Here is a 57,259-nt window from a genome sequence, read left to right on the forward strand (position 1 = left end):
CCTTGGCCGAGTGCAGGGAGGCGAGAGTGACCCCCTGCACCGTCGGGGCGTGCTGGGCACCGGCCCGTTCGTCGAGCTCGGTCACCAGGTCGGCCAGCGTGACGCCGGGCCGGGCGCCGGCGAAGTCCTGCGCCAGGTGGACGAGGGCGGCCAGTGACTCCCAGCGCTCGCGGACCGCTCCCGAGCCGGCCGGCGGCTGGGCCGTCCACCCTTCTCCGGAGAGCACGGCGCGCACCTGGGAGGGCAGGTCCGGGGCGTCGTCGAGGAGCGCGTCGTTGCCGCCGAAACGGGCCGCAGCGCGCAGGGCGACGACCGCCTTGCGCACCTCGGGGCGGTCGAAGAACCGCTCGGCGCCCCGCAGCTGGTAGGGCACCCCGGCATCGGCGAGGGCCTGCTCGTAGGTCTCGGACTGCCCGTTGGTGCGGAACAGGACGGCGATCTCGCTCGCCGGGACACCCGCGTCGATGAGCTCCCGGATGCGGCGCGCGGCGCCCTCGGCCTCGGCGGGCTCGTCGGCGTACTCGGTGAAGACCGGCTCGGTGCCCGGGGCGCGCTGGGAGACGAGCTCCAGGCGGTGGTCGGCGGCCCGGCCGCGGGCCTGGGCGAGCAGCCCGTTCGCCAGATGGACGACCTGAGGGGTCGAGCGGTAGTCGCGGACCAGCTTGACGACGGTGGCTCCGGGATGGCGGGTGCGGAAGTCGAGCAGATGGTCGGGGGTTGCTCCCGTGAACGAGTAGATGGTCTGGCTGGCGTCGCCGACCACGCACAGGTTCTCCCGGTCGCCGAGCCACAGCTCCAGCAGACGCTGCTGGAGCGGGCTGACGTCCTGGTACTCGTCGACGACGAAGTGCTGGTACTGGGCGCGGACCTGCTCCGCGACGTCGGGCCGGTCCTGCAGGACGGCGACCGTCAGCAGCAGGACGTCCTCGAAGTCGATGACGGCGCGCTCGCGCTTGAGCTCCTCGTAGGCGGAGTAGAGCTGGGCGAGCTCGGCGGGGTCGTGGGGGGTCTCCCGGCCGGCCTTGGCGGCGGCGGCCGCATAGTCCGCCGGGACGGTCTGGGTGACCTTGGACCACTCGATCTCGGCGGTGGCGTCCCGCAGCTCACCGCGGTCGAGCCGGATGCGGCAGGCGGCTGCCGCGTCGGCCACCAGCTGGATCTTGCGGTCGACGAGCCGGGGCATGGGTCCGCCGATGGCCTTCGGCCAGAAGTACTGGAGCTGGCGCAGCGCCGCGGAGTGGAAGGTGCGTGCCTGGACCCCGGCCGCGCCGAGCTGGCGGAGCCGGCCGCGCATCTCCCCGGCGGCACGGTTGGTGAAGGTGACGGCGAGCACGCTGGAGGGCTGGAGGATCCCGGCGCGCACCCCGTAGGCGATCCGGTGGGTGATCGCCCGGGTCTTGCCGGTCCCCGCGCCCGCCAGCACGCACACCGGTCCGTGCAGGGCGGTGGCCACGGCCCGCTGCTCGGGATCGAGCCCTTCGAGCACCGCGTCGGCCGAGTCCGGTACCCGCGGGAAGAGGGAGGAGTGCGTTGCTGCTGTCACATGGCCATGCTGCCAGGTCGCCGGAGACGGGTGAGCCGGTTGTCCACAGGGAGGGCCTCGCGGTCATATCAATGCGGTCATATCGCTGCGGCGGATGTCACGCCCGTACGGCGGCGGCGCACCCGCGCCCGGGGAATGCCTGCGTTTTCAAGTACGTTCCCACCACGACGAGTCTTCCCCCGAGCCGCCGAAGGAGCGCGAGAGGCATGCAGGGCACTGTGACGATGTACAGCACCACGTGGTGCGGCTACTGCCGCCGGCTGAAGAGCCAGCTGGACCGTGAGGGCATCGCGTACACCGAGATCAACATCGAGCAGGACCCCGAGTCCGCGGCGTTCGTGGAGAAGGCGAACGGCGGGAACCAGACGGTTCCGACCGTCCTCTTCGCCGACGGCTCGACGCTCACCAACCCGTCTCTCGCGCAGGTCAAGGAGAAGGTCGGCGTCTGAGCGGCACAGCCCGGAAGCGGGGTGGCCGTCCCTCACGGGGCGGCCACCCCGCTTCTTCGTGCCGGGCGGGCGCGCCGGGTCAGAAGGCGCCGCGGGTCGGCAGCTCCGTGCCGTACCAGCGCTCGATCAGCCGGGCCGCGATCGAGATGCCGTAGGGCGGGAGCACCTCGCCGGACTCGAAGGCTGCGGCGAGTTCGTCGCGGGAGAACCAGCGCGCCTCGTGGATCTCGTCGCCGTCGACCTGGATGTCGGTCGTGGTGGCACGGGCGGTGAAGCCCAGCATGAGGCTGGAGGGGAAGGGCCAGGGCTGGCTGGCGACGTACTCGACCTCGCCGATGGCGACGCCGACCTCCTCGTGGACCTCGCGGCGCACCGACTGCTCGATGGACTCCCCCGGCTCGACGAATCCGGCGAGCGTCGAGAAGCGGCCCTCGGGCCAGTGGACCTGGCGTCCGAGCAGGATGCGGTCGTCGGCGTCCACGACCGCCATGATCACCGCGGGGTCGGTGCGCGGGTAGTGCTCGGCACCGCAGGCCGGGCAGCGCCGGATGTGGCCGGCGGCGGCGATGACGGTGCGCTCGCCGCAGCGGGAGCAGAAGCGGTGCAGCCGCTGCCAGTTCTCCAGGGCGACCGCGTGCACCATCAGGCCCGCCTCGCGCGGTGACAGGAGCAGCCCCGCCTCGCGCAGGCCCGCCGGGCGGGCGGAGTCGTCCATGCGGCCGGGCAGGGAGTCCTTCTGGAGGGCGAAGTAGCTGACGCCCTCCTCGTCGATGCCCAGGAAGTAGCGGTGTGCCTCGGTGAGCGGCGCCTCGAAGGACGGCGCCATCAGGAGTTCCGTACGCCCGTCCGGCGTCTCGTCGATGAGGACCTGGCCGCCGGAGACCACGAAGCAGCGGGTCGAGGGGTGGCTCCAGGCCGCCGCGAGCCATGCCTCGTCGAGCCGGTGGTGGGCGGCGCGGTCGATGCCGCTCGGCAGGGTGAGCGAGATGGGGCGGTCGGCGGTGTGGTCGGTCCAGGTGGTCACGGGTGCTTCCAACTCCCACGGTGGAACGGATCGGGTGGGCGGGCGGTTCGGCGGAACGTGCGGTGGGAGGGACCGGATCCGTCGGGGCGTGGCGCGGGCCCCTTCCAGTGTGCCCGCGCGGGCACCGGTTCCGGACGGCGTGCGGCGGTCAGGGGGCGTGCCGCCAGTGCTCGGAGAGGTCGCCCCACAGGTGGGCGCTGGTCTCGACGCCCTTGAGGAGCAGGTCGAGCTCGACCTTCTCGTTCGGGGCGTGCCAGCCGTCGGAGGGGACGGAGATGCCGAGGAAGAGGACGGGTGCGCCGAGGACATCCTGGAGGTCGGCGGCCGGGCCGGAGCCTCCCTCGCGGGTGAACAGCACTGGCCGGTCGAAGGCGCGGGCCATCGCCCGGGTCAGGGACTGCAGGGCGGGGTGGTCCAGCGGGGTCAGGCAGGGGCGGGTGGCGGGTCCGAAGGAGATCTCGTGGCGGATGCCGTCGGGGATCTGTCCCGGCACCCAGGCGCGGACGGCGTTCGCCACGTGGTCCGGGTCCTGGCCGGCGACCAGCCGGAAGGACAGCTTCACCTCCGCGGAGGAGGGGATGATCGTTTTGCTGCCGGGGCCCTGGTAACCGCCGCCGATGCCGTTGACCTCGGCGGTGGGGCGCGCCCAGATCCGCTCCAGGGTGCTGTATCCGGCCTCGCCGCGGGTGCCGTGGGACTTCGCCGTGCGCAGCCACTGTGCCTCGTCGAAGGGCAGCGCGGCGAAGAGCTCGCGTTCCTGGTCGGTGAGGTCCACGACACCGTCGTAGAAGCCGGGGACCGCCACGCGCGCGTCGTCGTCGTGCAGGGCGGCGACCAGGCGGGCGGCGGCGGTGGCCGGGTTGGGCACGGCGCCGCCGAAGGAGCCGGAGTGGATGTCCTGCTCGGGGCCGTACAGCCGGATCTCGCACTCGGCGAGGCCGCGCATACCGGTGCACACGGTGGGGGTGTCCTCGGACCACATGCCGGTGTCGGACACGATCACGGCGTCGGCGGCGAGCCGGTCCGCGTGCTCTTCGACGAGCGCACGGAAGTGCGGGGAGCCGGATTCCTCCTCGCCCTCGATCAGCAGCTTCAGGTGGACGGCCGGGGTGGTGCGGCCGGTGGCGGCCAGGTGGGCGCGCACGCCGAGGGTGTGGAAGAGGACCTGGCCCTTGTCGTCGGCCGCACCGCGCGCGTAGAGGCGGTTGTCGCGGACGACGGGCTCGAAGGGGTCGCTGTTCCAGCCGTCCTCACGGGCGGCGGGCTGCACGTCGTGGTGGCCGTAGACCAGCACGGTGGGCGCCCCGGGGTCGGCGGAGGGCCACTCGGCGTAGACGGCGGGGGCGCCCGGGGTGTGCCAGACCTCGGCGGTGGGAAAGCCGGTCTCCTTGAGTTTCACGGCGAGCCAGTCGGCGCTGCGGCGCACATCGGGAGCGTGGTCGGGCCGGGCCGAGACGGACGGGATGCGCAGCCACTCGGTGAGATCGTCGAGGAAGGCGACGCGGTGCTGTGCGATGTACGTACGGACGGCGCTGACGGCACTGTCAACGGGCTGGCTCATGCCGTCGAGCCTAGCGGCCCGCGCGGGTGTCCTCGGAGTGCGGTATCTCACCGGACGGCTCCTCCAGCAGCAGCCGTTCCAGCTCCGCGCGGCCGGGCAGGCTGTCCGGGCGGACCACTTCCCCGGTGCGTACGTACAGGAACGCGGCGCTGACGGATTCCGGGGGGACGCCCTGCTGTTCCGCCCAGGCGAGCCGGTAGACGGCGAGCTGGAGCGGATCGGCGGTGCGGCCGCGGCCGGTCTTCCAGTCGACGATCTCGTACGTCGTCCCGTCCCCGTCGTCCGTGCGGTAGACGGCGTCGATGCGGCCGCGGACGACGCGGCCGGCGATCGTCAGCTGGAAGGGCGCCTCCACGCGGTGGGGCGTCCGGCGGGCGTACTCGGTGCGTTCGAAGGCCTCCTTGAGGGCCTGCAGGTCGCGCTCGTCCTCGATCTCGGCGTCGCTGCCGGGCAGCTCTTCCGGGTCGAGCATGGGCAGCGTCAGCGCCTCGAAGCGTGCCTCGACCCAGGCGTGGAAGCGGGTGCCTCTGCGGGCCGCGGGCTGCGGGGGGCGGGGCATGGGGCGAGCCAGCTCCTGGGCGAAGCCGTCCGGGTCCTCGGCCAGGCGGAGCAGTTGGGAGGCGGTCAGCGAGGCGGGCAGCCGGACCTCGGTGACGCTCGCGCGGGTGCGCAGCAGCTCTCCGGCGAGGGCGTCGAGGTCGCGGTCCCAGGAGGCGACGGTGCGGGACTCCTCCGGGGTGAGGCGGGGGGCGGTGGGCCGCCGAGGCGGGTGGGCGCGGTCCGTCCCGTGCGGGCGCGCGGTGGCCTCGGGGGGCGTCGCCTGGTGCGGGACGGTGGGGCGGTCGGCGGTCCAGGACTCCCAGTCGCCCGGGTCGTCGTCCGCGAAGGGGTCGTCCTCGGGGAGGAGTTCCTCGTCGTCGGGCGGGGGCGGCCAGTCCGGGTCGTCGTAGGTGTCCGGGTCGTGCACGGCGGCGGCCGGGCCGTCGGGGCGGGAGGTGAGGGCGTCGAGGTGGGCGAGGACGGTTTCGGCGGCCGCGCGGCGGCGGGTGAGGGCGGCGTCGTCCAGGGGCAGGGGCCACACCTGGTCGTCGGCGGCCCGGTGCAGCGCGGGGTTCTCCTCGTCCTCGGCGGGCTCGTCGGCCCACGCCTCGATCTCGCCGTGTCCGGCTGCGCAGTGCTCGTAGAGGGCCTCGAGGAAGGCGGAAGGACCGCGGGGCCGCTTCTGACTGGGGCCCCACCAGTGGCCGGAACCGAGCAGCAGGGAGCGGGGGCGGGTGAAGGTGACGTAGCCGAGGCGGAGCTCCTCGGTGTGCTGGTGCTCCTTCATGGCCTCGTGGAAGGCCTTCAGGCCCCGGGCGTCCCAGGAGACGACGTCGGGCAGGGTGTCCGCGTCGCCCCGCAGTCCGTGCGGCAGCACCTTGCCCTGGGCGGTCCACTTCTCGCGGCCCTGGGTGCTGGGGAAGGTGCCGGTGACCAGTCCGGGAACGGCGACGACGTCCCATTCGAGGCCCTTGGACTTGTGCGCGGTCAGCACCTTGACGGTGTTCTCGCCGCCGGGCAGGGCGTTGTCGAGGCCCTTTTCGTACTGGGCGGCGGTGCGCAGGAAGCCGAGGAAGGCGAGCAGGGTGGCCTCGTTGTCTCCGGCGGCGAAGGAGGCGGCGATGTCGAGGAAGTTGGACAGGGTTTCGCGCCGCCGGGCGGCGAGCGCGTGCGGGGAGGCCGACAGTTCGACCTCCAGACCCGTGACGGCGAGGACTCGGTGCAGGACGTCCATGAGGGGGTCGGCCAGGGAGCGCCGCAGGTCGCGCAGTTCGGCGGCCAGGCGCGCGAAGCGCACGCGCGCCTCGGCGGAGAAGGGCAGGCCGTCGTCGTCCCCGCTGCCGTCGAGCGGTGTCTCCAGGAAGGTGTCGAGGGCGTCGGCGAGCGAGATCACCTCGGCCGGGTCGACGCCCTCGACGGCCTCGGCGAGCCGCCGGTCGGGGTCGTCGTCGCCGTCCACGCGTGCGGGGGAGACGAGCCGCCGCGCGCGGCGGCCCAGCAGGGCGAGGTCACGGGGGCCGATGCGCCAGCGCGGGCCGGTGAGGAGGCGGACGAGGGAGGCGTTGGCGCCCGGGTCCTGGAGGACTTCGCAGACGGCGACGAGGTCGGCGATCTCGGGCAGGTGCAGCAGGCCCGACAGGCCGACCACCTCGACGGGGACGTCCCGTGCCACCAGGGCGGCCTGGATCGCGGCGAAGTCACCGGCCGTGCGGCACAGTACGGCGATCTCGCCGGGCGCCTTGCCGGTGCGGACGAGGTGGGCGACGGAGTCGGCGATCCAGTCGAGCTCCTCCGCGTGGGTCGGCAGCAGGGCGCAGCGGACGGTGCCGTCGCGTTCGGCGCCCGGGGCGGGGCGGAGCGCCTCGACGCCCTCGTGCAGGGCGCGCAGGGGGGCGGCGAGGCCGTTGGCGAGGTCCAGCAGGCGGCCGCCGCTGCGGCGGTTCTCGCTGAGCGACTGGCGGGTGGCAGGGCGGCCGTCGGCGTGGGCGAAGTGGTCGGGGAAGTCGTCGAGGTTGGCGACGGAGGCCCCGCGCCAGCCGTAGATCGCCTGGCAGGGGTCGCCGACGGCGGTGACCGGGTGGCCGGTGCCGCCGCCGAACAGTCCGGCCAGCATGACCCGCTGGGCGACGGAGGTGTCCTGGTACTCGTCGAGGAGGACCACGCGGAACTCGTCGCGCAGCACCCGGCCCACCTCGGGGATGGCGGAGAGCCGGGCGGACAGGGCGATCTGGTCGCCGAAGTCGAGCAGGTCGCGCTCGCGTTTGGCGGCCCGGTAGCGCAGCACCAGCTCGGCGAGTTCGCGCCGCGCGGCGGCCGCTTCGGGGACCTTGCGCAGGTCGGCGTTGGTGAGTCTGGTGTTCTCCAGGGTGCGCAGCAGCCCGGCGTCGTGGGCGCGCAGGTCCTCGGGGCGTACGAGGTGTTCGGCGAGCTCCGCGTCGAGGGTGAGGAGGTCGCCGACCAGGTCGGGGAAGGAGCGGGTGAGCGCCGGGTAGGGGCCGGGGGCCTCGCGCAGCACGCGTGCGGCGAGCTGGTAGCGGGTGGCGTCGGCGAGCAGGCGGGAACTCGGTTCCAGCCCGATGCGCAGCCCGTGGTCGCTCAGCAGCCGGCCCGCGAAGGCGTGGTACGTGGAGATCACCGGCTCGCCCGGCGGGTCGTCCGGGTCGACGGGGTCGGGGTCGGTCACGCCGGCCTTGATCAGCGCCTTGCGGACGCGTTCGGCGAGTTCACCGGCTGCCTTGTTGGTGAAGGTGAGGCCGAGGACCTGTTCGGGGGCGACCTGTCCGGTGCCGACCAGCCACACCACGCGCGCCGCCATCACCGTCGTCTTGCCCGATCCGGCTCCGGCCACGATCACCTGCGGGGCGGGCGGCGCGATGATGCAGGCCGTCTGCTCCGGGGTGAACGGGATGCCGAGGAGCTCCTTGAGCTGCTCGGGATCGGTGATACGCGCGGGCACACGCAGAATCTAGCGGCGGACACTGACAGCGACGGGCCACGGCACCCGGAGGGAGGGAAGAATCGCAGGTCGGCGCGGGTGGTGCGATGCGTCACGCCGGTCACTCGACGACGTGTCCGCCCTCGGGCCGGGCGCTGCACGAGGAGCGGAAGGCGCAGTGGGCGCAGTGCTGGCCCGCCGTGGGCGTGAACCGTTCGTCGAGGACCTTGCCGGCGGCCGTGGCCAGCAGGTCGCCGATCCATTCCCCCTCCAGCGGCTCCTGGGCCTGCACCTTGGGCAGGGTCTCCCCGCCGTCCCGTCGGGCGGCGCCCTGACGCAGCTGGACGAGTTCGGCGCCGCCCGGTTCGGGGCGCTCGCCGTCGAAGGCCTCGTCGACGGCGCCCTCGCGGACGGCGAGCTGGTAGACGGCGAGCTGCGGGTGGCGCTCGACCTCCTTGGCGCTGGGCGCCTGTTTGCCGGTCTTGAAGTCGACGACGTACGCGCGTCCCTCGCCGTCGGTCTCCACGCGGTCCATCTGGCCGCGGATGCGCACCTGGTAGTCACCGGCGTTCAGGGTGACGTCGAAGTCGTGCTCGCTGGCCACCGGGGTGCGTCCGGTGCGGTCCATGATGTGCCACTTCAGGAAGCGTTCGAGCGCCACGCGGGCGTTCTCCTTCTCCTGCGCCGACTTCCACGGCGCGTCGAAGGCGAGCGCGTTCCACACGGAGTCCAGGCGCTCCATGAGGACGGCGAGATCGGCCGGGGTGTACCCGGAGGCCACCTCGTCGGCCAGGACGTGCACCACGTTGCCGAAGCCCTGGGCGGCGGTCGCGGGCGCGTCGGCCTTCACCTCGCGGCCGAGGAACCATTGCAGGGCGCAGGTGTTGGCGAGCTGGTCGAGGGCGCTGCCGGAGAGCACGACGGGCTGGTCGCGGCTGCGCAGCGGCACCTTGCTCTCGGTCGGTTCGAACATGCCCCACCAGCGGTAGGGGTGCGCGGACGGCACCAGCGGGCGGCCGTCCTCGTCGGCGAGCGCGGCGAGCCGGGCCAGCCGCTGGGCGGCGGCCTCGCGCAGGGTGTCCGAGACCCGGGGGTCGACCGTGGTGGCACGCAGCTCGGCGACGAGCGCGGCGACGGACAGGGGCCGCCGGGGACGGCCGGTGACGTCCTTGGGTTCGACGCCGAGCTCGGTCAGGAAGCGGGAGGGCTGGTCGCCGTCGTCGGCGGGCGCCTTCACGGCCGTCACGACGAGGCGTTCCCGCGCGCGCGTGGCGGCGACGTAGAACAGGCGGCGCTCCTCGGCGAGCAGTGCTCCGGGTGTGAGGGGCTCGGCGAGTCCGTCACGGCCGATGCGGTCGGCCTCCAGCAGGGAGCCGCGGCGGCGCAGGTCCGGCCAGAGGCCCTCCTGGACCCCGGCCACGACGACCAGCCGCCACTCCAGGCCCTTGGAGCGGTGCGCGGTCATCAGCCGTACGGCTCCGGGGCGGGCGTCGGCGCCGCGTGTGAGGGTGTCGGCGGCGATGTCCTCGGCCTCGATCTCCTCCAGGAAGTTCAGGGCGCCCCGGCCGCCGGTGCGTTCCTCCGCGCGGGCGGCGGTGGCGAACAGCGCGCACACGGCGTCGAGGTCCCGGTCGGCGTTGCGGCCGGCCGCGCCGCCGCGCCGGGCGGCGCGCTCCAGACGCTGGGGCCAGGGCGTGCCGTCCCACAGCTCCCACAGGGCCTCCTCGGCCGTTCCGCCGTCCGCCAGTCGCGCGCGGGCCCGCCGCAGCAGGGAGCCGAGCCGCTGGGCGCCGCGTGCGTGGACGGGGTCGTGCACGGCGAGCCGCTCCGGTTCGGCGAGCGCCCGCGCGAGCAGTTCGTCCGAGGGCGGTGGCAGGGCGTTGCCCGCGGCTCGCTCCTCCTCGCGCAGGGCCCGGCCGAGCCGTCGCAGGTCGGCGGCGTCCATGCCGGCGAGGGGGGAGGTGAGCAGGGTGAGGGCGGTCTCGGTGTCGAGCCAGCACGCCTGGGTGCCGGCGCCGGACGCGGTGTCCTCGCCGGGGTCCTCCTGCTCCCGCGCCTCCGCCGCGGCCACCGCGCGCAGGGCCGTCAGCAGGGGGGCCACGGCGGGTTCGTGACGCAGGGGGAGGTCGTCGCCGTCGACGGCGACGGGGACGCCCGCCGAGGTGAGCGCGCGGCGGACGGTGGGGAGCGTGCGGGTGCCGGCGCGCACCAGGACGGCCATCTCGCTCCAGGGGACCCCGTCCTCCAGGTGCGCCCGGCGCAGGATGTCGGCGACGTTGTCCAGCTCCGTGCCGGCCGTCGGGTAGGTGTACACCTCGACCCGGCCGCCGTCGCGTGCCGGTGCGAGGTCCCGGTGGGCGCGGACCCGCTCGGCCGGGAGCCGGGGCAGCGGCATGCGCCGGGTCACCCCCCGGGTGGCCTCCAGGAGTGCGGCTCCGGAGCGCCGGGAGGTGCGCAGCACCGCGACCGGAGCCGGGCGGCCGTCCGCGCGGGGGAAGGCGTGGGGGAACTCGAGGATGCCGCCCAGGTCCGCGCCCCGGAAGGCGTAGATCGACTGGTCGGGGTCGCCGAAGGCGACGAGGGTGCGTCCGCCCGCCAGGGCGTGCAGCAGCCGTACCTGGGCGGGGTCGGTGTCCTGGTACTCGTCGACGTAGACGGCGTCGTACCGTGCGGCGAGCGGTCCGGCGATCTCGGGGCGGCGGGCGAGGAGCACCGCGCGGTGGACCAGTTCCGCGTAGTCGAGCACGCCCTGGAGGTCGAGGACGTCGAGGTACTCGGCGAGGAAGGCGGAGGCGGCGCGCCAGTCGGGGCGCCCGATGCGGCGGGCGAAGGCGTCCAGGGCGCCGGGGCCGAGGCCCAGTTCCCGGCTGCGGGCGAGCACCGCGCGGACCTCGTCGGCGAAGCCGCGCGTGGTCAGGCAGGCACGCAGTTCGTCGGGCCAGCGCACATGGGCGAGCCCGAGCCGCTCCAGGTCCGCCTGGCCGGCGAGCAGCTCGCGGACGGTGACGTCCTGCTCGGGGCCGGACAGCAGTCGCAGCGGTTCCACGAAGAGGCCGCTGTCCTGGTGGGCGCGGACCAGGGCGTAGCAGAAGGAGTGGAAGGTGGTGGCCTGCGGGGCGCGGGCGGCCCCGATGCGCAGCGCCATCCGGTCCCGCAGTTCCACGGCCGCCTTGCGGCTGAACGTCAGCACCAGGATGCGTTCGGGGTCCCCGCCACGGGCGATCCGCGCGGCCACGGACTCGACGAGGGTGGTGGTCTTGCCGGTGCCCGGACCTGCGAGAACGAGCAGCGGGCCGGTGGTGTGCTCAACCACGGAGCGCTGTGCGGCGTCCAGATCAGGGGGATTCACGCGAGCCGGCGGGGTACGCACCAGTCGATAAGCGCCACGGTTCCCCCGACGCACCGCAGGGTGCGACAGGCCGCTGGTGGAGGAAGAGGAGCTCACGTGGTTCGCCGGTCCTGGTGGGTGTGCTGTGGGGCCGTTCGCCGCGCGCGGGGGGCGGTGGGCACGGGGTGAAGGGGGCACGCGCAGCCGACGCTACGCCGGTGAAATCGGCGGAAGCAGGACTTCCGCTTTCTCCCTCCGGGCGCTTGCGGCGCACATGTCCCTCACCTCACGAACGTACGTCATGCCACGCCTGTGCCCGCACGCCCCATGAGGCAACACAGGTCACACGGCGGCGGGCGCGATGGCGGAAGCTGTCAGGTGTGACCCCCGGTGTGTCCACCGCCGTCCCACCGCGCGCGTCTCATGTCCAGGCGCGGCACATGGCCCTCCGCGGCCCGGCTCGCCTCCCTCAGGGGCGTGCCCTCCTCGCGGTAGTGACCGAGCGCTCTCAGCTCGTGGCCCGGCAGCAGCACACCGTCCGCGCGGACCACGCGCCACCACGGGACCGCGCCCCCGTACAGGGCCATCACGCGGCCGACCTGCCGGGGGCCGCCCTCCCCCAGCCACTCGGCCACGTCCCCGTACGTCATGACCCGCCCCGGCGGAATCAGCTCGGCCACCTCGAGGACCTTCTCGGCGTACTCGGGCAGCGCGTCCGGATGGTCCGGGGGACCGTCGGACGGAAGGCTCTGCTGGCTCATCCGGCTCATCCTGCCCCACCCCACCGACAACGCGACGCGCTCGCGCGTGTGCGCACGGCTCGCTCCGAGGAGGTGCTTCGGGCAGACTGTGCCGCCCCGCTTGTGGACCCTGATGCCCCCTTGTGCCGGAACGGCATGCCACCATCGTGCGGGCGGTGACCGGTGATACGAGATCGAGAAGAGATGATGAAGCAGCAGGGTGCGCACCCAGGGGAGACGGAGGGCACCCCTGACGCGTCGTCGCGCCCGGACACCGCGGAACCCGGCCCCACGGACCCGGACAACGCCCACATCGACGAGGTGGAGGGCGACGAGCCGCTGCTTCCCGCGCGGGTGCACCGCCCGTCCGATCTCATGCGGCTGCTGGGCGGCGTCCTCGCGATCGTGCTGCTGCTGGCGATCGCCGCGTTCGCCCACGGCACCACCTCGGGGCTGGAACAGGACATCACCAAGGGCACCGGGCAGGCACCCGATCTGCTCATCAAGATCGCCGGCCTGGCCTCCAGCATCGCCATCCTCCTGGTGCCGGTCGCCTTCGCCATCGAGCGGCTGATCAAAAGGGACGGGCTGCGGATCGCCGACGGTGTGCTCGCGGCCGTGCTCGCGCACGGTGTGACGCTCGCCACCGACCTCTGGGTGGCACGTGCCGCCCCGGACTCGATCCAGGAAGCGCTCACCCAGCCCTCCCCCGGGGACATCCATGCGCTCACCGACCCGGTGCACGGCTATCTCGCACCGGTCATCGCGTACATGACGGCCGTCGGCATGTCCCGTCGGCCGCGCTGGCGCGCGGTGCTGTGGGTCGTGCTGCTTCTCGACGCCTTCTCGATGCTCGTCACCGGGTACACGACACCGTTCTCGATCATCCTCACGGTGCTGATCGGCTGGACCGTCGCCTACGGCACCCTCTACGCGGTCGGCTCCCCCAATGTGCGTCCCACCGGTCGCACCCTGATGGCGGGCCTGCGCACCGTCGGCTTCCGCCCCGTGACCGCCTCCCGCGTGGAGGGGCCGGACGCCGCCGAGACCGGCGACCGGGGACGCCGCTACTTCGTCACCCTGGAGGACGGTCCGCCGCTGGACGTCACGGTCGTCGACCGCGAACAGCAGGCGCAGGGGTTCTTCTACCGCGCGTGGCGCAATCTGGCCCTGCGCGGCTTCGCGACCCGCAGCAGCCTGCAGTCGCTGCGCCAGGCGCTGGAGCAGGAGGCCCTGCTGGCCTACGCGGCCATCGCGGCCGGCGCCAACGCGCCCAAGCTGATCGCGACCTCCGAGCTCGGTCCCGACGCGGTGATGCTCGTCTACGAGCACACCGGCGGCCGCACCCTCGACTCGCTGCCGGACGAGGAGATCACCGACGAACTGCTGCGGGACACCTGGCACCAGGTACGGGCCCTGCAGTCCCGCCGGATCGCACACCGCAGGCTGGTGGGCGACGCCATCCTGGTGGACCCCTCCGGCACGGTGATCCTCACCGATCTGCGCGGCGGGGAGATCGCGGCCGGCGATCTGCTGCTGCGCATGGACATCTCCCAGCTGCTGGTGACGCTGGGCCTCAGGGTCGGCGCCGAACGGGCCGTGGCCTCCGCGCTGAGCGTCCTCGGGCCCGACACCGTGGCGGACTGCCTGCCGATGCTCCAGCCCATCGCGCTGAGCCGCTCCACCCGCGCCACGCTCCGGAAACTGGCCCGGGAGCAGGCGGAACGCGAGCGGGAGGCGGTCCTGGAGGCCTCCCGCCAGACCAAGCCCGCCCGCGCGGAGCAGGGCACCGACGGCGAGCGCCACGTGGTGCTCGACAAAGCCGCCAAGAAGGCCGTGCGCGCGGAACAGCGGGCCGAGAAGCGGGCCATCGACGAGGCGCTGGAGGAGGCGCGCGAGGAGGACCTGCTCACCCAGATCCGCCACGAGGTGCTGCGCATCCGGCCGCAGGCCCCGGTCGAGCCGGCCCGGCTGGAGCGGGTGCGTCCGCGCACGCTCATCAGTTTCATCGCCGGTGCGATCGGCGCGTACTTCCTGCTCACCCAGCTCACCCACATCGAGGTCGGCCCGCTGATCTCGAACGCCGAGTGGGGCTGGGTCGCGGCGGCCGTGCTGTTCTCCGCGGCCAGCTACTTCGCGGCGGCCATGGCCCTGCTCGGGTTCGTGCCGGAGCGGGTGCCGTTCGCGCGGACCGTGGCCGCACAGGTCGCCGGGTCGTTCGTGAAGATCGTCGCCCCGGCGGCGGTGGGCGGTGTCGCCCTGAACACCCGCTTCCTCCAGCGCGCGGGGGTGCGGCCGGGGCTCGCGGTGGCGAGCGTGGGCGCGTCGCAGCTCTTCGGACTGGGCTGCCACGTCCTCATGCTGCTGGCGTTCGGCTATCTGACCGGTACCGAGAAGACGCCCTCCCTGTCGCCCTCCCGTACGGTCATCGGCGGCCTGCTGACGGTGGCGGTGCTGGTGCTCGTGGTGACCTCGGTGCCGTTCCTGCGGAAGTTCGTCGTCACCCGCGTGCGGTCGCTCTTCGCCGGTGTCGTGCCGCGCATGCTCGACGTGTTGCAGCGTCCGCAGAAACTGATCACCGGCATCGGCGGCATGCTGCTGCTGACGGCCTGCTTCGTGATGTGCCTGGACGCCTCGATCCGGGCCTTCGGCGACGAGACGGCCTCGGTCAGCATCGCCAGCGTCGCCGTCGTCTTCCTCGCCGGCAACGCACTGGGGTCCGCGGCACCGACACCGGGCGGCGTGGGCGCGGTCGAGGCGACCCTGACGGTCGGTCTGATCGCCGTCGGCCTCCCCAAGGAGGTCGCCGCGCCCGCCGTGCTGCTCTTCCGGCTGCTGACGCTGTGGCTGCCGGTGCTGCCGGGGTGGATCGCCTTCAACCACCTCACGCGCAAAGAGGCGCTGTAGCGGGCAGCGGCCTACGGCACGGCGGTCCGCGGCACTCGTGCGCCGTGCCTCGCAACGGCCCGCCTACCTCGTACGGCACGTGTCCCGCGCGTGGGGCACCGGGCGACCGCAGGATGGGAGCATGCCCCAGCCCTCCGGCCTCCGCCCGCGTGCCGCCGTCCTGACCGCCTGCGCCGTGCTGCTGCCCGCCCTGCTGGCGGGCTGCGGCGGGGACGACGAGGGTCAGGACCAGGACCTCACGCGGCAGGAGCTCGACTGGAGGGACTGCCCGGCCCCGTCCGAGGCCCAGGGCGGCGGCCCTGCCCCCTCCCCGCTGCCCGGCGGCAGGGGCGAGTGGAGCTGCGCCACCATGAAGGCGCCGCTGGACTGGGACGACCCCGAGGGCGACACCATCGACCTCGCACTGATCCGGGTCAGGTCGAGCGGCCCGTCGAGCGAGCGCATCGGCTCCCTGATCTTCAACTTCGGCGGCCCGGGCGGCTCCGGCGTCACCACGCTGCCGGCCTTCGGCGAGGAGTACGCGACCCTGCGCACCCGCTACGACCTGGTGAGCTTCGATCCCCGCGGGGTCGGCCGCAGCGCACCCGTGGAGTGCCAGGACGACCGGCAGCTGGACGCGCACTTCCAGCAGGACGCCACCCCCGACGACGACGCCGAGCGCGCGGAACTCCTCAACGGCACCAAGGAGTTCAACGCGGACTGCGAGGAGAACTCCGAGCGGATCCTGCCGCATGTGCGCACCACGGACGCCGCCCGTGACCTGGACCTGATGCGTCGGGTCCTCGGCGACGACAAGCTGCACTACTTCGGCATCTCCTACGGCACGGAACTCGGCGGTGTCTACGCCCACCTGTTCCCCCGGAACGTGGGACGCGCCGTGTTCGACGCGGTCGTCGATCCCACCCAGAACGCGGAAGCCGGCTCCCTCGGGCAGGCTCGCGGTTTCCAGCTCGCGCTCGACAACTACGCCGAGGACTGCGTCGCACGGACCGAGGAGTGTCCCATCGGCGACAGCGCGCAGGACGTGAAGAACCGCATCGCCGCGCTGCTGAGGGACCTCGACCGCAGGCCCATCCCCGGGATCTTTCCCCGGCAGCTGACCCAGACCGCGGCGACCGGCGGCATCGCACAGGCCCTGTACTCACAGGAGTTCTGGGAGTTCCTCACCGACGGCCTCGAGCAGGCGTACGACGGTGACGGAACGATCCTGATGCTGCTGTCCGACTCGCTGAACGGGCGCAGCGAGAACGGCGAGTACAGCAACCTCGTCGCGGCCAACACCGCCATCAACTGCGCCGACGACAAACCGCGCTACGGCCCCGAGGACGTCGAACGCGAACTGCCCGCGTTCCGGGCCGCGTCCGCGCTCTTCGGCGAGTATCTGGCGTGGGGGATGATCAGCTGCACGGACTGGGCGGTGCCGGGGGCCGCGGACCACCCCGAGGTGAGCGCCCCCGGCGCGGCCCCGATCCTGGTGATCGGCAACACCGGCGACCCGGCCACCCCGTACGAGGGGGCGCGCAGGATGGCGCAGGCCCTCGGTGAAGGTGTCGGGGTGGAACTGACGTACCGGGGGCAGGGGCACGGCGCGTACAGCAGCGGGAACCGGTGCGTGCAGCGGGCGGTGCACGGCTATCTGCTGGAGGGCACGGTGCCTGAGGATGGAGCCGTCTGTGCGTGAGGCGCGCCTGCGTGACGGCGTGCACCGCGCTCGCATGGCTACATATGCACAGGTCAGAGCGTTATCCACAGGCTGGTCCGGCGGGCGGTGAAAACTGCCTACCATGGCCTGACCGCCATCCGTGGCAGAGCGCGGAAGGCCAGCGAGGGGGGAATTGGTACATGACCCGTTTCACACGGTGGACGGCCCTGGCGGTCGCCGCCGCGCTCCTGACGGCGGGCTGCAGCGGATCCGGCTCGTCGGACGACGACTCCCGCGAGAAGGGCGGGAACGGCGACGACGGCAAGGGCGGCAAGGGCAACGTGGCCGCGCTCGACTGGGGAGAGTGCGAGGCGTCCGGCGACGCGCCCGCACCGGGCGACGACTGGCAGTGCGCCACACTCCAGGTGCCGCTGGACTGGTCGAAACCGGAGGGCTCGACGATCGGGCTGGCCCTCATCCGGGCCAAGGCCACCGGGGGCGACCGCGCCGGCTCCCTGCTGTTCAACTTCGGCGGGCCCGGCGGCTCGGGCGTCTCCATGATGCCGTCCTACGCCTCCACGGTCTCCAAGCTGCGCGAGCGGTACGACCTGGTCAGCTGGGATCCGCGCGGGGTGGCCGCCAGCGAGGGCGTCCGCTGCCGTGACGACAAGAGCATCCAGGCCGCCGAGGCGTCGGTGGACGGCACCCCGGACACACCGGCCGAGGAGCAGGCGTACCTGCGGGACGCGGCCGACTTCGGCAAGGGCTGCAAGGAGGACGCGGGGGAGCTGATCGCCCATGTCTCGACCACCGACACCGCTCGTGACATGGACCGCATCCGGCAGGCCCTCGGCGACGAGAAGCTGAACTACTTCGGCATCTCCTACGGCACCGAGCTCGGCGGCGTCTACGCGCACCTGTTCCCCAAGAAGGTGGGCCGGATGACCCTCGACGCGGTGGTCGATCCGACCGCCGACACCATCGGGCACGCGAAGAACCAGGCGCGCGGCTTCCAGACGGCCCTCAACAACTATCTGAAGTCCACCGGGCAGGACCCCGAGCAGGGATCGCGGGACATAGCGCGGCTCCTGGAGCGGATCGACGCCGAGCCGCTGCCGACGTCCTCCTCCGGGCGTGAGCTGACGCAGACGCTGGCGCTGACCGGCATCGTCCTGCCGCTGTACAGCAAGACCAGCTGGCCGGTGCTGACCAGCGCGCTGGAGGCCGCCGAGGACGGGGACGGCTCGGAGCTGCTGGCCCTGGCCGACGGGTACAACGAGCGCGACGCCTCGGGCCGCTACGGCACCACGACCCACTCCCAGCGGGTCATCTCGTGCCTGGACGCCAAGCAGCGGCCGACGATCGAGGAGACGAAGAAGCTGCTGCCGGAGTTCGAGGAGATATCGCCGGTGTTCGGCTCCTTCCTCGGCTGGGACACCGCCGGCTGGTGCCACGACTGGCCGGTGCCCGGCCAGTTCGACACCCCTGAGGTGAGCGCCCCCGGCGCGCCGCCGGTGCTGGTCGTGGGCAACACGGGCGACCCGGCCACGCCGTACGAGGGCGCACGGAAGATGGCGGACGAACTGGGCGAGGACGTCGGCGTCGTGCTCACCTGGAAGGGCGAGGGCCATGGCGCGTACGGCAGCGGCAGCGACTGCGTCGACTCGGCGGTGAACGCGTATCTGCTGGACGGCACGGTGCCGGAGGACGGCAAGGTCTGCTCATGACGACGGCGGGGGCTCCGCGCACCGTGGTGTCGTCGGAGCCCCCGCCGTGTCCTGGCTGAGCCGCCCTGTGTGCCGGGGTTCAGTACAGGGGTTCGGTGCAGGGGTTCAGTACACCGGCTTTTCCGGCTCGATCTGGTTGACCCAGCCGATCACGCCGCCGCCGACGTGGACCGCGTCGGAGAAGCCGGCAGACTTCAGGACCGCGAGGACTTCCGCACTGCGGACACCCGTCTTGCAGTTCAAGACAATCTTCTTGTCCTGCGGCAGGCTCTCCAGGGCGTTGCCCATCAGGAACTCGTTCTTGGGGATCAGGCGGGCGCCCGGGATGGAGACGATCTCGAACTCGTTCGGCTCCCGGACGTCGATGAGCTCGAGGCTCTCGCCGTCGTCGATCCACTCCTTGAGCTGCTTGGGGGTGATCGTGGAGTCGGCCGCCGCCGCCTGGGCCTCCTCGGACACGACGCCGCAGAAGGCCTCGTAGTCGATGAGCTCCGTGACGGTCGGGTTGTCGCCGCAGATCGCGCAGTCGGGGTCCTTGCGGACCTTGACCTGGCGGTACTGCATCTCCAGGGCGTCGTAGATCATCAGCCGGCCGACGAGCGGCTCACCGATGCCGGCCAGCAGCTTGATGGCCTCGTTCGCCTGGATGGAGCCGATGGACGCGCACAGCACGCCGAGGACGCCGCCCTCGGCGCAGGAGGGGACCATGCCCGGGGGCGGGGGCTCCGGGTAGAGGCAGCGGTAGCAGGGGCCGTGCTCGGACCAGAAGACGGAGGCCTGGCCGTCGAAGCGGTAGATCGAGCCCCAGACATAGGGCTTGTTCAGCAGGACGCAGGCGTCGTTGACCAGGTAGCGGGTCGCGAAGTTGTCCGTGCCGTCGACGATCAGGTCGTACTGGCTGAAGATGTCCTTCACGTTGTCGGACTCGAGCCGCTCCTCGTGGAGCACCACGTTCACGTAAGGGTTGATGCCCTTGATCGTGTCCCGCGCGGACTCCGCCTTGGGGCGGCCGATGTCGGACTGGCTGTGGATGACCTGGCGCTGCAGGTTCGATTCGTCGACCTCGTCGAACTCCACGATGCCGAGCGTGCCCACGCCCGCGGCGGCCATGTACATCAGCCCTGGCGAACCCAGACCGCCGGCGCCCACGAAGAGCACCTTGCTGTTCTTCAGCCGCTTCTGCCCGTCCATCCCCACATCGGGGATGATCAGGTGGCGGGAGTACCTGCGGACCTCGTCTACGGTCAGCTCGGGGGCCGGCTCGACCAGGGGTGGCAGCGACACGGGGACTCCGTTGGTCGGTCAATCACTACGGTTGTTCTTCGCTTAACACTGCCATGGCCTTTTTCATTCCGAGACACCCGTCCCGATCTGCGAGACGATGTCGTCCCAGTAGCCGGGCATGGATTCCCAAGGGTCGGTGGGGTGGGTGGGGTGGGTGGGGTGGGTGGTGGGGGTGCGGTGGGTCGTGGTGGGGGTGGTCGGGGTTGTCTGGTCTGTGAAGTAGACCGTGGCTGCTCCTTGCCAGCGGGCGATGCGCAGCGCCTCGTCCAGGTGGGGACGGGGCACTCCGTGCACGAAGTGGCAGAAGCGTTCGGGCGGGTGGTCGGCGGTCCACTCCGCCACCTGCGACCAGCGGTAGTCGCTCCACGCACCGGAGAAGGTGACGAGCTGGTCGCCGTGCTCGGCGAAGGCGGGGTGGGGATGGGTGCCGTGGCCCAGGACGATGTGCGCGGTCTCATGGAGCACCCGGAGCGTGGCCGCGGTGCGCCGCACCCCGGGGAGCGCGGGGAGGTCGGCGGGGCAGCGGTTCAGCAGGAAGCCGTCCACCTGGTACCAGTCGAGGAAGCGGTGCGCGTCCGAGATCACCTCGCCGAAGCCGCGGAGGCCGTAGGCGGTGTCGAGGTGTCCGAGGACGCGGACGCCGGCGTTGCGCAGGCGGCCGGCCGCCGCCAGGCAGTCCGGGTCGGGCTGCGCACCGGGGCCGTCGGCCACGTTGAGCACCACCCAGTGCAGGGGGGTGCCGGGGCAGGCGAGTCTGCTCCACTCGGTGGGGGCGAGGAGGGGGTGCGCGAAGCCGGGGATGCCGAGGCCGGTGCGGACGTCCGTGCCCGCGGTGCCTGGGTTCGTGCTGGTCAGGTTCATCAGATTCATCAGGTTCAGATGCGGCATGCCGCCTCCATCCAGATGTCGGCCAGGGACTCCTCGAGGTTGATGCGGGGGCGCCAGCCGAGGCGGTCCCGGGCGGTGCGGACGTCTGCCTGTTGCCAGGTGCCGCAGCCGTCGGGGTACGGGAAGGCGGTGGGGCCCGTGCCCGAGGTCGCGCCGGCGGTGGCGGAGGTGGGAGTCGGGGTTGAGGTCGAGGTGGGGTGGTGGTGGTCGGAGTCCGGGCGGGGGTGGCCGATGGAGGATCTGAGGTGCGGGGTGTGGGTGACATGAGTGCCGTGGCTGTGGGTCAGGTGGGTGGCGTGGTGCATCGCGGGGAGGGTGTCGAGTTCGTTGAGGGCACCGGTGTAGCCGGCCACCCGGGCGAGGATTCCCGCGGCGTCGCGCAAGCGGACGGCGCGGCCCGAGCCGATGTTGATGACGCCCTGCGCGGCGGAGAGCGACGCGGCGTGGACGGCCCGGGCGACGTCGCGGACGTCGACGAAGTCCCGTTGTGCGCCGAGGCCGCCGAGTTTGATCTCGCCGTCTCCGGACTGCATGGCGCGGCGCATCGCCTCGGCGAGGCGGCCGAGGGGGGAGCCGGCGGGGGTGCCGGGGCCGACGGGTGAGAAGACGCGGAGGACCACGGCGTCCAGTCCTGAGCCGAGGACCAGTTCGGTGGCGGCGAGCTTGCTGACGCCGTAGGGGCCGCCGGGGCGGGGGACGGCGTCCTCCGCGGTGGAGGAGCCGGGCTGGCTGGGGCCGTACTCCGAGCCGCAGCCGATCTGTACGAGCCGTGCGCCGCAGCCGCTGCGGCGGAGGGCCTCGCAGACGGTTGCCACGGCGACGGTGTTGTGGCGGGTCAGTTCGCGCGCGCCGCCTCTGGTGGCGCCGGCGCAGTTGATGACCACGCCGGGGTGGACGGCGTCGAGGAAGCGGGTGAGGGCGCCGGGGCTGCCGGTGGCGAGGTCGAAGCGGACATCGGCGTCGTCGCCGCGGCCGAGGGCGGTGAGCTGGACGGCGGGGTCGGCGAGGAGGCGGTCGGCGACGAAGCGGCCGATGTAGCCGTTGGCTCCGATCAGCAGGACTCTCATCATGCGGCTCCTTCGCTGTGCGGAGCTGGTGGGCGGGGGGTCATGCGGGGTTCTCCTTCGTGCGGGTGGGGGTCGTACGCCTGCGGCGCAGCGCGGGGTGGGGTGGGGTGCGCGTAGCGCCTACGGGGGGGTGGGTGGTGCGGGGCCGGGCCGGGGGTGTACGTCCTCGGACTGGCGCGATGGGGCTTGTCGGTGGAGGTGCGGGGCGCGGACGCGCCAGTCGCTGCGGGCGCACACCCCCGTCCCGTCCCCTCCCCGCCGTCGGCGCCTGCCGCGCGCCGCGGGCTGCGCGCCGCCGCTCCCCGCGACCCGCGCCATCCGCACGATCCCCGCGATCCGCGCCACCCGCGGGCAGTCGTGCCGCTGGGGCGGCACGGGTGGGCGCGGGCGGCACCCCGCCGGCGCCGGGCTGCGCAGACACCCCCCGGCCCGCACCGACGCAGGGCACCTTGCAGAAGCGCCGGCTGGGCAACGCACCCCCGGGGAGCGTCACGGCAGCTGCTCCGGGGTCAGGTGCGCCGCGGCCCGGGTGAGCGTGCGGGCCGCGTGGATCAGGAGGATCAGCGCCGCCGCACCGCAGGTGAGGACAGGGACGGCCGCCGGGCCCCACACCGCGGTGACACTCTCCACCGGTGTGGACAGCACACCGAGCCCCGGCAGCCGCGCCGCGAAGACCGACGCCAGCGCCGTCGCCTGCGCGACCGACGTCACCGCCAGCATCACCTTCGGCGCGTGCGTGAAGTTGTGCACCGTGAGCAGGCGGGCCAGGAACAGCAGGGCACCCAGCGCGAGCGTCCCGGGGAGCGCCAAGGGCTCGTCGAGGGCGACGGACACGATCACCAGCAGCGCCGCCACCGCGCCCAGGAACACGGTGAACGCGCCCAGGAGTGCGGGCCGCGCCGACGCGGAGAAGTCCTCCAGGCCACGGCTGGAGGCCAGCCTGCGACGGGCGTGCGTGGCGAAGAGGCGGGCGGTCCACGCGGCGGGGGCGCAGGCGAAGGCGAGGGCCACGGCCGGGGCGGCGGCGAGCGGCCAGTGTCCGTGGCCCGTGCCGTCGGGCAGGCCGTCGGGGCCGCCGGTGATCGCCACCCGCAGCAGGCCGTCGCCCAGGAGGGCGTAGCCGATGAGCCAGCAGGTCGAGGTCGTCGTGGTGGGGCGGTGCGCGCGGCGCGGGGCGCTCAGCGGGCCCCGGCGCAGTACCGCGCGAAGGGCGAGGGCGACGGCGAGGATGCCGGCGGCCGTCGCGTAGAGACGGGTTTCGCCGTGGGTGTGGTGGAGCGCGAGGACCGTGGCCGCGCACAGCGCGCCGGGGAGGAAGGGGAGGAGGAGTGTCGTGGTGCTTCGGGGGCTGGTGGTGGGTGGCGTGGGGCGGGTTTCGGCGTCGTCGCGGGGGGTGCGGGCGTAGAGCTCCTCGGCCAGGGAGAAGACGTCGCGGTGGCGGAAGCGCGCGGCGGTGCGGTCGGTGATGCCGTGCGCCTCCAGGCCCGCCGCGATCTCCAGGGGGTCCACCGCCCGGACGCACAGGTCGTTGTGGCGGTGCAGGAGTGCCTTGACGGGGTCGGCCGCACCCGACGGAGTCCGTTCGCTGAGGTCGGTCATCGGGTCGTCTCCGTTGCGGGTACCGGGGTGTGCAGGGCCCATGTGGGCACGGGGCGGGAGGCCGGCTCGGTCCAGTGGCCGGGGAGGCGGGCCTCGGCGGGGGCGGCGAAGGGCTGGACGCCGTCGAGGAGGGCGCGGCGGGCCGGGGTGCGCGCGACGGTCTCCAGGTAGAGGCCGTGGAACGCCGAGATGTTCTGGTCGACGGTGAACAGCTCGAGTGCGCGGGCGCGTGCGGCTGCGCCGAGGCGGGTGCGGCGCTCGGGGTCGCGCAGCAGGGAGACGCAGGCCTCGGCGAGCGCCCGCGGGTTGCGGGGTGGTACGACGAGACCGGTGCCCCCGACGGCCTCCACGACCGCGCCGACGTCCGTCGAGACGGTCGCGCGCCCGCAGAGCATCGCCTCGACCAGCCCGACGGGGAACCCCTCGACGACGCTGGACAGGACCGTCACCGCCGCACCGGCGTAGGCGTCGGCACAGGTGCGCAGGCCGGGGCCGCCGAGCTCCTCGAAGGAGACCGGGTTGTCGCCCACGGCATGCGGGCCGTCGGCCTCGTCCGGGAAGAGGTGGGCGGCCAGGGCCTTGCAGTGGCCGAGGTAGGCGGCGCCCTCCGGGCCGGTCGGGCCGCCGATGACGCGCAGGCGGGTCTTCGGCTCCTGTCTGCGGATCTCCGCGAAGGCGTGCAGCAGCGAGACCAAGTCCTTGGCGGGCTCCACCCGGCCCGACCACAGGAGCGTGTGCGGGTCCGCGCTCTGCGACTCCCCCACCTCGACGAAGGGCGCGGGGTCCATGCCCGGGTACACGGTGCGCAGCTTGGTCCGGTCGGCGCCGCACCGTTCCTGCCAGCGGCGGGCGTGGGCGTTGCCCGGCGTGATGAACGCGGCGCGGCGGTAGGTCTCGGCGGCGAGCCTGCCGTGGAAGGCGGCGAGCAGGGAGCGGACCGCGGCCGGGGAGTCGGGGCGGGTGAGGTAGTGCGTCCGCAGGCGTACGCCGTACTCGGTGACGAGGAGCGGGACGCCGAAGAAGTGGTGGGCGAGCAGGCCGGGCAGGGCCGTCACACCGCCCGCGGTGGCGTGGCACAGGTCGACCGCGCCCAGTCCGTCCTCGTCGTACCAGTCGAGCGAGAGGGGGCGCAGGGCGCGTTCCAGATGCGCGGCGACGGCCAGGAGATCCGGGACGCGGGCCTCGCGCGCGGTGCGCCGGGCGCCGGGCGCACGACAGGCGCGCTCCAGGGCGCGGACGGCCGTCTCGGAGCGGAGTGCGGCCACCAGGCCGCCCTGGTCGCGGGCGAGTTCGGCGAGGCCGTGCAGCGCGGTGGCGAAACGGTCCGCCTCGGGGGTGGAGGCGTCCGTGGGGGCGCAGAGGGTCGCGGCCAGTTGTCCGTAGTGCTCCGAGAAGAGCCGGCGTGCGCGACGGCCGTACACCACCCCGTCGTCCTCGGCCGCCCACAGCGGCGCGGTGCGCACCCTGCGGACCTGCGGGGGCAGCGGGACCCAGCCCGCGTCCTCCTGGGCCTGGCCACTGCTGAACGCGTAGACGTCGAACTCGTGCCGGCCGAGTCCGCGCACCAGGCGGTCGCACCAGAGCCTGCCCTCACCGCCCACATACGGATAACCACCCTCCGTAAGCAGTCCGATGCGCACGTGTGCACCCCCGATCTCCCGTGTGGGGAGCCGCCGTTGGCCCGGCGGCTCGCAGCGGGACGAAGGTATGCGGAACAGAAGGCGGCGTGATGGACGGTTGTCCATCACGCCACCAAAAGGGGTGAACGGGCGTAACTTTCCCGTGCGGGACGCGTTCAGGTCTGCTGACCGGCGGTCAGCCGTTCGGGTAGGCCCAGGGGTTCGGGCGGCAGCGGATCCCGTCGTGCTCGAGGAACTTGGTCTGCTGCTGCATCACCGGCGCCAGGTCGCCGTCCTTGTCGCAGGTGAGGTGGTTGTGGCCGAGGCGGTGGCCGATCTCGTGGTTGATCAGCATCTGGCGGTAGGCGTGGATCTTGTCGCCGTAGGTCTCGGAGCCCTGCGCCCACCGGTAGGCGTTGATCATCACGCGTTCGGTGGCCGCGGAGTCGCAGGAGACGTTGTCCTCGGTGGTGTCCAGGCCCGACTTGGCGCACCAGTCGGCGGTCGTCTTGGGGCTGGCGAGGGTGATCACCCAGTCGACCCGGCCGGACTGGACGCGTTCGAAGGCGAGGGCGCCGTTGTGCGCCCAGCTCCGGTTGTCGTTGAGCGTCCGGTGCACGGCCTGGGCGAAGAGTTCGCCGTCGAGGCCGAGCCCCTGCTCGACGTCCACGCGGTAGGTGATCTTCCGGCCCTTGCCGGGCGCCTTGTCGATGCCGTTGATCGCGTCGAACTTCCCGGTGCCCGCGCGGGTCTGGGTGAGCGGGTACTTCCTGTCCATCTTCTGCTGGTACGTCAGCGGCTCGGTGGAGGGTGCGGCGGGCGTCTCCCGGTCGTCACCGCGCGAGGCGGAGTCCCGTACGTCACGCGCCTGCTCACCGGCGGACTGTGCCTGTGCGCCGGGGTCGGCGCGTTCCTCGGTGACCTGGCCGGCCACGACGACGGCCAGGACCGTGGTGACGGCGGCGGCCGCGATACCGGTGAAGGCCCTGCCCTTGCCGCCCTTGGCCGCGGGCCCTCCGCCCGGCGGGTCGTTGTCGTCGTCGCGGTCGGACGGGATGCCGACGGCCGGTTCGCTGCTCCAGTCGGTGACGAAGTCGTACGGGTCGGCGCGGTGCGCGGAGGCCGGCGGGCGCGAGGTGAAGACGTCGGCGTCCTCGGCGAAGGCGTCGAGGTACTCCTTGCGCGGTCCTCCCCCGGGCGCCCGGCGCTGGCGCGGGAAGGGCGCGCCCCGGGTGCCGGGCGCCGGCGGCTGTCCGTAGGGGCCCGGGCCGGTGGGGGGCATGCCGGCGTAACCGGTCCCGGTTGTCGTCCGGTCGTACACCGTCCCCCAGCCGCCGCCGGGTTCGCGCTGCTCGGGGTGGCCTCCGCGCGCCTGCGGCACACCGCGCGGCGGTGTGCCGTCCGGCTGCCATCCGTCCGGGAGGCGCGGCACACCGTGCGCGGGCGTGGCGGACGGGTGGGGCTGGGGATACGGGTACGGCTCCCCGTACCCGGACTGCTGCCGGGCCGGTGGTGCGGCGGACGTGCGGGGACCCGGGCGGACCTCCCGGGCGTTGCGTGCGGTCGTCTCCGCGCTGCCGCCCTTGGGGGCGGGTCCACGGCGGCTGTGGCGTCCCACGTCGCGCCTCAGCCCCTCTTGTCGTCGGCGGTGGCACCGCCACCGGTTGCCGCGGCGGAACCCTGAGCGCCCTGCGCGCCCGGCTCCCCAGTATCCCCTTCATCGGCCGAATCCGTTGTATCCCTGAGGAGTTCGCGGAAGGCGAGTGCCACGGTCCCGGGATATTCCATCATCGCCACGTGCCCCGCCTCGGGGATGGCCACCAGCCGGGAGTGCCGGAACGCGCGCGCCGCACGCTGCGCCATGCGGAAGCCGACGAGCTGGTCCCGGCCGCCGTAGACGAGCAGCGTCGGTGCGAGCACCCGCTCGGCCTGGCGCCACAGTCCGTGCTGGCCACCCAGGGTGTAGGCGTCGACGATCCCCCGCGCGGAGCGCGCCATGGCGTCCCAGAAGTACGGCAGCCGCAGCCGGCGCTCCATCTCCTGCACCGCGTTGCGGAACCCCTCGGGCGACACCCGCGCGGGGTCGCCGTAGCAGAGCCGCAGCACGCCGCGGACCCGCTGCTCCGCCGTCCACTCGCGGGTGATGCGGGTGAACAGGGGTGCGACCCCGGGCACCGCCAGCAGCGCCGTGGGGACGGCGGTGCGCTGCACCCGCAGCTCGGGCAGGGCCGGCGACACGAGGGTGAGGGTGCGCACGAGGTCGGGGCGTACGGCGGCGACGCGGGTCGTGACCGCGCCGCCGAGGGAGTTGCCGAGGAGGTGGACCGGGCCGCGGCCGGAGGCGTCGAGATAGCGGATCACCGCGCGTGCGTGCGCGGTGATCGAGTAGTCGCCGTCGTCCGGCGGCGGGGAGTCGCCGAAGCCCGGCAGGTCGACCGCTTCGCTGTCGACCACGTCGTGCAGCCGCGGCATGAGGGCCGACCAGTTCAGCGAGGAGCCGCCGAGTCCGTGGACGTACAGAGCGGGCGGCAGGCCCTTGCGCGCGGGGGGTCTCGACCGTACGGAGAGCGTGACGCCGGGCAGCCGTACCGACCTGAGCCGCTCGCCCTCGGCGACCCTGACGGCCGCCACCTGGGGAAGCACGTTGGCGGGCGGCACGGACGGCAGCTCGGTCGAAGACATGCGGCAATGTTACGAGACGATCACGCGGCAGCTCACGTGTTCGGCATCACAAGGTTGCTCCATGGAGGGTGCGCGGTCCGTCACGTCGCCGTCGCGCATCGCATAGCGTCCGGATCGAGTGTCTCCTACTCTCGTACGGAGGGCACCCGCATGTGGCACCTGTACTCATCAGGGACGTTCGTAGGAAGGGAGCCCGGCATGACCGCAGACCCGACCGACCCGCAGACGTTCGAGAAGGACGAGGACGTGCACGAGGGCGAGGAGGAGTTCGACGTCGAGGCACCCAGGGTCGACGCGGCCGAGCAGCAGACGGAGGTCGCACCGGAGAGCGACGATCCGGTGACCGACCTCGACCCCGCCCGCGCCAACGAGGCCGACCTGCTGGAGCAGGCCCGGGTCGTCGCCCTCGACGAGGACGACTACCGGTGAGGAGTGTGTCCGCAAGGGCACCGTTGCCTGCACAAAGGGGCTGATCTTGCCCGCTCTGACAGCTTTTGAAACTGTCCGTACGGCTTTCGCCTCCGTCCGGTCCGTGAAATTCTGCGCTCTCACCGCGCACACCACGATTACCGAAAAGTACGATGGCGGCGCGGCTCACACCGCATGTGGACGACAATGGGAGGCGGCGTGACAGCCATCGAGCAGACGGACGCGGTACGCCCGAGGGGTACACGCCTGCCGCGCCGTGCCCGGCGGAACCAGTTGCTGGGCGCCGCCCAGGAGGTTTTCGTCGCGCAGGGTTACCACGCGGCCGCGATGGACGACATCGCCGAGCGCGCCGGCGTCAGCAAGCCGGTGCTGTACCAGCACTTCCCGGGCAAGCTCGATCTGTACCTGGCACTGCTGGACCAGCACTGCGAGGCCCTGATCCAGTCGGTGCGCCAGGCACTGGCGTCGACGACGGACAACAAGCAGCGCGTCCGGGCGACCATGGACGCCTATTTCGCCTATGTCGAGGACGACGGCGGCGCGTTCCGCCTGGTCTTCGAGTCGGACCTGACGAACGAGCCCGCCGTGCGCGAGCGCGTCGACAAGGTGACCAACGACTGCGCGGAGGCGATCTGCGACGTCATCGCCGAGGACACCGGTCTGTCGCGGGCGGAGTCGATGCTGCTCGCCTCGGGGCTCGGCGGCCTCGCGCAGGTGGTGGCGCGGTCCTGGCTGCACAGCGACCGCAGTGTGCCGCGCGACCAGGCGGTGCAGTTGCTGACCTCGCTGGCCTGGCGGGGCATCGCGGGATTCCCGCTGCACGGCAACGAGCAGCATCACTGAGCCGCGGCCCGGCACCGGCGGTCGTTTGTTTCCCGTCGGCTGTTCGCTCCTGGCGTGGCCGGGCGCGGCGTGCGGGTCCCCTCACCGGGCTAATGTGTGCTGGGTACGGCGCGGAAGGTCGCGCACTTCACTGACCGTCGGAGGGACATAGCCGTGGAGGTCAAGATCGGCGTGCAGCACGCGCCCCGCGAGATCGTTCTGGAGAGCGGTCAGAGCGCCGAGGAGGTCGAGCGCGTGGTGGCCGAGGCGCTGGCCGGGAAGGCGCAGCTGCTCAGCCTGGTGGACGAGCACGGCCGCAAGGTCCTGGTCCCGGCCGACCGTCTCGCCTACGTCGAGATCGGCGAGCCGGCCCCGCGCAAGGTGGGCTTCGGCGCGCTGTAGGCGCGACGACCGGACATCGGGGAAGGGCCCGGCGGTGCGAATCCGCCGGGCCCTTCCTCTGTGTCCGTTCGGGCGTCACCCACGGGGCCGACCGCGTTCCCGTGGCCCGTTCGCGTCCCCTCACGAATGGCGCACCGATCCTTCACACAGGTGGATTGGATTTTGCAGGTCAGGGGTAAGACGGGCTAGGACCGATGTGAGCAGCCCGGCCATGTGGGAGGGACCCCGACATGCTCTTGGAAGCGCTCAGCTCCGCCATCCTCGGCCTGGCTCTGGCGTGGGCGGCGTATCACCGCCTGTCGCATCGGCTTCCCGCCGCCGCCCTGGTCCTGCCGACCGGTGTGGCCGGAGCCCTGTTCGGCGCGTTCGTCATGAAGAGCTCGCTGGGCGGCAGTCTGCCGACGGTCCTGCTCGGGGCGGTGATCGTCTCCGTGGCCTCGCTGTCGCTGCTGCTGCGCCCGGCGGGAAGACTGCGCCGCCGGTCGGCGACCGCCTGACCGGCCGCCGCCGGTCACGGAGGGACTGAACCGGGCGGGCGCTGCGCCCGTCCGTCAGGCCGCCAGCCCCAGAGCCGCCATCCGCTTGGTGTGCGCCTCGGTGATCCGGGAGAACATCTTGCCGACCTCGGCGAGGTCGAATCCGTCCGCGACACCGCCCACGAGCATCGTCGACAGCGCGTCCCGGTCGGCGACCACCCGCTGGGACTGCGACAGCGCCTCACCCATCAGCCGCCGCGCCCACAGCGCGAGCCGCCCGCCCACGCGCGGGTCCGCGTCGATCGCCGCGCGCACCTTCTCCACGGCGAAGCCGCCGTGCCCCGTGTCGTCGAGCACGGCCAGCACCAGGGCGCGGGTGTCGGAGTCGAGCCGGGCCGCGACCTCCCGGTAGAAGTCGCTGGCGATGGAGTCGCCGACATAGGCCTTGACCAGGCCCTCCAGCCAGTCGGAGGGAGCCGTCTGCTTGTGGAAGCCGTCGTAGGCGGCGACGAAGGGCTCCATGGCGAGCGTCGGCTCCTCACCGATCTCGGCGAGCCGGTCACGCAGCCGCTCGAAGTGGTGGAACTCGGCGGAGGCCATCTTCGCCAGCTCGGCCTTGTCCGCCAGCGTGGGCGCCAGCTTGGCGTCCTCCGCGAGCCGCTCGAACGCCGCCAGCTCCCCGTACGCGAGCGCCCCGAGCAGATCCACGACGGCGGCACGGTACTGGGGGTCGGCGGAGGCGGCCGCCCAGTCCATGGCGGCGACGCCGGTGTGTCCGGCGGAGGTGTCGGGGGCGTCCGCGGCGTTCTCAGGCTTGTCAGAGCTCGTCATGAAGCGCACAATAGCCCGCTCTCCACGCACCGGAAGTCCCTGGTCAATCAGTGTGACGACGACTACGTGTCCAAATCGGCCATGGCATGTGCGCGAATCCGGGGTATGGTGGTAATGCGCCTGCTGAGCACTCTGACGTACTCGACAGGCCGTATGTATGAGGATGCCCGGTCGGTGGCCCGATCGGCTCCGACCCGACAGCCCTCCAGCCGTCCGCCACAGTGCGTACGGAATCCGGAGGGACACCTCAGCGGTACGAACGCTCGAGCGTGGGCAGTGGTCCCGTGTTCTACGGCTCCGCCCGTATGGCAGCCGACGTCCCCGGCACGGTCCCTACACGACCCCCCGCGTTCGCCTCGCACCGCGTACACAGAAGAGGCAGCACCCTGACTACGACGTTCCGAGAGCTCGGGATCCTTCCCGAGACCGCCGAGGCCCTCGAGGCCGTCGGCATCATCACTCCCTTCCCCATCCAGGAGATGACGCTCCCCGTGGCCCTGACGGGCACGGATGTCATCGGCCAGGCCAAGACCGGCACCGGCAAGACGCTGGGTTTCGGCCTTCCGCTCCTCGAGCGTGTCACCGTTCCCGCGGACGTGGAGGCCGGCCGGGCGAAGCCCGAGGACCTCACCGACGCGCCGCAGGCGCTGGTCGTCGTCCCCACGCGTGAGCTGTGCACCCAGGTCACCAACGATCTTCTCACCGCCGGCAAGGTGCGCAATGTGCGCGTCACCGCCATCTACGGCGGCCGGGCCTACGAGCCCCAGGTCGAGGCGCTGAAGAAGGGCGTCGACGTGGTCGTCGGCACCCCGGGCCGGCTGCTCGACCTCGCCGGGCAGAAGAAGCTGAACCTGAAGCATGTGCGGGCGCTCGTCCTCGACGAGGCCGACGAGATGCTCGACCTGGGCTTCCTGCCCGACGTCGAGAAGATCATCGGCTTCCTCCCGGTCAAGCGGCAGACCATGCTGTTCTCGGCCACGATGCCGGGCGCCGTGATCGGTCTGGCCCGGCGCTACATGTCGCAGCCGACGCACATCCGCGCCACGACCCCGGACGACGAGGGCGCGACGGTCGCGAACACCACGCAGTTCGTCTACCGCGCGCACAACATGGACAAGCCCGAGATGGTCGCGCGGATACTGCAGGCCGACGGCCGTGGCCTGGTCATGGTCTTCTGCCGCACCAAGCGCACCGCCGCCGATCTCGCCGACCAGCTCAAGCAGCGCGGCTTCGCCTCCGGCGCGGTCCACGGCGACCTCGGCCAGGGCGCGCGCGAGCAGGCGCTGCGCGCGTTCCGCAACGGCAAGGTGGACGTGCTGGTCTGCACGGACGTCGCCGCGCGCGGCATCGACGTCGAGGGCGTCACGCACGTCATCAACTACCAGTCCCCCGAGGACGAGAAGACGTACCTGCACCGCATCGGCCGTACCGGCCGCGCGGGCGCGAAGGGTACGGCGATCACACTGGTCGACTGGGACGACATCCCGCGCTGGCAGCTGATCAACAAGGCGCTGGACCTCGGTTTCGGCGACCCGCCGGAGACGTACTCCACCTCCCCGCACCTGTTCTCGGACCTGGGCATCCCCGAGGGCACGAAGGGCATCCTGCCGCGCTCGGAGCGCACGCGCGCCGGGCTGGACGCGGAGGAGCTGGAGGACCTGGGCGAGACGGGCGGCCGCGGAGGGCCGCGCGGCCGTGGTGGCCGGCGCGGTGACTCCCGCGCGGAGCGCGAGACCACCACGCGCGAGACCACCACCCGTACGCCGCGACGCCGCCGCCGCACGCGTGGCGGTGCGCCGCTGGACGAGGCGGCACAGCAGCCCGCGAGCCCCGCCGCCGGAGGCGCCGGGGAGGCGGAGGCCGTCGACACCGCCGTCCGCACTCCGCGTCGGCGTCGCCGGATGCGCGGCGGGGTCCTGGCGGACGCGCCCTCGACGGCCACGGCGCCCGCCGCGGAGTCCACGGCGGAGTCCGCCGTCGGCACGGCGGAGGGCCCGGCGGTGGACACCACCGCTGAGACCGCCGAAACCCCCGCGAAGCCGCGCCGCCGCAGGACCCGCAGGTCGGCGGAGAAGGCGGCGGTGGACACGGCGGCCGTCGTGACCGAGTCGCCGGTCGAGGAGCCCGCCGCGGCCGCGCCGGTCGTCGCGGAGCCCGAGGCCGCCCCGGCCACGGAGCCGCGCCGCCGCACGCGCAAGGCTGCCGCCAAGGCCGAGACCCCGGCCGACGCGACCAAGGTGGCCGACACCGTCGAAGCCACCGAGGTCACGGAGACCAAGCCGCGCCGCACCCGGAAGACCGCCGCCAAGGCCGAGACCCCGGCCGACGCCACCAAGGTGGCCGACACCGTCGAAGCCACCGAGGTCACGGAGACCAAGCCGCGCCGCACCCGGAAGACCGCCGCCAAGGCCGAGACCCCGGCCGACGCCACCAAGGTGGCCGACACCGTCGAAGCCACCGAGGCCGCGGAGACCAAGCCGCGCCGCACCCGGAAGACCGCCGCCAAGAAGGCCGAAGCGGCCGTCGACACCGCCGAAGCCGTCGAGACCAAGCCCCGGCGCACCCGCAAGGCCACCGCCGATATCCCGGCGCAGACCACGCAGGAGCCCGAGGCCGAGACCGCCGAAGCCAGGCCGCGACGGACCCGCAAGACCGCCGCCAAGAAGGCCGAGGTCGCCGTCGACACCGCCGAAACCGTCGAGACCAAACCCCGGCGCACCCGCAAGGCCACCGCCGACATCCCGGCGCAGACCACGCAGGAGCCCGAGGCCGAAGCCGCCGAAGCCAAGCCGCGACGGACCCGCAAGACCGCCGCCAAGCAGGCCGAGGCGGAAGGAGCCGACGAGGCGAAGCCCAAGGCACGCCGGACCCGCAAGGCCACGGCCGCCGTGGAGCCCGCGGAGGGCTGAGGCACTCACGCCGACGGCCCGGTCCCCCACCCGGGGGCCGGGCCGTCGGCGTGTCCGCAGCCATTACGCTCACCCTGTGACCGGCCACCCCACCTCCGCCCGTGCCCGCCGACTCCGCACCCCCCGCGGCGAGTTCGCCGCCGTGGATGTGCCGACCGCCCCCGGTGCCACTCCCCGGGGCGTCGCCCTGCTGCTGCCCGGGTACACCGGCAGCAAGGAGGACTTCGCGCTGATCCAGGAGCCCCTCGCCGCGCGCGGATACCGCACGGTCGCCGTGGACGGGCGGGGGCAGTACGAGTCGGACGGCCCCGCGGACGACGAGTCGGCGTACGCGCAGGAGGAGTTGGCGCGGGACGTGCTCGCGCAGGCGGAGGCGCTCGGTACGCCCGTGCACCTGGTCGGACACTCGCTCGGCGGTCAGATCGCCCGTGCCGCCGTCATCCTGGACTACACCCCCTTCCGTTCCCTCACGCTCATGTCCTCCGGCCCCGGCCGGCTCTCCGTCTCCCAGGAGCAGCGGGTGAAGCTGCTGCGGGACGCGCTCGCGGTGATGTCGATGGCGGAGTGCTGGCAGGCGATCCTGGCCATGGGGCCGCCGGAGGAGGTGGGCGGACCGGCCCGCGGGATCGGCGGTCCGGAACTGCTGCGTAACCGCTGGCTGGGCACGAAGCCGGCGCAACTGCTCGCCACCGGCCGCCAGTTGTGCAGCGAGCCGGACCGGGTGGACGAACTGGCCGCCGTGCCGCTCCCGTTCCACGTCCTGTCCGGTGAACGCGACGACACCTGGCCGGTACCCGACCTCGACGAGATGGCCCGGCGGCTGGGGGCGCACCGCACCGTCATCGAAGGGGCCGAGCACTCGCCCGCCGCCGACCGGCCCGCACCGACCGCCCGCGCGCTCGCCGGCTTCTGGGACGGCCTGCCTCCCGCCGGGGCGGTCTCCTAGTACTGCCCCTGGAGGTGGTCCCAGAAGCCGTCGCGCAGGACGCGGCGCAGGTCCGCCTGGCCGCGCAGGGAGTACTGCAGGAGGCCCTCCGCCTCGACCAGCAGGTCCTGGTCGACGGAGCCGGGCAGATAGGGGTGACCGGGGAGCAGCTCCACCATGGCCTCCCGGCCGCGTGCGACCAGCCATTTCGCGGCGATCTGGGCGCCGACGAACCGGACGTCCTCGCGGGTGGGCCGGCCCGTGGTGGTCTCGTACGCCGGTGCCGTGCGCCGGGAGACGTACGGCTTGAAGAAGTCGAGGTCGAGGGTGCGCTGGCTGTCGACCTCCCAGAGCAGCGGCTCCGCCTGGTTGCGGCCCTCGGGCGCCTCGATGCCCCAGAGGTGGACCCGGGCGCCGTATCCCTGGGCCGCCTCGACCGCGGAGACGAGGTCCTCGTCGCCGCCGAGGAGGGCGGCGTCGCTGATGGCCCGGTGCCGGGCCAGGGACTCCAGATCGGTGCGGATCAGGGAGTCGACGCCCTTCTGCTGGTTGTTGGCGTTGAGGTTGCCGAGGCGGACCTTGACGTCGGGGAGTTCGGCGATGGTCTGCTGCTCGGCGGTGTGGATGCGGCGCCGGGCGCCGTCGTACCAGTAGACGCGCAGCAGCCTGCTGTCGGCGAAGACGGTGCGGGCCCGGTCGATGAGCGCGTCGATGAGTCCCTCGGCGTCGAGGTCGAAGGCCCTGCGGTCCTCCGTCCCGGCCACCAGGCGCCCCGCGGCGGCGTACAGATAGCCGGCGTCGACGAAGATCGCATGAGTCGAGGGTGTCTTCGCCACCTCGGCGAGCATGCGCTGGAGCAACTCGTTCGTGAGATCGATGCGGGCGTGCAGGGCCGCGAGGTCTTCGTTCATCGCTTCCATTGTCCCGGTGGTCACGCTACGAACACAACCGGTCCCGGTCGGTCTCCTTCGAAACCCTTACTCGTGAGTATTTAGTCGATCGAAAAATTTCTTTAGCGTAGGGAATGTTTGTATGGCGCATCCCGTTGACCTCGTCAGGGACCGCGGGCTCGACTGGCCCGGGGGCCGACCACCGAGTAGTTCTCCTTCAGGAGGATGACCAGACGAAGGGAGAAGCCTGTGCGCTTCGAAATCATGCGACTCGACGACGTCGACGGCACGCCCGTGGACACGACCGTCGTGGACGCCGCCTCCGTCAACCGCATCGTTCAGCAGGCCGCCGCCATCGGGCAGCGCCTGTGGATCCGGCCGGCCGAGACCTCGGCCTCATAACGCCGGACGCACGGGACACCGGCCACCCGGGCCAGGTCCCGGCCCGCACGCTTCGGAGCCCCCGTACCGCCCTCGGTACGGGGGCTCCGCCGTGCCCACGGGGACGGCCGGGATGGTCAGCCGCCCTGGATCACCTGGGTCACGCCGTTGATGATCTGCTGCACGGCGATGGCGGAGAGCATCATGCCCGCCAGCCGTGTCACCAGGACCACTCCGCCGTCCTTGATGACCCGGATGATCAGCAGGGAGTACCTCATGACCAGCCAGAGCACGACGTGGATGGCGAGGATCGCCGCCCACACCGAGACCTGGCCGGTGACGCCGTCGGCCTTCTGAACGGCGAGGATGACGGACACGATCGCCCCCGGCCCCGCCAGCAGCGGCATGCCCAGCGGAACCAGGGCGACGTTGACGTCCTTGGTCTGCTGCGGCTCGTCGGTCTTGCCGGTGAGCAGGTCCAGCGCGATCAGCAGGAGGAGCAGCCCGCCCGCGATCATCAGGGCGGGCACGGACACATGGAGATAGGCGAGGATCTGGTGGCCGAGCAGCCCGAACACGGTGATCACACCGCCGGCCACGCAGACGGCCTGGAACGCCATCCGCTTCTGCGCCTTCGCCGGGCGGCCGGCGGTCAGAGCGAGGAAGATCGGGGTGATCCCAGGGGGATCCATGATGACAAAAAGGGTCAGAAAGAGAGAGCCGAAGACGGCGACGTCGAGCATGACAGCCTTGCCGGGGAACGAACGGAACGGGGGCGGAGAGGGCGAGAGGGCGGGCCTCAGACTCCGCCGGCCCCCGGTACCGGGAACGCCCCGGTCGCGCGCCGCGTGATCTCGCCGTACACCTCGGGGTCCGTCATGAACTCGCCGAGGACGCAGGACTTGCGGCTGCCGTGGTAGTCGCTGGACCCGGTGACCAGGAGCCCCAGTTCCTTCGCCAGGCCGCGCAGCCGCGCCCGGGTCTCGGGGTCGTGGTCCATGTGGTCGACCTCGATGCCGTCGAGTCCGGCCTCGGCGAGCCGGGCGATCGCGGACTCCGGCACGGTCCTGCCCCGTTTGCTCGCGGCGGGGTGGGCGAAGACGCAGACGCCGCCCGCGTTCTTGATAAGCCGCACGGCCTCGAAGGGGTCGGTCTCGTGCTTCTCCACGTAGGCGCGGCCGCCGTCGGCGAGCCACTGCGGGGTGAAGGCGTCGCTCACGCTCGGCACCACGCCCAGTTCGACGAGCGCGGTCGCCACGTGCGGGCGGCCCACCGAGCCGTCGCCGGCGATGCGCGCCACCTGCTCCCAGGTGACCGGCACGCCCAGGTCGTTCAGCTTGGCGATCATGCCATGGGCCCGCGGCACCCGGTCGTCCCGGACCAGTTCGCGCTCGGCGAGCAGTTCGGGCTCCTCGGGGTCGAACAGGTAGGCCAGCATGTGCATGCTGATGCCGTCGAGCCGGCAGGAGAGTTCGGCGCCGGTGACCAGCGTGAGCCCCGCCGGCAGGACGGACAGCGCCTCGGCGTGTCCGCGCGTGGTGTCGTGGTCGGTCAGCGCCACGACGTCGAGACCGGACGCGGCGGCCTTGCGGACCAGCTCGGCCGGCGTGTCCGTACCGTCGGACGCGGTGGAGTGGGTGTGCAGATCGATGCGCACGACGCGTTACTCCAAGCGGTGACGGACGGAAGGGGACGCTCCAGGATAACCGGATTTTCGCCCCCCACGGTCACACCCGAACGGACCATACGCCCCCTACGCCCCCAGCCGGCCGGCGGCACCGCCACACCGCGTCCCGCCAAAGACTGACCCCACACCAACGCCCTGCCACGCACCTCACCGAAGACCGGCCCCGCACCCCGTACCAACACCCCGCCACTCGCCGCCCCCTGCCCCCAGCCAGGCATGTCTGCCCATGACCGGCCGCACGGCTCCCCCCTGCGACCCGCCACGCATCGCCCACCGAAGACCAGGCACGCGCCTCGGCCAGCGACCCGCCACGCATGTCCCGCCGCCCCCAACCCGCGTCACCCGCCGCCGCACCTACCGGCGACCGCCCGTGCGCCTCCCGCCGAAGGCCGGCCAGGCGTTCCCCACCGGCGCCATGCCGTGCACCCCACTCGGTCCCCCGGCCGTGCGCCTCCCGCCGGCGCCAAGCCAGCCGCCCGCACCGGCGCCCCACCGACGCCCATCCCGTGCACCTCTCCAGCGCCCTCACCGTGCGCCTCCCGCCGACACCCGCCCAGGCACCCCTGCCGATGACCCGCCGCGCGTCTCCCCCTGCGACCAGCCACGCGCGCCTACCGGCGACCCAGCATCGCCCGCCGACGGCCCGCCACGCGCGCCTCCCGCCGAAGGCCGGCACGCGCCCCTGCCGGCACCCAGCCGTGCGCCACCCGCCGACGACCCGCCGCGCGATATACCGACGACCGCCGTAGGCCACCCGCCGTCCACCCGCCAGGCGTCACCGCCGCCGCCCCTACCGGCGACCGCCCGTGCGCCACCCGCCGAAGGCCAGCCAGGCGTTCCCCACCGGCGCCATGCCGTGCACCCCACTCGGTCCCCCGGCCGTGCGCCTCCCGCCGGCGCCCCGTCGGCCGCGTCCCCGTCGCCCCTACGCCTCCAGCAGACGTGGGGACAGGGCGCCGCACGGGACCAGTTCCACCTCCGCGCCCGCGTCCCGGAGGTCGGTGAGGACCAGTTCGTCGTACATCAGCAGGCCGGACTGCTCCGGCCACACCACCGCCCACAGCCACATGCCGAGCGCCTCGCCCGCGAACACGGCCCGGTCGTCCGGTGTCTTGGGGACATGCCAGAGCGGGGTCGGGCGGCCGGCGGCCAGCACCTTGGCCTGCGGTGGCTTCTCGACGTTCATGTACGGCCCCGGGTCCGGTCCGTCGAGGCCCGCGTACCGCGCGCCGAGGCCGACGCCGAGCTCCTCGGCGACCAGGATCAGCTCACCCATTCCGCCCAGCGGTCCGGGACCGGTGCACGCGACGGCCGTCGCCCGGCCTCCGCTGCGGTCGTCGCCCGCGCAGGCCACCCCCGTGAAGAGCCAGCCCACAGGCAGCGGCCACGGCATCCACAACGGCACCTTCGTACGGTGCACGATGACTTCGAGAGCCTCGACGCTCGGCGGTATCACGGGCTGCACCGGGTGCACGGTGCCGTGTACATCGCACTGCCAGGCATCCGAGAAGAGGCCGGGAGCCCTGACCCGGCCACCGCACTTCGGGCAACTGGGTTCGCCCCTCATAGAGCCCCACGGTCCTAGCTCCGCCGCGTCCCGTCAAGGACGATCACCCGCCCGGCGCAGTCATCTTGTCGAACGAGCAGGATGTTCACACCGGCAAGTTCCGGCCAGGGGACCGGCCGGACGGCTCAGTCCAGGGCGACCGACCCGCGCAGCGGGTCCCGAAGGTCCGTGCCCCGGTTCAGCCAGCGCTCCTGGAGGGCCTGGGCGCCGTGCACGCGCTTCCAGGCCGCCTCGTTCGGGGTCATCGGCAGCAGCGGCAGGAACCGCACGGGGTCCAGGGGCTCGTCCAGCTCCAGGTCCTCCACCAGCCCGCCCGGCTCGCCCACCAGCACCGAGGTGAACGGGGCCCCGGGCCACAGCGGTTCGCCCACGTCGAGGGAGGCGTTGGGGGCCACGACCACGCCCTCGACCTGCGGGGAGGCGGCGAGTACGGCGAGCGGGCGGAGCGCCTTGTCGGTGTCGGCGACACCGGAGCGCACCGAGAGCACCAGCTCGGCGCGCGGACCCTTGACCTGGTCCGCGATCACCGCCGTGGGGTCGGCCATGGGCTGCGCGGACATGCCGAGCGTGGCGTAGCGCACGATGTCGCCCTCGTGGAAGCGCAGCACCTCGATGCGGTCCGTGCCCAGGAAGGTGACCGCCGCGCGCGCGTCCGGTTCGCCCAGTGCCGTACGCAACCGGGCCTCGACCAGAGGAAGAACATCAGCCATGCGGCGAGCATAGAACTCGTCAGTACCGGGCAAAGCAGAGCCTTGACATGCCAGTCGGCTGATACGCTTGGTCGGCGGTTCGGGCAGCACGCGGCAGCGTCCCGTGGCCCGGACGCCTGGTGTGTCCCTCCCCGCTCACGGGGATGGTGGATCGTCCCTCACGAGGGACCGGCCGGAGGAGGTGAGGCTCGCATGGACCGAAGTCGACCGTGCAGTATCACCCGCTCTTCCGCCCGCTGATGTAGCTGCTCCCTGTCTGGCTACCGCCTTTCGCCCGCGCGTCTTCATCGGAAGAGCACTTCGTTTCGTTCTGCCTGATCTGCCCCAGTAGCTGTATCAGCGACGAAGCTCGCCACCGCGACGGTGCGGTGCTCCCCGCTTTGTGGACGTGCCAAACATCCGCAGTCCAGGACGTCCTCATTCCGGGTTGTTCCACCCGTCGCCCCGGCGCCTTTCGTTGCGTGAATGCGAAGGAGCCCGCCATGTCGATGATCCGCGACCTGCGCGCCGTGGTCCGCCCCGCCTCCCGCATCTCCCTGCGCAAGGAGAGCGGCACGTACGACACCGTCCGTGACCCCGTGACGGCCACCGCCGTCGTCGACTGCGCCATCTACCGCGACGGCCGGCGCCTGGAGACCGAGGGCCAGCTCACCCCCCAGGAGGCGATGCGCCTGGTGCGTCGCGACGGGGGCTTCGTCTGGATCGGTCTGCACGAGCCGAACGAGGCCGAATTCGCCGGAATCGCCGCGGAGTTCGGGCTGCACCCGCTGGCCGTGGAGGACGCCGTCCAGGCCCATCAGCGGCCCAAGCTGGAGCGCTACGACGACTCCCTGTTCACGGTGTTCAAGACCATCCACTACGTCGACCACGACCGGCTCACCGCCAGCAGCGAGGTCGTGCGGACCGGCGAGGTGATGTGCTTCACCGGACGGGACTTCTTCATCACCGTCCGGCACGGCGGACAGGGCTCGCTGCGGGCCCTCAGGCACCGTCTCCAGGACGACCCCGAGCTGCTGGCCAAGGGCCCCTCGGCCGTGCTGCACGCCATCGCCGACCATGTGGTGGACGGCTACATCGCGGTCGCCGACGCGGTGCAGGACGACATCGACGAGGTCGAGACGCAGGTCTTCTCGCCGGGCCGCAAAGGGACGCCGCGCGGCACGGACGCCGGGCAGATCTACCAGCTCAAGCGCGAGGTGCTGGAGTTCAAGCGGGCCGTGGCACCGCTGCTGCGGCCGATGCAGCTGCTGAGCGAGCGGCCGATGCGGCTGATCGACCCGGACATCCAGAAGTACTTCCGGGACGTGGCCGACCACGTCGCCCGGGTGCAGGAGCAGGTCGTCGGCTTCGACGAACTGCTGAACTCCATCCTCCAGGCCAACCTCGCCCAGGCCTCCGTGGCGCAGAACGAGGACATGCGGAAGATCACCTCGTGGGCCGCCATCATCGCCGTGCCGACGATGGTCTGCGGGGTGTACGGGATGAACTTCGACCACATGCCCGAGACGCACTGGCGGTACGGCTACCCGCTGGTCCTCGGTGTCACGGTGGCCATCTGTCTGGGCATCCACCGGACGCTCAAGCGCAACGGGTGGCTCTGAGGGGCCTGGATAGGCTGGGCGCCATGACAAGCGAGCTGCTCGACCGGGCCCTCATCGAGGAGGCCACGAAGAAGTCCGGCCTCATCTGGGTCAAGGGGCCCGGGGTCCCGGCCCGCGCGCTGTGGCACGTGTGGCACGAGGGCGCCGCGTGCGTGATCGGCGACGGGCCCGGGGAGCAGCCGCTGCCGGGGCTGTCCGACGGCGGGCCGGCCGAGGTCACCGTGCGCAGCAAGGACAAGGGCGGCCGGCTGGTCTCCTGGTCCGCGACGGTGGCGGAGCTGCCGCCGGGCTCCGAGGCCTGGGAGGCGGCCGTCGCCGAGCTCAAGGGCAAGCGGCTCAACGCCCCGGACGCCGAGACGATGCCGGAGCGCTGGGCCCGCGAGTGCCGGGTGCTGCGCCTGGAGCCGACCGGCGCCCTCGCACCGCTCCCCGACGGCTCGCTGGCCGAGGCCCCGCTGCCGACCCCGGTGACCACGCGGCGGCCGGTCCCCGCGGGGCTGCCGAAGCTGCTGCTGAAGAAGAAGCGGCACAAGCGCTAGCGAGGGGGCGGGCCCTACGACGTCGGGAGCTGCTTGCCGTAGTCGAGGGTCTCGTCCTTGGCCGGCTTCTTCAGGGGGAAGTCGGTGCCCCAGTCCGAGAAGGTGAGGGTGCCGGCCTTCCCGGCCCGCACCAGGCGCACCGGGTAGGGCTTGCCCTCGAGCGAGACGTCCAGGGTGCCGCCGGAGCCCTGCTCGCCGGTGACGCGGATGGTGCGCAGGCCGGACTGCTCGTGGTGGCCGTCGGTGGCCAGTTCGCCGTGCAGGGTCAGCAGACCGCTGAGCAGCACACTCTTATCGGTGAATCCGATGAACTTCTTGTACGACGGATCGCCCTGCGGCACCTTCACATACTTCTCGGCGAGTTTGCCAGCCGCCGCCGTGTCCGCCTTGCCGCCGTCCTTGCCCTCCTCGCCGCTCCCCCGCCCCCAGAACTCGGCACCGGCCTTCAGATACAGCTCGTCGTCGATCCGCAGCAGGCGAAACGTCTCCCCCTTGGTGGTGACCGAGCCGATGCCACCCTTCTCCTTCAGCCGCATGTCCAGCGTGTAGGTGCGTCCGCTGGTGACGACGGTGCCGTGCAGCCGCACCGTGCCGACCGACTCGGCGGCCTGCTGGGCTCTGCTCTGGATCTGGTCGGCGGGCAGTTTCCCGACACCGTTGGTGCCCTCGTTCGGATCCTCGGAACATCCCGTGAGCGCCGTTCCCGCGACGAGCAGTGCGCACGCGGCGCCGGCCAGCACGGCCCTGCGGGAACGGCCCTGGGAGATCGAAGTCACAGGTGGGCTGCCTCTCTGACGGGGGACCTGATCGGCGTACCGCAGAGTACCGGGGCCCAGGGAGCCGGGCGGAGCCGGTCCGTCCGGACCGGCCGCGGGCGCACGGCCGATTGGGACGGGCTAGCCTGAAGCCCACCCGAGCGGGCAATCCGGATAACGAACGCAGCAGGCAGTACACGGCAACGAAAGCCCCGCACGCAAAGGAGCCGCCGCCATGGCAGCCGGTGCCCCCCGGTTCTTCGTCTCCCATCTCTCCGGTGTCGCCGTCTTCGATCCGGCGGGCGACCAGGTGGGGCGCGTGCGCGATCTGGTGGTCATCCTGCGGCCCGGCCGGCGTCCGCCGAGGCTGCTGGGCATGGTCGTCGAACTCTCCACGCGGCGGCGCATCTTCCTGCCCATGAACCGGGTGACCGCCGTGCAGGCCGGCCAGGTGATCACGACCGGGGTGCTCAATGTGCGGCGCTTCGAGCAGCGGCCCACCGAGCGGCTCGTCTTCGGCGAGCTCCTGGACCGCCGGGTGACGCTGGTGGAGACCGGCGAGGAGGTCACCGTCCTCGATCTGTCGGTGCACCAGCTGCCGGCCCGCCGCGAGTGGGAGATCGACCGGGTCTTCGTGCGCAAGGGGAAGAAGGGCGGGGCGTTCCGGCGCGGCAAGGGGGAGACGCTGACCGTCGAGTGGTCCGCGGTGACCGGGTTCTCGCTGGAGGAGGACGCGCAGGGCGCCGAGAACCTGCTCGCCACCTTCGAGCAGCTGCGCCCGGCCGACCTCGCCAATGTGCTGCACCACCTCTCCCCCAAGCGGCGCGCCGAGGTGGCCGCCGCGCTCGACGACGACCGGCTCGCCGACGTGCTGGAGGAGCTGCCCGAGGACGACCAGATCGAGGTCCTGGGCGTGCTGGCGGAGGAGCGGGCCGCCGACGTGCTGGAGGCGATGGACCCCGACGACGCGGCCGACCTGCTCGGTGAGCTGCCGGAGGCGGACAAGGAGCGGCTGCTGAGCCTGATGCAGCCCGCCGACGCGGCCGACATGCGGCGCCTGATGTCGTACGAGGAGCACACGGCGGGCGGGCTGATGACGACCGAGCCCATCGTGCTGCGGCCCGACGCGACCGTCGCCGACGCCCTGGCCCGGATCCGCGAGCCCGACCTCTCCCCCGCGCACGCCGCGCAGATCTACGTGTGCCGCCCGCCCGAGGAGACGCCGACGGGCAAGTACCTGGGCACCGTGCACTTCCAGCGGCTGCTGCGCGACCCCCCGTACACGCTGGTCGGTTCGATGCTGGACGACGATCTTCAGCCGCTGGAGCCGGACGCGGCGCTGCCCGTGGTCGCCGGGTTCTTCGCCACGTACGACATGGTGGCGGCGCCCGTGGTCGACGAGGCGGGGTCGCTGCTGGGCGCGGTGACCGTGGACGACGTGCTCGACCACATGCTCCCGGACGACTGGCGGGAGAACGAGTTCCACCTCGGCGAGGAGGTGGCGCCCGATGGCTCCTGAGCGCGACGGCGCACGCGAGCGGGTGCCGGTCGGGGCCACCGCCGCCGGGCGCCCCCGCGCACCCCGGCTGGACCAGCCGCGGCCGCCCCGGCGCCGCCTCCTGCCCGAGTGGGACCCGGACGCCTTCGGGCGGCTGTCGGAGCGGATCGCGCGCTTCATCGGCACCGGGCGGTTCCTGGTCTGGATGACGGTCGTCATCATCCTGTGGGTGCTGTGGAACGTGTCCATGCCGCAGTCGCTGCGCTTCGACGAGTACCCGTTCATCTTCCTGACGCTGGCGCTGTCCCTGCAGGCCTCCTACGCCGCCCCGCTGATCCTGCTGGCGCAGAACCGGCAGGACGACCGCGACCGGGTGAACCTGGAGCAGGACCGCAAGCAGAACGAGCGGTCGATCGCGGACACCGAGTATCTGACCCGGGAGATCGCCGCGCTGCGCATCGGGCTCGGGGAGGTGGCCACCCGGGACTGGATCCGCTCCGAGCTGCAGGACGTGGTCAAGGAGCTGGAGGGACGCCACAACGGGCACAAAGACCATCACGGGGCATTCCCGGCCATGCGGGCGGAACGGCCGCCGGGACGTGACGCAGAAGACCGCTGACGTCCTTACCGGCGGGTGTACCCGGCGCCGTACCATCGTCCTTATGGCTACGGAAGACGCGGTGCGCGAAGCACTGGCGACGGTGAACGACCCCGAGATCAACCGGCCCATCACCGAGCTGGGGATGGTCAAATCGGTGGAGATCGGTGCGGACGGTGCGGTCGCGGTCACCGTGTACCTGACGGTCTCCGGCTGCCCCATGCGGGACACCATCACGCAGCGCGTGACGGACGCGGTCTCCCGGGTCGACGGTGTCACCCGGGTCGACGTCACGCTGGACGTCATGAGCGACGAGCAGCGCAAGGAGCTGGCGAACGCCCTGCGCGGCGGCCAGGCCGAGCGCGAGGTGCCCTTCGCCAAGCCGGGCAGCCTGACCCGGGTGTACGCGGTCGCCTCCGGCAAGGGCGGCGTCGGCAAGTCGTCGGTGACGGTGAACCTGGCGGCGGCGATGGCGGCCGACGGGCTGAAGGTCGGTGTCGTGGACGCCGACATCTACGGCCACTCCGTCCCGCGCATGCTGGGCGCCGACGGACGTCCCACCCAGGTCGAGAACATGATCATGCCGCCGTCGGCGAACGGCGTGAAGGTCATCTCCATCGGCATGTTCACCCCGGGCAACGCGCCGGTGGTGTGGCGCGGCCCGATGCTGCACCGCGCGCTCCAGCAGTTCCTCGCGGACGTGTACTGGGGCGACCTGGACGTGCTGCTCCTCGACCTGCCGCCCGGCACCGGCGACATCGCGATCTCCGTGGCCCAGCTGGTGCCGAACGCCGAGATCCTGGTCGTCACCACGCCCCAGCAGGCGGCGGCCGAGGTGGCCGAGCGGGCCGGGTCGATCGCCGTGCAGACGCATCAGAAGATCGTCGGCGTGGTCGAGAACATGTCCGGGCTGCCCTGCCCGCACTGCGGCGAGATGGTCGACGTCTTCGGCACGGGCGGCGGCCAGTCGGTCGCCGACGGCCTGACCCGGACGACCGGTGCGACGGTCCCGGTGCTCGGCGCCATCCCGATCGACGTCCGGCTGCGCGAGGGCGGCGACGAGGGCCGGCCCGTGGTCCTGTCCGACCCGGAGTCCCCGGCGGGCTCGGCGCTGCGTTCGATCGCGGGCAAGCTGGGCGGACGGCAGCGGGGGCTGGCGGGCATGTCGCTGGGCATCACGCCGCGCAACAAGTTCTGAGCGGTCGGCCCCTGGTCAAGGTGAGGGCGCCGTCCCGTGCGGACGGCGCCCTCACCCACATGCGTACGCCGCTCGGGCCTCGTAGGCCGCTCAGGCCTCGTAGGCCGCTCAGGCCTCGTAGGCCGCTCAGGCCTCGTAGGCCGCTCAGGCCTCGTAGGCCGCTCAGGCCTCGTAGGCCGCTCAGGCCTCGTAGGCCGTGATGTCCTTGACCACCGCGAAGCCGAGCCCGTACGCGCTCATGCCCCGTCCGTACGCCCCCACGTGCACGCCCGCCTCGGTGGAGCCGGCGAGCACCCAGCCGAACTCGGACTCCCGGTAGTGGAACGGCGTCGGCACGCCGTCCACCGGCAGGGACAGCGTCGACCAGTCCGCGCCGTCCAGGTCGTCGGCGAGGACCCAGGCCGTCTCCGTCTGCTGCTCCAGCCAGTCGTCGCGCAAGGTGTGGTCCATCTGGCCGGGCCAGGTGAAGGAGAGCAGCCCCACACCGGCGAGCCAGGCGGCGGAGGAGACCGAGGTGGCCTCCAGCAGACCGGTGCCGTCGGCGCTGCGGCGGACCGGGTTGGCGGCCACGGTCACCACGACCGCGAACTTCTCCTTGGCGTCCTGGTCGGACCCGGCCGCGAATTCGCTGCGCACGGAGGGCTCGTCGCCGTGCCCGACCGATCCGTGTTCGACGGCCCCGTCGGCCGCCAGTCCGACCTGCATCAGCCAGCGCGGTCCCGTGAAGGCCTCGTCCAGGCCGTACCACGGGAAGGGCGCGCGCAGGTAGCCGTCGACGGTACGCCGGGCGGAGGGGACCTGTTGTCCGTCCTCCGCGGCCGGCGCCTGCGCGACTGCCGAACTCGTCGTCTCCATGTGCCCGGACGCCTCCTCGCTCTCGTCGGACCGGGCGGCCCGCCCCCCTTCGGGCGTACTCGTCCGTTCCGCACAACAACTCGGCAGCATAGCCACCCTGTGGGCACAGGCTGGGAAACCGCCCGGCGCGTGGGTCGCGCGGAGGGCCGTATCGGGCCGTACGGGGGCCGGGTGGAGTATGAAACGCGTCACGTGCGCGGGGGCGTACGCCCCCGCGCCGGGGCTCAGGTGGCGTCGGCGTCGAAGGGCGGACGGTCGTCGGCCGCGGGGATCTCCGGCTTCTTCGTCATGTCGACGCGGCCGCCGGACGAGGGAGAGGGCGAGGGCGTGGGCGTGGGCGGTTCCGTGTCGCGGCCGTGGACGGCGTCCGCGACCTCGGCCATCTCCTTCTTCAGGTCGAAGCCGTTGCGGATCTCCTTCAGCCCCAGGTCGTCGTTGTCCAGCTGCTTGCGGATGAACGTCTTGGGGTTGAGGTCCTCGAAGTCGAAGTCCTTGAACTCCGGGCCGAGTTCCTGGCGGATGTCCTGCTTGGCGCTCTCCGAGAAGTCCCTGATCTTCCGGATCGTGCGGGTCACGTCCTGGATGACCTTGGGCAGCTTCTCCGGACCGAAGACGAGCACGGCGAGGACGATGAGCGTCACCAGCTCGAGCGGTCCTATGTCATTGAACACCTGAAGCTCCTCGCGATGCCTTCGGTCCTCGGCCCTCGGTACCGGCCGCCTGTGGTCCTCCGTGGTCCGGGCCGGATCCACGGTACCCGTCCATCCCGTACGACCGGTACTGTCCCGGGCACCCGCATGCCGCTCAGCCGCCGTCCGAGGAGCCCAGCACCAGCGACACCGTCCGCTCCTTCCCGTCCCGCTCGATGGTGAGCTTCAGGCGGTCGCCGGGGCGGTGGGCGCGGGTCTTGACGATGAGCTCCTCGCCGGAGTGGACGCGGGTGCCGTCGACCTCGGTGATGACGTCGCCGGGCTCGATCCCGGCCTTCTCACCGGGGCCTCCGGTGCTGACCGGCGGTCCGCCGTCGTTGCCCTTGACGGCGACACGGGCGCCGTCGCCGCTGTAATTCATGTCGAGGGTGATGCCGATCACGGGGTGGGTGGCCTTCCCGTTGTTGATCAGCTCCTCGGCGACGCGCTTGCCCTGGTTGATCGGGATGGCGAAGCCGAGCCCTATGGAACCGGCCTGCCCGCCGTCGAGGTCCGCGCCGTCGCCGGCGGAGCGGATGGCGGAGTTGATGCCGATCACCCGGGCCCGGGCGTCGAGCAGGGGTCCGCCGGAGTTGCCGGGGTTGATCGGCGCGTCGGTCTGCAGGGCGTCGACGTAGGACACGTCGCTGCCGTCGCCCTTCTCGCCGCCCGCGGTGATGGGGCGCTCCCGGGCGCTGATGATGCCGGATGTGACCGTGCCGGCCAGGTCGAAGGGGGCGCCGATGGCGACGACGGGGTCGCCGACGCGCACGTTGTCGGAGTTGCCCAGCGGCAGGGGGGAGAGCCCGCGCACGCCCTTCACCTTCACCACGGCGAGGTCGTAGCCGCTGTCCCGGCCCACGACGGTGGCCTGGGCGGTGTCGCCGCTGTGGAAGGTGACGGTGATCTCGCCGTTGTCCCCGGCGGGCTCGACGACGTGGTTGTTGGTGAGGATGTGGCCGCGGTCGTCGAGCACGAAGCCGGTGCCGGTGCCGGCCGCTCCGGAGCCGCTGACGTGCAGGGTGACGACGCTGGGCAGCGCCCGGGCGGCGATCCCGGCGACGCTGCCGGGGTCGCGGGCGGCGTCCTCCTTCCCCGCCTGGGGCAGGGTCACGGTGCCGATGCCGCCGTTGCGCTCCAGGTAGGCGCCGACGATGCCGCCGATGCCTCCGGACACCAGCGCGAGCAGCAGGGCACCCCCGGCGATCGCCCGCCGCACACTTCTGCGGCGCGGCTTGCCGTCCGCCCCCGCGGGCTGCTGCAACGGCGCGGCTCCCGCCGGCACCGCCCAGGGGTCGTAGCGCCCCCAGGGGTCGACGGGCGTGACGTCCACGACGTCGGGCTGTGCCGGGGCGGGGACGGGGGGTACGGCACCGGCTGCGGCGGGCGCGGGAGGCACGGCACTCGGCACCCCGTGCGCGGGGGTACCCGCCGGGTGCTGCACGGGCGGCGCGGGCGCCCAGGGCCCCGGCTCCCCGTACGGCGGGGTGCTGTAGGCATCCGGCTCGTGCAACGGCCGCACCTGCCCACCACCGGACGCCTGCGGCTCCCCGGCGGGGACGGCAGAGGCGGCGGGCGCACCGGATACGACAGGCCCACCGGACCCGTCGGTGTCGGCGGCGACGCCATCGCGCGGGCCCGAGCCGGCCCCGGGGACGGCAGAAGCCTCGTACCCAGCGGAGGCACCGGCCCCGACGGGAGCGGTGGCGACGGCGTCCGGTCCCTCCGCGCCGGGCGCCGAAGCCACGGAGGCTTCAGACACCCCGGGAACACCGGCCCCGGAGGCGGCGGAAGCGGAGCCGACGGGCCCCTCCGCACCGGGCCCAGCCGTGGCGGAGGCGGCACCGGCCGGGCGCTGCGCGCCGGAGTCGTCCGCGCCGGAGTCGTCCGCGCCGGAGTCGTCCGCGCCGGGCGGCGGGGCGGCGGGCGTACCGGTGGCGGTGCCGCGTTCGCCGGACGACGGGCCCGTGGCGGCGGTGCCGGGGGCCGACGTCCCGGGAGGTGTGGAGCGGGAGGGGGCCAGTTCGTAGTCGCCCTCCTGGGGAGTGGCGGCCGGTGGCCGGGCTGGGCGGGCCAGTTCGAAGTCCCCCTCGGGTACCTCCGAGCGCGTGCTCGGCTCTTCCCCCGGTGGGCCCGGCTTCCCGTTGTTCATGCTCTCCCCACAGCTGGACACTGGCTCGGCGCCCGTCCGTATGGGCGAGGGCGCGCCGCCTGGAATTCAATCAGGTTCGCGCGCCCCTGCGCAGGGGACAGGTCAGCGGGACGTGCTGGTGGGCGTGGGGGTGACAAGGCCCGAGGCCCGGAAACCGGCCGAGGTGGCCCACGCCGTCAGGGTGAGCGGCGGGGCGGATTCCGGCGGGCGTATCAGCGGCGACACCGCCGCCGCACCGCCCGCGGAGGGCGGCGGAACGGCGGGCAGCAGCGGTGCGGACACCCCCACCGGCGCGACGGGGGCGTCGTCCCGCGTGCTCTGCCCCGCCTGGCCCAGCAGCGGCCCGACCCCGCGGCGCCGCGATTCCGGCGCCGTCGTCGCACCCGCGCCCTGCGAGCGCGCCGGTGTCACATTGCTGCCCTTTCCACCGCGCGCCTCGGTGTCGGCGGGCCCCGTCGCGGTGACCCCGCCCAGGGCGATCGCGGCCAGCGACACCGCTCCGGCGGCGACGAACGCGAACCGCAGCCCGCGCGAGGCCGGGCGGTCGGTCTCGTGGCGGCTGACGTCGTGCACGGGGAACCCCCGGCCGGCGGCCGCGGCCACCGGCCGGGGCTCAGGCCGGCGCGCGGGCGCGTACGCGAACTCGAAGCGCTCCCGTCTGTTCCCGAAGCCACTGGCGGTGCCGAACCGGCCGGACGGGCCGCCCGGCAGCCCTGAGCCGCCCAGCGGCGGGCCGCCGTCGCCGAGGTCGCCCCCGGCCGGCAGCCCTTGCAGGCGGGCCAGGAAGCTCTCGGAGGGCGGCGGCGGGGCCGCCTGGGCGAAGACGTTCTTCAACGTGCGCTGCGCGTCCACCTCCGCCTTGCACTTCGCGCAGGTGGCCACGTGCGCCAGTACGCGCTCACGCGCGTCATGACCGAGCTCTCCGTCCACCAGGGCGGAGAGTCGGTCTCCCAGGTGCTGCTCTGCGAGGTGTCCCTCGGAAGACTTCGGCCGTGAACCGCTCACGCGCTCGCGCCCCCTCCTCCCAGTGCGGGGACACGCGGCATGAAGGAGCGGCGGTCCGCACGCGCCTGGGGCGAGCGGTGCGCGAGGGCCTTGCGCAGCTGGGAACGGCCGCGGTGGATCCGGGACCGGACGGTGCCGAGCTTGACGCCCAGGGTCGCCGCGATCTCCTCGTAGGAGAGCCCCTCGATGTCGCACAGGACGACGGCGGCGCGGAACTCCGGCGCGAGGGTGTCCAGGGCCTGCTGGACGTCCGCGTCGAAGTGCGCGTCGTTGAAGACCTGCTGCGGTGTGGGCTCCTTGCTGGCCAGCCGCTCGGCCGCGTCGTCGCCCAGCGCGTCGAAACGGATCCGCTGCTTGCGGCGGACCATGTCCAGGAAGAGGTTGGTGGTGATCCGGTGCAGCCACCCCTCGAAGGTGCCCGGGGTGTACGTCGACAAGGAGCGGAAGACGCGGACGAAGACCTCCTGGGTGAGGTCCTCCGCGTCGTGCTGGTTGCCCGTGAGACGGTAGGCGAGCCGGTAGACCCGGCCGCTGTGCATGCTGACGATCTCCTCCCAGGTGGGCGGAGTCCACGCCTGCCCGTCCGCGTCGCCGGAGAAGGTCGCGGTCTGGGCCGGGTCGCCGGCGCGGTGGTGGTCAGCAGCGGTGTCGTTCACGGATTTCGGCTTGCCCGCCGATCCGAGGAAGCGCCGCAGCACTCCTCCGCGATCCACAGGTGCAGCCGCACCTCCCCTGTCGGCTCTGGTGGTGTCCAGTGGAGCCCCTACCATAGCCACCTCGCCCGTTAGCTCCGGATAAGCGGTTTTACGAGAATTTGATCTGGGCTGCCACGCCTCGTACGCCTGCGTCTGCGCTTTCCCGGCGTCCTCGTTCACAACCCACCCCCCGTCACGGCACACGCCACTTGCTCTTCTCCTTTAAACGACCGGTCCCATCAGCAGGTTCCCGACGGCAACGGATACAGTCACGCCGAGGCAACCACGGGGACAGGAGAGGGTCATTACCGCCAACCGGCAGACGAGCTGGGCGTTCGCCGACGCCTATGTCGCCGAGGACGAGGCGCTGCACTGGGCCCGGGGCCGGGCCCGCGCGGCCGGCCTGCGCTCGGTGTCTCCCGGCACGGGCGCGGCCCTGCGGTTGCTCGCCGCCGGCGTGGACGCCAAGGCGGTCGCGGAGATCGGCACCGGCTGCGGTGTCTCCGGGATCCATCTGCTGCACGGGATGCGTCCCGACGGGGTGCTGACCACGGTCGACCAGGAGCCGGAGCACCAGCAGTCCGCCCGGCAGGCGTTCCGCGACTCCGGTTTCGCCGCCAACCGGGCCCGTTTCATCCCCGGCCGCGCGCTGGACGTCCTGCCGCGTCTCGCGGACTCCGGCTACGACCTCGTCTTCTGCGACGGCGACCGCCAGGAGTACCAGGACTATCTCGCTGAATCGTTGCGCCTGCTGCGCCCGGGAGGCCTGGTCGCCTTCGAAGGCGTGTTCGCGAACGGCCGCACGGTGGACTCCGGGCCGCAGCCCACGGAAGTGCTGCGACTGCGGGAGCTGGTGCGGACCGTGCGCGAGAGCCAGGAGCTGGTGTCGTCGCTGCTGCCGGTCGGCGACGGGCTCCTGTGCGCCGTCAAGAAGTGACCGGCGCGTCCCCGCGCCACGACGTGACCGGCCGGTACGGCGCTACCCCGAACTTCGCGCAAACAGCCGCCCCGGTACCGCGTGCGGCACCGGGGCGGCTGAAAGGGTATGGTCGCTTGCGCGTCAGCCGACGACCTTCTTGAGGGCGTCGCCGAGCGCGTCGGCCTCGTCCGGGGTCAGCTCGACGACGAGCCGACCGCCGCCTTCGAGCGGAACGCGCATGACGATGCCCCGCCCCTCCTTGGTCACCTCGAGCGGGCCATCACCCGTCCGCGGCTTCATGGCCGCCATGCTCGTTCCCCTTCCTGAAACCCAGCTAAACCGTCTGAGCCGACGGCCCACTGAAGGGCACCTGCGGTCCCTGAAGCAGGACACACGCCACCGGCATCGAACACATTGCTTCCAGGCCATTATCCCGCATCGCAGGACCCGATGACCAACATCAGCAGGCATCGCTTGGGCAACGCGCGCGAGCAAAACCACTCAATTCGGCGATGTGACTGCGATACTGCGCCACCGCACACACCTCCGAGGGCCTGAATCCGCTGAGAATTGTTTGACGCAGGTCACACGCGGCCCCCACTCCAGGACCGGTGATCTCCGTCATGCTGTCCTGCAACAGGGACGTACCGGCCGGTAGGTCCCGAGCCGCGACACGGAGGGATACGCCATGGCCGACACCGTGCTCTACGAGGTGAGCGACGGACTCGCGACGATCACGCTGAACCGCCCGGAGGCGATGAACGCGCTGAACGTGGCGGCGAAGGTCGCCCTCCGGGACGCGGTCGGGGCCGCCGCGGACGACGCCGCCGTACGGGCCGTGCTGCTGACGGCCGCGGGCGATCGGGCGTTCTGTGTCGGGCAGGACCTCAAGGAGCACATCGGGCTGCTGGCCGCCGACCGGGAGAGCGGTTCGGGCGGGACGATGAGCACGGTGCGCGAGCACTACAACCCGATCGTGAAGGCGATCGCCGGGGCAGCGAAGCCGGTGGTCGCGGCGGTGAACGGGGTCGCGGCGGGCGCCGGCTTCGGCTTCGCGCTGGCCGCGGACTACCGGATCGTCGCGGAGACGGCGGCGTTCAACACCTCGTTCGCCGGTGTCGCGCTGACCGCGGACTCCGGGATCTCGTGGACGCTGCCCCGGGTGATCGGCCCCGGCCGCGCCACCGACCTGCTGCTCTTCCCGCGCGGCATCTCCGCCCAGGAGGCGTACGAGCTGGGCATCGCCAACCGGCTGGTCCCGGCGGCGGAGCTGCGCGCGGAGGCGGAGAAGGTGGCCCGGGGTCTGGCCGAGGGGCCGACGGTGGCGTACGCGGCGCTGAAGAAGTCCGTGGCCTTCGGGCTGAGCCACTCGCTGGAGGAGACGCTGGAGAAGGAGGACGAGCTGCAGACCCGGGTCGGCGCGTCGGAGGACCACGCGATCGCCGTGCGGGCGTTCGTGAACAAGGAGAAGCCCCGGTACCTGGGCCGGTGAGCTTGCGGTGAGCCCGGGGCAGCAGCGCCGCCGTCGGGGTGCGGGTTCAGCGTGGTTGATCGCGCCCCGCGGCGGAGCCGCTGATCGACGGGGCCCCGCGCCCCTTCGGGGCGCTTCTCGCCACGCACGCCTCCAGGTGGTCGTTCACCAGCCCGCAGGCCTGCATCAGGGCGTAGGCCGTGGTGGGGCCGACGAAGCGCAGGCCGCGCTTCTTCAGGGCCTTGGACAGCGCCGTCGACTCGGACGTGACCGCGGGGACGTCGGCGATCGTCCTCGGCGCCGGGCGGCCCTCCGGGTCGGGGGCGTGCGACCAGATCAGGGCGTCCAGGTCGCCGGGCGCCCACGCGGCGAGCACGCGTGCGTTGGCGAGGGTCGCGTCGATCTTGGCGCGGTTGCGGATGATGCCGGTGTCGGCGAGCAGCCGCTCGCGGTCGGCGTCGGTGAACTCCGCGACCGTGGCGATCCTGAAGCCGGCGAAGGCGGCGCGGAAGCCCGGGCGGCGGCGCAGGATGGTGATCCAGGACAGGCCGGACTGGAACGCCTCGAGGCTGAGGCGTTCGAAGAGGGCGTCGTCGCCGTGGACCGGGCGGCCCCACTCCTCGTCGTGATAGGCCACGTAGTCCGGGGTGGACAGTCCCCAGGGGCAGCGCGGCAGACCGTCCGGGCCGGCGGGGGCGTCGCTCACGGCCGATGCGCCGTCTGTGGCCGCTGCGTCGCTCACGGCTGCTCGTCCTCCCGGTGCGGGGCGGTCTTGTCCATGGAGAGATGGGCCGCGGCGGCCCGGGCGCCGGCCAGCGCGGACTCCAGGTCGGCGATCCGCGCGTCGCGCTCGGCGAGTTCGGCGCCGAGCCGGGCGAGGGCGTCGTCCACGTCCGCCATGCGGTAGCCGCGGGCGGCGAGCGGGAAGCGCAGGCCCTCCACGTCGGTGCGGCTGAGCGGGCGGTCCGGCGGGAGGAAGCCCACCACGCGCTCGGGCGCCGCGTCGGGCAGCGGCCCGTTGTCGCCGCCGCCCACCACCGCGAGGGTCACCGCGGCGACCACGACGGCAAGCGCGACGACCAGGAACAGGAACATGAGCATCGCCGGGGCCCCCACGGTCGGATTGAGTCGGAGTCGGATGTGTGGCTCCGATCGTGCCATGCGAGTCTGACAGTCGGGGCCGCCGGGCGGACGGGCGCGGCCGGGACGGACGGACGAGGAGAGGTCACAGGGGATGCTCAGGCTGGGCAGGCGGGAATTCGCACCGCACGAGCGGTTGATCATGGCGATCGTGAACCGGACCCCGGACTCCTTCTACGACCGGGGCGCCACGTTCCTCGACGAGCCCGCGCTGACCCGCGTGGAACAGGCGGTGGCCGAGGGCGCCGCGATCATCGACATCGGCGGGGTGAAGGCCGGGCCCGGCGAGGAGGTCACGGCCGAGGAGGAGGTGCGGCGCACCGTCGGCTTCGTCGCCGAGGTGCGGCGCCGCTTCCCGGACGTCGTGATCAGCGTGGACACCTGGCGGCACGAGGTCGGCGAGGCCGCCTGCGAGGCGGGCGCGGACGTCCTGAACGACGCCTGGGGCGGGGTCGACCCGCGGCTGGCGGAGGTCGCCGCGCGGTACGGCGCCGGTCTGGTGTGCACCCACGCGGGGGGCGCACAGCCGCGGACACGGCCGCACCGGGTGACGTACGACGACGTCATGGCCGACATCCTCGAGGTGACCGTGGGTCTCGCGGAGCGGGCGGTGGCGCTGGGGGTGCCGCGGGAGTCGGTGATGATCGACCCGGGGCACGACTTCGGGAAGAACACGCGCCACAGCCTGGAGGCGACGCGGCGGCTGGGCGAGATGGTGGACACCGGGTGGCCGGTGCTGGTCTCGCTGTCCAACAAGGATTTCGTCGGGGAGACGCTGGACCGGCCGGTGAAGGAACGCCTGGTGGGGACGCTCGCGACGACCGCGGTGTCCGCGTGGCTGGGGGCGCGGGTGTACCGGGTGCACGAGGTGGCCGAGACCCGGCAGGTGCTGGACATGGTGTCGTCCATCGCGGGTGAGCGGGTCCCGGCTGTCGCGCGGAGGGGGCTCGCCTAGAGGGCCGCGGGGGCTCCGCCCCGAGCCCCGGCGCCTTCGAGGACGCCCCTCGGCCGCCTCCTACCGGCCCGCTTCCTTCGACACCAGGGCGACCGCCTCGTCCACGTCGTCCGTGACGTGGAACAGGAGGAGGTCCTTCTCCGCCGCCTTGCCGCCGGCGATGACCGAGTTGCGGAGCCACTCGACCAGACCGCCCCAGTACTCCGTGCCGAACAGGACGATGGGGAACTGGGTGACCTTCTGCGTCTGGACGAGGGTCAGGGCCTCGAAGAGTTCGTCGAGGGTGCCGAGGCCGCCGGGCAGCACCACGAAGCCCTGGGCGTACTTCACGAACATCAGCTTGCGGACGAAGAAGTACCGGAAGTTCAGGCCGATGTCGACGTAGCGGTTCAGCCCCTGCTCGAAGGGCAGCTCGATACCCAGGCCGACCGACATGCCGTCCGCCTCGAGCGCGCCCTTGTTGGCCGCCTCCATGGCCCCCGGGCCGCCCCCGGTGATCACCGCGAAGCCGGCCTCGACCAGGCCCCGGCCCAGCCGTACCCCGGCCTCGTACTCCGGCGAGTCGGCCGGTGTGCGCGCCGAGCCGAAGACGCTGATGGCGGGCGGGAGTTCTGCCAGGGTGCCGAAGCCCTCGATGAACTCCGACTGGATCCGCAGCACCCGCCAGGGGTCGGTGTGCACCCACTCCGACGGGGCGCGCCTGTCCAACAGCCGCTGGTCGGTGGTGCTTTTCTGCACCTGATCCCGCCGGAGGAGCACCGGTCCCAGCCGCTGCTCCTCCGGTGGCTGCCGCTTGCCCTCCGGGTTTCCCGTAGCCATGTGTGCTCCCTCCGATTGCCAGGTCGTACCGCCTCAGCGTAGATCTACGCGGGTTACGTACGGGGGACGTCAGCATGTCCACGCGAGAGCGTTCCAAACGCCCCGCCGGCCGTACGGTTCACACCGTCAGCCAGGCCCGCAGCCGCTCCTCCCCCGCGAGGACCTTGGCGGTGTCCACCCGTTCGTCCCGCCGGTGCGCCAAGTGGGGGTTCCCCGGGCCGTAATTGACCGCCGGGACGCCCAGCGCCGAGAAGCGGGAGACGTCCGTCCAGCCGTACTTGGGCTGCGGAGTGCCGCCCACCGCCTCGATGAAGGCCGCGGCGGCCGGATGGGACAGGCCGGGGAGCGCCGCGCCGCTGTGGTCGTCGACGACGAACTCCGTCACCCCGCAGTCCGCGAAGACCTCGCGGACATGGGCCAGCGCCTCCTCTTCGGTGCGGTCCGGGGCGTAGCGGAAGTTCACGGTGACGACGCACTCGTCGGGGATGACGTTGCCGGCCACTCCCCCGGAGATGCCGACCGCGTTCAGCCCCTCGCGGTATTCCAGGCCGTCGATGACCGGGTACCGGGGCTCGTACGCGGCCAGGCGGGCGAGGATCGGGGCGGCCGCGTGGATCGCGTTGGAGCCCATCCAGGAGCGGGCGGAGTGGGCGCGCTCGCCGGTGGTCCTCAGCAGCACCCGCAGCGTGCCCTGGCAGCCGCCCTCGACCTGTCCGTCGGAGGGCTCGAGGAGCACCGCGAAGTCGCCCTCCAGCCACTCGGGGTGGGCGTCGGCCACATGTCCCAGGCCGTTCAGGTCGGCGCTG

The 57,259-nt window shown here is 72.7% G+C and carries 49 protein-coding genes (2 of these 49 only partly in view); 19 read left to right on the top strand and 30 right to left on the bottom strand.

Annotated features, from left to right (window positions below):
* Positions 1–1,543, bottom strand: partial view of an ATP-dependent DNA helicase UvrD2 gene (locus tag AC5L3C_RS12280; protein ID WP_493649032.1) — the 5' portion only. 665 nt of this gene lie to the left of the window's left edge; 1,543 of the gene's 2,208 nt are visible here — the first part of the coding sequence; its start codon is at positions 1,541–1,543; the stop codon falls past the left edge of the window.
* A gap of 206 nt (positions 1,544–1,749) precedes the next feature.
* Between AC5L3C_RS12280 and AC5L3C_RS12285 the strand changes: the two genes are divergently transcribed.
* Positions 1,750–1,992 (top strand): mycoredoxin, encoded by a 243-nt coding sequence (locus AC5L3C_RS12285; RefSeq protein WP_125504341.1) that lies wholly within the window; start codon positions 1,750–1,752, stop codon positions 1,990–1,992.
* A gap of 79 nt (positions 1,993–2,071) precedes the next feature.
* Here the strand turns inward: AC5L3C_RS12285 and nudC are convergent, their stop codons facing one another.
* The 5 genes from nudC to AC5L3C_RS12310 form a co-directional block, all read right to left on the bottom strand.
* Entirely contained in the window at positions 2,072–3,016 is a 945-nt protein-coding gene (gene nudC, locus AC5L3C_RS12290) for an NAD(+) diphosphatase (RefSeq protein ID WP_493649033.1), read from the bottom strand.
* Positions 3,017–3,164: 148 nt separating this feature from the next.
* Positions 3,165–4,577 carry a dipeptidase gene (locus AC5L3C_RS12295; protein WP_493649034.1) on the bottom strand — a complete coding sequence of 471 codons (1,413 nt, stop codon included), beginning with the start codon at positions 4,575–4,577 and terminating at the stop codon, positions 3,165–3,167.
* A 10-nt stretch (positions 4,578–4,587) separates the two neighbouring features.
* Positions 4,588–8,073, bottom strand: coding sequence for an ATP-dependent helicase (locus AC5L3C_RS12300; RefSeq protein WP_493649035.1), 3,486 nt, complete (start codon positions 8,071–8,073; stop codon positions 4,588–4,590).
* Between the two features lie 100 nt (positions 8,074–8,173).
* Entirely contained in the window at positions 8,174–11,497 is a 3,324-nt protein-coding gene (locus AC5L3C_RS12305; protein ID WP_493649036.1) for an ATP-dependent helicase, read from the bottom strand.
* Between the two features lie 257 nt (positions 11,498–11,754).
* Positions 11,755–12,141 (bottom strand): MGMT family protein, encoded by a 387-nt coding sequence (locus tag AC5L3C_RS12310; RefSeq protein ID WP_125504345.1) that lies wholly within the window; start codon positions 12,139–12,141, stop codon positions 11,755–11,757.
* A gap of 186 nt (positions 12,142–12,327) precedes the next feature.
* Between AC5L3C_RS12310 and AC5L3C_RS12315 the strand changes: the two genes are divergently transcribed.
* The 3 genes from AC5L3C_RS12315 (at position 12,328) to AC5L3C_RS12325 (ending at position 18,396) form a co-directional block, all read left to right on the top strand.
* The gene (locus AC5L3C_RS12315) at positions 12,328–15,027 is read left to right on the top strand and encodes a lysylphosphatidylglycerol synthase domain-containing protein (protein WP_493653838.1); all 2,700 of its coding nucleotides are present in this window, start codon (positions 12,328–12,330) and stop codon (positions 15,025–15,027) included.
* Positions 15,028–15,148: 121 nt separating this feature from the next.
* Positions 15,149–16,708 (top strand): alpha/beta hydrolase, encoded by a 1,560-nt coding sequence (locus AC5L3C_RS12320; protein WP_493649037.1) that lies wholly within the window; start codon positions 15,149–15,151, stop codon positions 16,706–16,708.
* A gap of 161 nt (positions 16,709–16,869) precedes the next feature.
* Positions 16,870–18,396: an alpha/beta hydrolase gene (locus tag AC5L3C_RS12325; RefSeq protein ID WP_493649038.1), complete on the top strand. Its 1,527-nt coding sequence runs from the start codon at positions 16,870–16,872 to the stop codon at positions 18,394–18,396.
* Between the two features lie 105 nt (positions 18,397–18,501).
* Here AC5L3C_RS12325 and moeZ read toward each other — a convergent pair whose 3' ends face one another.
* From moeZ to AC5L3C_RS12360, 7 genes are all read right to left on the bottom strand, one after another.
* On the bottom strand, positions 18,502–19,680 hold the full coding sequence (gene moeZ, locus AC5L3C_RS12330; protein WP_493649039.1) for an adenylyltransferase/sulfurtransferase MoeZ: 1,179 nt from the start codon (positions 19,678–19,680) through the stop codon (positions 18,502–18,504).
* A gap of 63 nt (positions 19,681–19,743) precedes the next feature.
* Entirely contained in the window at positions 19,744–20,544 is an 801-nt protein-coding gene (locus AC5L3C_RS12335) for a spherulation-specific family 4 protein (RefSeq protein ID WP_493653840.1), read from the bottom strand.
* 11 nt (positions 20,545–20,555) lie between these two features.
* Complete coding sequence (locus AC5L3C_RS12340; protein WP_493653842.1) at positions 20,556–21,635, bottom strand: SDR family oxidoreductase; 1,080 nt, start codon at positions 21,633–21,635, stop codon at positions 20,556–20,558.
* A 489-nt stretch (positions 21,636–22,124) separates the two neighbouring features.
* On the bottom strand, positions 22,125–23,234 hold the full coding sequence (locus AC5L3C_RS12345; protein WP_493649040.1) for a hypothetical protein: 1,110 nt from the start codon (positions 23,232–23,234) through the stop codon (positions 22,125–22,127).
* The gene (locus AC5L3C_RS12350; RefSeq protein ID WP_493649041.1) at positions 23,231–24,874 is read right to left on the bottom strand and encodes a DUF3492 domain-containing protein; all 1,644 of its coding nucleotides are present in this window, start codon (positions 24,872–24,874) and stop codon (positions 23,231–23,233) included. The genes AC5L3C_RS12345 and AC5L3C_RS12350 overlap by 4 nt, the downstream gene beginning before the upstream one ends.
* 175 nt (positions 24,875–25,049) lie before the next feature.
* Entirely contained in the window at positions 25,050–26,471 is a 1,422-nt protein-coding gene (locus AC5L3C_RS12355) for a DUF3152 domain-containing protein (RefSeq protein ID WP_493649042.1), read from the bottom strand.
* Positions 26,472–26,479: 8 nt separating this feature from the next.
* Complete coding sequence (locus AC5L3C_RS12360) at positions 26,480–27,535, bottom strand: alpha/beta fold hydrolase (protein WP_493649043.1); 1,056 nt, start codon at positions 27,533–27,535, stop codon at positions 26,480–26,482.
* A 198-nt stretch (positions 27,536–27,733) separates the two neighbouring features.
* On the opposite strand from AC5L3C_RS12360, the gene AC5L3C_RS12365 reads away from it, so the two are divergent.
* The 4 genes from AC5L3C_RS12365 to AC5L3C_RS12380 all read left to right on the top strand — a co-directional run bounded on the left by AC5L3C_RS12365 (position 27,734) and on the right by AC5L3C_RS12380 (position 29,685).
* Positions 27,734–27,964: an Rv3202a family protein gene (locus AC5L3C_RS12365; protein ID WP_125504353.1), complete on the top strand. Its 231-nt coding sequence runs from the start codon at positions 27,734–27,736 to the stop codon at positions 27,962–27,964.
* A 198-nt stretch (positions 27,965–28,162) separates the two neighbouring features.
* Positions 28,163–28,807 (top strand): TetR/AcrR family transcriptional regulator, encoded by a 645-nt coding sequence (locus tag AC5L3C_RS12370; RefSeq protein ID WP_125504354.1) that lies wholly within the window; start codon positions 28,163–28,165, stop codon positions 28,805–28,807.
* A gap of 153 nt (positions 28,808–28,960) precedes the next feature.
* Complete coding sequence (locus tag AC5L3C_RS12375) at positions 28,961–29,188, top strand: DUF3107 domain-containing protein (RefSeq protein WP_125504355.1); 228 nt, start codon at positions 28,961–28,963, stop codon at positions 29,186–29,188.
* A 230-nt stretch (positions 29,189–29,418) separates the two neighbouring features.
* Positions 29,419–29,685 (top strand): hypothetical protein, encoded by a 267-nt coding sequence (locus AC5L3C_RS12380; RefSeq protein WP_125504356.1) that lies wholly within the window; start codon positions 29,419–29,421, stop codon positions 29,683–29,685.
* 54 nt (positions 29,686–29,739) lie between these two features.
* Here AC5L3C_RS12380 and AC5L3C_RS12385 read toward each other — a convergent pair whose 3' ends face one another.
* Entirely contained in the window at positions 29,740–30,495 is a 756-nt protein-coding gene (locus AC5L3C_RS12385) for a ferritin-like domain-containing protein (RefSeq protein ID WP_493649044.1), read from the bottom strand.
* 305 nt (positions 30,496–30,800) lie between these two features.
* On the opposite strand from AC5L3C_RS12385, the gene AC5L3C_RS12390 reads away from it, so the two are divergent.
* Together AC5L3C_RS12390 and AC5L3C_RS12395 are read left to right on the top strand one after the other, a co-directional pair.
* Positions 30,801–33,404: a DEAD/DEAH box helicase gene (locus AC5L3C_RS12390; protein ID WP_493649045.1), complete on the top strand. Its 2,604-nt coding sequence runs from the start codon at positions 30,801–30,803 to the stop codon at positions 33,402–33,404.
* A 76-nt stretch (positions 33,405–33,480) separates the two neighbouring features.
* Positions 33,481–34,350 (top strand): alpha/beta fold hydrolase, encoded by an 870-nt coding sequence (locus AC5L3C_RS12395; RefSeq protein ID WP_493649046.1) that lies wholly within the window; start codon positions 33,481–33,483, stop codon positions 34,348–34,350.
* Here the strand turns inward: AC5L3C_RS12395 and AC5L3C_RS12400 are convergent.
* Entirely contained in the window at positions 34,347–35,249 is a 903-nt protein-coding gene (locus tag AC5L3C_RS12400) for an NYN domain-containing protein (protein ID WP_493653844.1), read from the bottom strand. The two genes, AC5L3C_RS12395 and AC5L3C_RS12400, sit on opposite strands and share 4 nt — an antisense overlap.
* A gap of 219 nt (positions 35,250–35,468) precedes the next feature.
* Here AC5L3C_RS12400 and AC5L3C_RS12405 point away from each other — a divergent pair, with 219 nt between their 5' ends.
* Entirely contained in the window at positions 35,469–35,621 is a 153-nt protein-coding gene (locus AC5L3C_RS12405) for a DUF8834 family protein (RefSeq protein WP_125504360.1), read from the top strand.
* 116 nt (positions 35,622–35,737) lie between these two features.
* Here AC5L3C_RS12405 and AC5L3C_RS12410 read toward each other — a convergent pair whose 3' ends face one another.
* The 4 genes from AC5L3C_RS12410 to AC5L3C_RS12425 all read right to left on the bottom strand — a co-directional run bounded on the left by AC5L3C_RS12410 (position 35,738) and on the right by AC5L3C_RS12425 (position 39,564).
* A complete protein-coding gene (locus AC5L3C_RS12410; protein WP_125504361.1) occupies positions 35,738–36,343 on the bottom strand; it encodes a MarC family protein in 606 nt (201 codons plus the stop codon).
* A 56-nt stretch (positions 36,344–36,399) separates the two neighbouring features.
* A complete protein-coding gene (locus AC5L3C_RS12415; RefSeq protein WP_493649047.1) occupies positions 36,400–37,257 on the bottom strand; it encodes a PHP domain-containing protein in 858 nt (285 codons plus the stop codon).
* Positions 37,258–38,212: 955 nt separating this feature from the next.
* Entirely contained in the window at positions 38,213–38,854 is a 642-nt protein-coding gene (locus AC5L3C_RS12420) for a DUF6758 family protein (protein WP_493649048.1), read from the bottom strand.
* A gap of 125 nt (positions 38,855–38,979) precedes the next feature.
* Positions 38,980–39,564: a suppressor of fused domain protein gene (locus AC5L3C_RS12425; RefSeq protein WP_493649049.1), complete on the bottom strand. Its 585-nt coding sequence runs from the start codon at positions 39,562–39,564 to the stop codon at positions 38,980–38,982.
* 482 nt (positions 39,565–40,046) lie between these two features.
* Here AC5L3C_RS12425 and AC5L3C_RS12430 point away from each other — a divergent pair, with 482 nt between their 5' ends.
* Together AC5L3C_RS12430 and AC5L3C_RS12435 are read left to right on the top strand one after the other, a co-directional pair.
* Positions 40,047–41,165, top strand: a complete 1,119-nt coding sequence (locus tag AC5L3C_RS12430) for a magnesium and cobalt transport protein CorA (RefSeq protein ID WP_493649050.1) — start codon at positions 40,047–40,049, stop codon at positions 41,163–41,165.
* Positions 41,166–41,188: 23 nt separating this feature from the next.
* Positions 41,189–41,704: a hypothetical protein gene (locus AC5L3C_RS12435; protein ID WP_493649051.1), complete on the top strand. Its 516-nt coding sequence runs from the start codon at positions 41,189–41,191 to the stop codon at positions 41,702–41,704.
* Positions 41,705–41,718: 14 nt separating this feature from the next.
* On the opposite strand, the gene AC5L3C_RS12440 is transcribed toward AC5L3C_RS12435, so the two are convergent.
* The gene (locus AC5L3C_RS12440; RefSeq protein WP_493649052.1) at positions 41,719–42,480 is read right to left on the bottom strand and encodes a hypothetical protein; all 762 of its coding nucleotides are present in this window, start codon (positions 42,478–42,480) and stop codon (positions 41,719–41,721) included.
* 214 nt (positions 42,481–42,694) lie between these two features.
* Here AC5L3C_RS12440 and AC5L3C_RS12445 point away from each other — a divergent pair, with 214 nt between their 5' ends.
* From AC5L3C_RS12445 to AC5L3C_RS12455, 3 genes are read left to right on the top strand one after another with little or no spacing between them, the layout of a single operon-like run.
* Positions 42,695–43,978 (top strand): magnesium transporter MgtE N-terminal domain-containing protein, encoded by a 1,284-nt coding sequence (locus AC5L3C_RS12445; RefSeq protein ID WP_493649053.1) that lies wholly within the window; start codon positions 42,695–42,697, stop codon positions 43,976–43,978.
* Entirely contained in the window at positions 43,968–44,576 is a 609-nt protein-coding gene (locus AC5L3C_RS12450) for a DUF1003 domain-containing protein (RefSeq protein WP_493649054.1), read from the top strand. The genes AC5L3C_RS12445 and AC5L3C_RS12450 overlap by 11 nt, the downstream gene beginning before the upstream one ends.
* 43 nt (positions 44,577–44,619) lie before the next feature.
* Positions 44,620–45,753, top strand: coding sequence for an Mrp/NBP35 family ATP-binding protein (locus AC5L3C_RS12455; protein ID WP_493649055.1), 1,134 nt, complete (start codon positions 44,620–44,622; stop codon positions 45,751–45,753).
* Positions 45,754–45,933: 180 nt separating this feature from the next.
* Here the strand turns inward: AC5L3C_RS12455 and AC5L3C_RS12460 are convergent, their stop codons facing one another.
* The 5 genes from AC5L3C_RS12460 to sigE form a co-directional block, all read right to left on the bottom strand.
* The gene (locus AC5L3C_RS12460; RefSeq protein ID WP_493649056.1) at positions 45,934–46,608 is read right to left on the bottom strand and encodes a hypothetical protein; all 675 of its coding nucleotides are present in this window, start codon (positions 46,606–46,608) and stop codon (positions 45,934–45,936) included.
* A 224-nt stretch (positions 46,609–46,832) separates the two neighbouring features.
* Positions 46,833–47,279 carry a sec-independent translocase gene (locus AC5L3C_RS12465; protein WP_493649057.1) on the bottom strand — a complete coding sequence of 149 codons (447 nt, stop codon included), beginning with the start codon at positions 47,277–47,279 and terminating at the stop codon, positions 46,833–46,835.
* A 133-nt stretch (positions 47,280–47,412) separates the two neighbouring features.
* Positions 47,413–49,449, bottom strand: a complete 2,037-nt coding sequence (locus AC5L3C_RS12470) for a S1C family serine protease (RefSeq protein ID WP_493649058.1) — start codon at positions 49,447–49,449, stop codon at positions 47,413–47,415.
* 102 nt (positions 49,450–49,551) lie between these two features.
* A complete protein-coding gene (locus tag AC5L3C_RS12475; protein WP_493649059.1) occupies positions 49,552–50,454 on the bottom strand; it encodes an anti-sigma factor family protein in 903 nt (300 codons plus the stop codon).
* Positions 50,451–51,110: an RNA polymerase sigma factor SigE gene (gene sigE / locus AC5L3C_RS12480; protein ID WP_125510063.1), complete on the bottom strand. Its 660-nt coding sequence runs from the start codon at positions 51,108–51,110 to the stop codon at positions 50,451–50,453. Before sigE ends, AC5L3C_RS12475 begins: the two co-directional genes overlap by 4 nt.
* A 277-nt stretch (positions 51,111–51,387) precedes the next feature.
* Here sigE and AC5L3C_RS12485 point away from each other — a divergent pair, with 277 nt between their 5' ends.
* A complete protein-coding gene (locus tag AC5L3C_RS12485) occupies positions 51,388–52,086 on the top strand; it encodes an O-methyltransferase (RefSeq protein WP_493653845.1) in 699 nt (232 codons plus the stop codon).
* Between the two features lie 123 nt (positions 52,087–52,209).
* On the opposite strand, the gene AC5L3C_RS12490 is transcribed toward AC5L3C_RS12485, so the two are convergent.
* Entirely contained in the window at positions 52,210–52,377 is a 168-nt protein-coding gene (locus tag AC5L3C_RS12490; RefSeq protein WP_003966491.1) for a DUF3117 domain-containing protein, read from the bottom strand.
* A 379-nt stretch (positions 52,378–52,756) separates the two neighbouring features.
* Here AC5L3C_RS12490 and chcB point away from each other — a divergent pair, with 379 nt between their 5' ends.
* Positions 52,757–53,560, top strand: coding sequence for a 2-cyclohexenylcarbonyl CoA isomerase (gene chcB, locus AC5L3C_RS12495; protein ID WP_493649060.1), 804 nt, complete (start codon positions 52,757–52,759; stop codon positions 53,558–53,560).
* A 46-nt stretch (positions 53,561–53,606) separates the two neighbouring features.
* On the opposite strand, the gene AC5L3C_RS12500 is transcribed toward chcB, so the two are convergent.
* Both AC5L3C_RS12500 and AC5L3C_RS12505 read right to left on the bottom strand, forming a co-directional pair.
* Positions 53,607–54,281 carry a DNA-3-methyladenine glycosylase I gene (locus AC5L3C_RS12500; RefSeq protein WP_276313884.1) on the bottom strand — a complete coding sequence of 225 codons (675 nt, stop codon included), beginning with the start codon at positions 54,279–54,281 and terminating at the stop codon, positions 53,607–53,609.
* The gene (locus AC5L3C_RS12505) at positions 54,278–54,640 is read right to left on the bottom strand and encodes a DivIVA domain-containing protein (RefSeq protein WP_125510064.1); all 363 of its coding nucleotides are present in this window, start codon (positions 54,638–54,640) and stop codon (positions 54,278–54,280) included. Before AC5L3C_RS12505 ends, AC5L3C_RS12500 begins: the two co-directional genes overlap by 4 nt.
* Before the next feature lie 133 nt (positions 54,641–54,773).
* On the opposite strand from AC5L3C_RS12505, the gene folP reads away from it, so the two are divergent.
* On the top strand, positions 54,774–55,634 hold the full coding sequence (folP, locus tag AC5L3C_RS12510) for a dihydropteroate synthase (RefSeq protein WP_493649061.1): 861 nt from the start codon (positions 54,774–54,776) through the stop codon (positions 55,632–55,634).
* A gap of 60 nt (positions 55,635–55,694) precedes the next feature.
* On the opposite strand, the gene AC5L3C_RS12515 is transcribed toward folP, so the two are convergent.
* Complete coding sequence (locus tag AC5L3C_RS12515; RefSeq protein ID WP_125504379.1) at positions 55,695–56,453, bottom strand: LOG family protein; 759 nt, start codon at positions 56,451–56,453, stop codon at positions 55,695–55,697.
* Positions 56,454–56,571: 118 nt separating this feature from the next.
* A protein-coding gene (dapE, locus tag AC5L3C_RS12520) for a succinyl-diaminopimelate desuccinylase (RefSeq protein ID WP_493649062.1) crosses the window boundary here: on the bottom strand, positions 56,572–57,259 show its 3' portion. The gene runs 392 nt beyond the window's last position; 688 of the gene's 1,080 nt are visible here — the last part of the coding sequence; its start codon lies beyond the right edge, outside the window; the stop codon is at positions 56,572–56,574.

Source organism: Streptomyces speibonae, from assembly GCF_984686075.1.

Coding starts and splice junctions, on each gene's coding strand:
- AC5L3C_RS12285 (WP_125504341.1), top strand. CDS start 1,750: ATGCAGGGCACTGTGACGATGTACAGCACCACGTGGTGCGGCTACTGC.
- AC5L3C_RS12295 (WP_493649034.1), bottom strand. CDS start 4,577: ATGAGCCAGCCCGTTGACAGTGCCGTCAGCGCCGTCCGTACGTACATC.
- AC5L3C_RS12310 (WP_125504345.1), bottom strand. CDS start 12,141: ATGAGCCAGCAGAGCCTTCCGTCCGACGGTCCCCCGGACCATCCGGAC.
- AC5L3C_RS12315 (WP_493653838.1), top strand. CDS start 12,328: ATGAAGCAGCAGGGTGCGCACCCAGGGGAGACGGAGGGCACCCCTGAC.
- AC5L3C_RS12320 (WP_493649037.1), top strand. CDS start 15,149: ATGCCCCAGCCCTCCGGCCTCCGCCCGCGTGCCGCCGTCCTGACCGCC.
- AC5L3C_RS12325 (WP_493649038.1), top strand. CDS start 16,870: ATGACCCGTTTCACACGGTGGACGGCCCTGGCGGTCGCCGCCGCGCTC.
- AC5L3C_RS12340 (WP_493653842.1), bottom strand. CDS start 21,635: ATGAGAGTCCTGCTGATCGGAGCCAACGGCTACATCGGCCGCTTCGTC.
- AC5L3C_RS12345 (WP_493649040.1), bottom strand. CDS start 23,234: ATGACCGACCTCAGCGAACGGACTCCGTCGGGTGCGGCCGACCCCGTC.
- AC5L3C_RS12360 (WP_493649043.1), bottom strand. CDS start 27,535: ATGTCTTCGACCGAGCTGCCGTCCGTGCCGCCCGCCAACGTGCTTCCC.
- AC5L3C_RS12365 (WP_125504353.1), top strand. CDS start 27,734: ATGACCGCAGACCCGACCGACCCGCAGACGTTCGAGAAGGACGAGGAC.
- AC5L3C_RS12380 (WP_125504356.1), top strand. CDS start 29,419: ATGCTCTTGGAAGCGCTCAGCTCCGCCATCCTCGGCCTGGCTCTGGCG.
- AC5L3C_RS12385 (WP_493649044.1), bottom strand. CDS start 30,495: ATGACGAGCTCTGACAAGCCTGAGAACGCCGCGGACGCCCCCGACACC.
- AC5L3C_RS12390 (WP_493649045.1), top strand. CDS start 30,801: ATGGCAGCCGACGTCCCCGGCACGGTCCCTACACGACCCCCCGCGTTC.
- AC5L3C_RS12400 (WP_493653844.1), bottom strand. CDS start 35,249: ATGGAAGCGATGAACGAAGACCTCGCGGCCCTGCACGCCCGCATCGAT.
- AC5L3C_RS12410 (WP_125504361.1), bottom strand. CDS start 36,343: ATGCTCGACGTCGCCGTCTTCGGCTCTCTCTTTCTGACCCTTTTTGTC.
- AC5L3C_RS12420 (WP_493649048.1), bottom strand. CDS start 38,854: ATGAGGGGCGAACCCAGTTGCCCGAAGTGCGGTGGCCGGGTCAGGGCT.
- AC5L3C_RS12425 (WP_493649049.1), bottom strand. CDS start 39,564: ATGGCTGATGTTCTTCCTCTGGTCGAGGCCCGGTTGCGTACGGCACTG.
- AC5L3C_RS12430 (WP_493649050.1), top strand. CDS start 40,047: ATGTCGATGATCCGCGACCTGCGCGCCGTGGTCCGCCCCGCCTCCCGC.
- AC5L3C_RS12435 (WP_493649051.1), top strand. CDS start 41,189: ATGACAAGCGAGCTGCTCGACCGGGCCCTCATCGAGGAGGCCACGAAG.
- AC5L3C_RS12445 (WP_493649053.1), top strand. CDS start 42,695: ATGGCAGCCGGTGCCCCCCGGTTCTTCGTCTCCCATCTCTCCGGTGTC.
- AC5L3C_RS12450 (WP_493649054.1), top strand. CDS start 43,968: ATGGCTCCTGAGCGCGACGGCGCACGCGAGCGGGTGCCGGTCGGGGCC.
- AC5L3C_RS12455 (WP_493649055.1), top strand. CDS start 44,620: ATGGCTACGGAAGACGCGGTGCGCGAAGCACTGGCGACGGTGAACGAC.
- AC5L3C_RS12460 (WP_493649056.1), bottom strand. CDS start 46,608: ATGGAGACGACGAGTTCGGCAGTCGCGCAGGCGCCGGCCGCGGAGGAC.
- AC5L3C_RS12470 (WP_493649058.1), bottom strand. CDS start 49,449: ATGAACAACGGGAAGCCGGGCCCACCGGGGGAAGAGCCGAGCACGCGC.
- AC5L3C_RS12490 (WP_003966491.1), bottom strand. CDS start 52,377: ATGGCGGCCATGAAGCCGCGGACGGGTGATGGCCCGCTCGAGGTGACC.
- chcB (WP_493649060.1), top strand. CDS start 52,757: ATGGCCGACACCGTGCTCTACGAGGTGAGCGACGGACTCGCGACGATC.
- AC5L3C_RS12505 (WP_125510064.1), bottom strand. CDS start 54,640: ATGCTCATGTTCCTGTTCCTGGTCGTCGCGCTTGCCGTCGTGGTCGCC.
- folP (WP_493649061.1), top strand. CDS start 54,774: ATGCTCAGGCTGGGCAGGCGGGAATTCGCACCGCACGAGCGGTTGATC.
- AC5L3C_RS12515 (WP_125504379.1), bottom strand. CDS start 56,453: ATGGCTACGGGAAACCCGGAGGGCAAGCGGCAGCCACCGGAGGAGCAG.